Here is a 57,671-nt window from a genome sequence, read left to right on the forward strand (position 1 = left end):
CAATTGCGCCAGGCGGTGGCCGTGGACCTCTTCGGTGCTGTACTGGGTGATCGCGGTAAAACTGGGATTGACGTACTCCACCACGCCATCGCGATTGACCAGCAGGAAGGCGTTGGCGCTTTGTTCCACCGCGCGCTGAAACAGGTGCAGCGCGCTGGTGGCGGTACGGCGGTTGTGGTTGTTGATCACTTGCGCGAACTGATCCGCCAGCTCGCCGGCAAAGGCAATTTCGTCGGACTGCCAGACGCGTGTGTCGCCGCCTTGTTCCAGGCACAACACGCCAACGACCTGACCATCGACGCGGATGCTCGCGTCGAGCATTGCATGTATGTCTTTGGCCTGTAGGGATTCGGCCATTTCGCGGGTGCGTGGGTCGTACTTGACGTTGCTGGCGTCGATCGCCCGGCTGGTTTGCAGGGCTTCGAGGTAGTCCGGAAAGCCGCTGGCATCAATCGGCTCGGGCAAGTGGTGCTGCTGATCGGTGCGGTAGTACGCCGAGATCGGCACCAGGCGCTGGTCTTCGAGGTTCCAGATGCTGGCGCAATCGATCTGGTAGATGTCGCAGGCGCTGCGGGTGATCAGCTCGGCGGCTTCCTGCAGCGAATTGTTCGTGGTGTAGCGCTGGCGGGCGAGCAGCAGGATCAACGCTTGCTGGGCGCGTACCCTCTCCAGGTGCAGCAACTGTTCCTGTTGCGCGCGCTGGTTGAGTTCCAGGGCGATCTGCAGGCGGCTGTTCTGGCTTTCCAGGTCTGCCGTTGGCGTAGTTGACGGACTCTCGCTGAATACGCCGTCGACCACCATCAGGTAGCCCCGCAGCAGGTGGCGATTGTGTTGTTTGTAGGCTTCGCCGATTTCCAGCAGGCTCAGGGGGCCGTCGTTGGTGTGCAGGGTGTAGCGCACCAGGTAATGAGGGCTCTCGGTCAGTTGCTGCTGGATTGCATCGTGCAGTTGATAGCGCGCCTGTGGCTCCATCAGGCTGGCGTAGGGCGAGCCGATCAAGGCGCACAGTTCAACCGCCGGCAGGCCGAATTGGCGCTCGCAATTGGGGTCTAGGTAGAGCAGGGCCCAGCTTGCCTCATTCAACCGCTCGAAACGCAGCATACCGAGGCGCGAAGGCACCGGTAATTGCGTCACTACCTCGGCCGCCGTCCGGGCGACATCGGGTTGGCTTTTCATGGGGAAGCTCACTTGAAAAAACGCACTCGGCGCCGGGCTTTCGCCCTCTTTACTGTTGCCTGCCGCAAGGTTGCATCATGCAGACCGGGCTGACAAGAGAGGATGAAGGCTAAGTGCTATATGGTTTATATCGGCCGCGTGGGTGATTTCTGCAGTCGGGGTGACGGAAGGTGTACAAACCTGTTTATTTGTACAAAAAAAGCCCCGCCAAGTGGCGGGGTTGAGGAACGAGCGTGGCGCTCGGAAATCGATGCAATCAGGCCTCCCGGGTATCAGGGAGGCCTATCGCGGCTTACAGCAAGATGGTGCGGATATCGTTCAGCAGTTGGCTCAGGCGCTGCGTGAAGCGTGCAGCCGCCGCGCCATTGATCACACGGTGATCGTAGGACAACGACAGTGGCAACATCAGCTTCGGCTGGAACGCTTTACCGTCCCATACCGGCTGGATAGTCGCCTTGGAAACACCCAGGATCGCCACTTCTGGCGCGTTGACGATTGGCGTGAAGCCAGTACCGCCAATGTGGCCGAGGCTGGAGATGGTGAAGCACGCGCCTTGCATGTCGTCGGCGGTGAGCTTCTTGTCGCGGGCCTTGGCAGCCAGCGCAGCGGCCTCGGCAGCCAGTTGCAGCAGGCTCTTCTGGTCGACGTTCTTGATGACCGGTACCAGCAGGCCATCCGGGGTGTCGACGGCAAAGCCGATGTGAACGTACTTCTTGCGAATGATCGCCTTGCCGCTTGGCGCCAGCGAACTGTTGAAGTCCGGCAGCTCCTTGAGCAGGTGCGCGCAGGCCTTGAGCAGCAGTGGCAGCACGGTCAGTTTCACGCCGGCTTTCTCGGCCACGGCTTTCTGCGCAACGCGGAAGGCTTCCAGGTCGGTGATGTCGGCCTGGTCGAACTGGGTCACGTGCGGGATGTTCAGCCAACTGCGGTGCAGGCTTGACGCGCCGATTTGCATCAGGCGGGTCATCGGCACTTCTTCGGTTTCGCCGAAGCGGCTGAAGTCCACGACCGGGATCGGCGGGATGCCCGCGCCACCGGTAGCGTTGCCGGCAGCCGGGGCTTCCTTGGCTTTTTGCATCATGGATTTGACGTAAACCTGCACGTCTTCCTTGAGCACTCGACCATGCGGGCCGGTGGCCGCGACGGCGTTCAACTCGACGCCGAATTCACGGGCCAGTTGGCGCACGGCAGGGCCGGCGTGAGCCTTGGCACCGCTTGGCGCCGGTGCAGCCGCCGGGGCCGGTGCGGCCTCGGCTTTTGCAGCCGGTGCCGGAGCGGCAGCAGCAGGGGCGGCTTCAGCCTTGGCCGCCGGCGCAGCGGCCGGTGCTGGAGCAGCAGCCGGCGCAGCGCCTTGGACTTTCAGCTTGAGGATGAAGTCGCCAGTACCGACTTCATCTTCCAGCTTGACCGCGATGCTTTCCACCACGCCGGCAGCCGGCGAAGGGATTTCCATGGAGGCCTTGTCGGACTCCAGGGTGATCAGCGACTGGTCGGCTTCGACGGTATCGCCGACCTTGACCAGCAGCTCGATGATCTTGGCCTTGCCCGACGAACCGATGTCCGGGACATGAATGTCCTGAACGGTGGCCGCAGCCGGTGCAGCAGCCGGGGCCGCTGGGGCCTCGGCGGCGGCGGCAGGTTTTTCAGCCGGCGCCGCTGCAGCAGCGGCAGCCGGAGCAGGGGCCGCATCGGCGGCGCCCTCGATTTCCAGCTCCAGCAGTTCGTCGCCTTCTTTCAGGCGATCGCCCAGCTTCACTTTCAGGCTTTTGACCACGCCGGCCTTGGGAGCAGGGATTTCCATGCTCGCCTTGTCCGATTCCAGGGTCAGGATGCTCTGGTCGGCTTCGACGGTGTCGCCGACCTTTACAAACAGCTCGATTACTTCACCTTCACCGCTGCCGATGTCAGGTACGCGAATGAGTTCGCTCACAAAAAGTCTCCTCAGCAGTCCAGTGGGTTGCGTTTTTCCGGGTTGATCCCGAACTTGACGATGGCGTCAGCCACCACCTTGGGTTCGATCTCACCACGGTCAGCCAAGGCTTCCAGGGCTGCCAACACCACGAAGTGACGGTCGACTTCGAAGAAGTGACGCAGCTTCTTGCGGCTGTCACTGCGGCCGAAACCGTCGGTGCCCAGGACTTTGAATTCCTTGGACGGGACCCACTGGCGAATCTGTTCAGCAAACAGCTTCATGTAGTCGGTGGACGCGATAACCGGACCCTTACGGCCAGTCAGGCATTCTTCGACGTAGCTCAGCTCAGGCTTCTGGCCCGGGTGCAGGCGGTTGTTGCGTTCTACGGCCAGGCCGTTGCGACGCAGTTCGTTGAAGCTGGTCACGCTCCACACGTCGGCGCCGACGTTGAATTCGTCACGCAGGATCTTCGCCGCTTCACGCACTTCACGCAGGATGGTGCCGGAGCCCATCAGTTGCACATGGTGCGCTGCTTCCTTGGTGTCTTCTTCGAGCAGGTACATGCCCTTGATGATGCCTTCCTCGACACCGGCCGGCATGGCAGGTTGCTGGTAGGACTCGTTCATCACGGTGATGTAGTAGAAAACGTCCTGCTGCTCCTGGGTCATCTTCTTCATGCCGTCCTGGATGATCACCGCCAGCTCATAGCCGTAGGTTGGATCAAAGGTGCGGCAGTTCGGAATGGTGGCCGCCAGGATGTGGCTGTGACCGTCTTCGTGTTGCAGGCCTTCGCCGTTCAGCGTGGTGCGGCCGGCGGTGCCGCCGATCAGGAAGCCACGGGTACGGCTGTCGCCTGCTGCCCAGGCCAGGTCGCCGATACGCTGGAAGCCGAACATCGAGTAGAAGATGTAGAACGGCAGCATCGGCTGGTTGTGGCTGGAGTACGAGGTACCGGCAGCGATGAAGGAGCTCATGGCGCCCGCTTCGTTGATGCCTTCTTCGAGGATCTGGCCCTTCTTGTCTTCCTTGTAGAACATCACCTGGTCTTTATCGACTGGCTCGTAGAGCTGGCCGACGGAGGAGTAGATGCCCAACTGACGGAACATGCCTTCCATACCGAAGGTACGGGCTTCGTCTGGGATGATCGGCACGATGCGCGGACCGACTTCCTTGTCCTTGACCAGTTGCGCGAGGATTCGCACGAAGGCCATGGTGGTGGAGATTTCACGGTCGCCCGAGCCGTCGAGGATAGCCTTGAGGGTATCCAGCGCAGGTGTCGGGATGTTGAAGCTCTTGGCGCGGCGCTGTGGCACGAAACCGCCCAGTGCGGCACGACGCTCGCTCAGGTAACGGGCTTCGGCGCTGTTCGGCTCCGGCTTGAAGAACGGCAGGTTTTCCAGTTCTTCGTCCTTGACCGGGATGTCGAAACGGTCGCGGAACAACTTCAGGCTGTCGACATCGACTTTCTTGGTGTTGTGCGCGGTGTTCTTCGCTTCGCCGGCACCGGTGCCATAACCCTTGATGGTCTTGGCCAGGATGACGGTCGGTTGTTCTTTGTGGTTGACCGCTTCGTGGTACGCCGCGTAGACCTTGTACGGGTCGTGGCCGCCACGGTTGAGTTTCCAGATCTCGTCGTCGGACAGGTCGGCAACCATCGCCTTGAGTTCAGGCGTGTTGAAGAAGTGTTCACGCACGAACGCGCCGTCTTTGGCCTTGTAGTTCTGGTACTCGCCGTCGATGACTGCGTCCATGCGACGTTGCAGGATACCGTCGACGTCCTTGGCCAGCAGTGGGTCCCAGAAACGGCCCCAGATGACTTTGGTCACGTTCCACTGAGCACCGCGGAACACGCCTTCGAGTTCCTGGATGATCTTGCCGTTGCCGCGAACCGGGCCGTCGAGGCGCTGCAGGTTGCAGTTGATGACGAAGATCAGGTTGTCCAGCTTCTCACGGCCGGCCAGGGAGATGGCGCCCAGGGATTCCGGCTCGTCGCACTCGCCGTCGCCCAGGAAGCACCAGACTTTCTGCTTGCCTTCGGGGATGAAGCCACGGGCTTCCAGGTACTTCATGAAGCGCGCCTGGTAGATCGCCTGGATCGGGCCCAGCCCCATGGAAACCGTCGGGAACTGCCAGAATTCAGGCATCAGCCAAGGGTGCGGATAGGACGACAAGCCCTGACCGCCGACTTCCTGGCGGAAGTTGTTCATCTGTTCTTCGCTGATGCGACCTTCCATGAACGCACGGGCGTAGACGCCTGGCGAGGTGTGGCCCTGGAAGTAGATCAGGTCGCCACCGTGTTCGTCGGTCGGGGCCTGGAAGAAGTAGTTGAAGCCGATGTCATACAGGGTTGCGCTGGAAGCGAAGCTGGAGATGTGACCGCCCAGGTCAGAATCTTTCAAGTTCGTGCGCATTACCATCGCCATGGCGTTCCAACGTACCAGCGAGCGAATGCGGCGTTCCATGAACAGGTCGCCAGGCATGCGTGCTTCGTGGGTAACAGGGATGGTGTTGCGATATGGCGTGGTGATGGCGTAGGGCAGTTGCGAGCCACTGCGGGTCGCGAGTTCGCCCATACGGGTCATCAGGTAGTGAGCACGGTCTTCGCCTTCTTTGTCGAGAACCGATTCCAGGGCGTCCAGCCATTCCTGGGTTTCGACGGGATCGAGGTCTTGCATGGCTTGCTCCAGGGCGGAAAGGCTACCAGAATCGGTTGCCTGAAGTTTGCGACTGGCCTTGTGGGCAGACGACATAAATTCTTGGATGGCCGGAGGTTGCTCCGGCGTCCTGTAGTTTTACTACAAATCGTCGGCCATTTCAGCCTTTCGAATGTATATACGAGTAGTAAAACTACACAAGACTGAGCGGGTTGCTCAGTCAGTTAGGTGAGCATAATCGTTATTGTTGATCTTTTGCGAACAAGAAAAGGTAGAAGTTTAATGTTACCTGCCAAAATTTATGAATTTTCAGCTATTTATAACTTTTGTTCGACAGTCCTTTACCGAGCGTGGTTCCTGCGTTCACTGCAACTAGCCCTTAACACGCCGATCAAGGATAGACCATGAGCCTTCCAACGCTGGCCGAACTGCCGACCATTCTCTTGCCGTTCGCTGATCGGGCGGTGCAGTCATTTCGTGACGCAGTGGCCGCGCTGGACGACGATCATGGCCTTTGCGCGTGGACGCCGCAACGCTGGGCCGACTTCGCCCGCGTGTGCGCGGCCAGTGATTTCGTCATTGAACAGAGTGTTCGTGACCCTTTGATGTTGCTCGAATTGGTCGCCCGGGGCGAGCTGGACCGGGGCTTTGCGCCGGACGAGCTGTGCGGGCAAATCGCCGGCGCTGTGCAACAGGCTGAAACAGAAGATGAGCTGGGCCGCGTGCTGCGCCGCCAGCGCACGCGCCAGCAGGTGCGCATCATCTGGCGCGACCTGACCCGCCAGGCGGACCTGGTGCAAACCTGTCGCGACCTCTCCGACATGGCCGACGCCAGCATCGACCAGGCCTACCAATGGCTGTACCAACGCCATTGCGCACAGTTCGGCACGCCGACCGGGGGCCGCAGCGGCGAGCCGCAGCAGATGGTGATCCTCGGCATGGGCAAGCTCGGTGCGGTGGAGCTGAACCTGTCATCCGATATCGACTTGATCTTCGCCTACCCCGAAGGCGGCGAGACGGTGGGCGTGAAGCGCGCCCTGGATAACCAGGAGTTTTTCATTCGCCTCGGTCAAAAATTGATCAAGGCCCTCGACCCGATGACCGTCGACGGTTTTGTCTTTCGTGTCGACATGCGCCTGCGGCCCTACGGCTCGGCCGGCGCGCTGGTGCTCAGCTTCAATGCGCTGGAACAGTATTACCAGGACCAGGGCCGCGATTGGGAACGTTACGCCATGATCAAGGCGCGCGTCGTGGCCGGCGATCAGGTGGCCGGTGCGCAGTTGCTCGATATGCTGCGACCGTTCGTCTACCGCCGCTATTTGGACTTCTCCGCTATCGAAGCGCTGCGCACCATGAAGCAGCTGATCCAGCAGGAAGTGCGGCGCAAGGGCATGGCCGAAAACATCAAGCTCGGCTCGGGCGGCATCCGCGAAGTGGAATTTATCGCCCAGGCGTTCCAGCTGATCCATGGCGGGCGCGACCTCAGCCTGCAACAACGGCCGTTGCTCAAGGTGCTGGGCACCCTGGAAGGCCAGGGCTACCTACCACCGGCGGTGATCGCCGAGTTGCGCGATGGCTACGAATTCCTGCGTTACACCGAGCATGCGATCCAGGCGATTGCTGATCGCCAGACCCAGATGCTGCCGGACAGCCCCGAAGACCAGGCGCGCATTGCCTTTATGCTCGGCTTTGCCGATTGGGCCGCGTTCCATGAGCGCCTGATGTACTGGCGTGGGCGGGTGGACTGGCATTTCCGCCAGGTGATCGCTGATCCGGATGAAGAAGACGGCGAAGAAGGCGAATTGGTCGTCGGCGGGGAATGGTTGCCGTTATGGGAAGAGTCCCAGGACGAAGACGCGGCCTGCCGCCAATTGACCGAAGGCGGTTTCACCGACGCGCCCAAAGCGCTCAAAGCCCTGGCCGGCCTGCGCGGGAGCCCGCAACTGCGCGCCATGCAGCGCCTCGGTCGCGAGCGCCTGGATGCGTTTATCCCGCGCCTGCTGGCTCAGGCCGTCGAGCACGCCAGCCCGGACCTGGTGCTGGAGCGCGTATTGCCGCTGGTGGAAGCCGTCGCCCGTCGCTCGGCCTATCTGGTGTTGCTCACGGAGAACCCCGACGCCCTGCGCCGCCTGCTGACCCTGTGCGCCGCCAGCCCGTGGATCGCCGAACAGATCACCCGCTTCCCGCTGTTGCTCGACGAATTGCTCAACGAGGGCCGCTTGTTCAAACCGCCGTTGGCGCCGGAACTCGCCGCCGAATTGCGCGAACGCCTCACGCGCATCCCCGAAGATGACCTTGAGCAGCAGATGGAAGCCCTGCGGCACTTCAAGCTGGCCCACCGCCTGCGGGTGGCCGCCTCGGAAATCGCCGGCAGCCTGCCGCTGATGAAAGTCAGCGACTACCTGACCTGGCTCGCCGAAGCCATCCTCGAACAAGTGCTGGCCCTGGCCTGGCGCCAGACCGTCGCTCGCCACGGCGCGCCGCAACGGCTGGACGGCACCGTGTGCGATCCTGGGTTCATCATTGTCGGTTATGGGAAAGTCGGCGGCATCGAATTGGGGCATGGTTCGGACCTGGACCTGGTGTTTATCCACGACGGCGACCCGCAGGCCGAAACCGATGGCGCCAAGCCGATTGACGGCGCGCAGTTTTTTACGCGCCTGGGCCAGCGGATCATTCACTTGCTGACCACGCAGACCAACTCGGGGCAATTATATGAAGTGGATATGCGCCTGCGACCTTCGGGCGCATCCGGTTTGCTGGTGAGCTCCCTCGGCGCCTTCGCGCGCTATCAGGAAAACGAGGCCTGGACCTGGGAGCATCAGGCGCTGATCCGCGCGCGGGTGCTGGTGGGCAGCCAGGATGTGGGCCGCGCCTTCGAGCAGGTGCGGGCCAAGGTGTTGGGCCGTGAGCGCGACCTGACGAAGCTGCGCCAGGAGGTCAGCGAGATGCGCGCCAAGATGCGCGACAACCTGGGGACCCGGGCCACGGTGGCCGGTACCGGCGCCAATGCCTTCGAACCCACGGCGGTGTTCGACCTCAAGCAGGACGCGGGAGGTATCGTCGATATTGAATTTATGGTGCAATACGCGGCTTTGGCGTGGTCTGCGCAACATCCATCGTTGCTGCGCTACACCGACAATATCCGCATTCTGGAGGGCCTGGAGCAGGTCGGGCTGATGCCCGCCGCCGATGCCCATTTGCTGCGCGAGGTGTATAAAGCCTACCGTTCCGCGGCTCACCGCCAGGCCTTGCAGAAAGAGGCCGGTACGGTTGCCGGGGATCAGTTCGCCGACGAACGGCGCCAGGTGATGCGAATCTGGCAGGCCCTGGGGTTAAGCTGACACTCGATTTAATGAGCGACGCCAATCTAATGTGGAAACCGGCTTTATGTGAGAGCGAGCCTGCTCGCGGTGCAGGCGCTACGGTCTGTCTATCAGGCCGCGGTGATGCTATCGCGAGCAAGCCCGCTCCCACACAATGCACGCCCTACAGTAATCATCGAGGCGGGGAGGCGTAAGCCTCCCCGCATCGTTTGTGGAAACTACATGAATATTCTGATCGTTGGGCCCAGTTGGGTCGGTGACATGGTGATGGCGCAGACACTGTTCCAGTGCCTGAAACAACGTCATCCCGACTGCCAAATCGACGTGCTCGCCCCTGAGTGGAGCCGGCCGATCCTTGAGCGCATGCCGCAAGTGCGCAAGGCCTTGAGCTTCCCGCTCGGCCATGGCGCCCTCGAACTGGCGACCCGCCGTCGCATCGGCAAGTCCCTGGCCGGCCAGTACGACCAGGCGATCCTGTTGCCCAACTCGATGAAATCGGCGCTGGTGCCGTTTTTCGCCGGCATTCCCAAACGCACCGGTTGGCGCGGCGAGTTTCGCTACGGCTTGCTCAACGACGTGCGCAAGCTCGACAAGGCGCGCTACCCGCTGATGATCGAACGCTTCATGGCCCTGGCCTACGCGCCGGGTGCCGAGTTGCCGACGCCGTACCCGCGCCCGAGCCTGCAGATCGACCCGATCTCCCGCGACGCGGCCCTGGCCAAGTTCGGCCTGGCCCTCGACCGCCCGGTGCTCGCGCTGTGCCCCGGCGCCGAGTTTGGCGAGTCCAAGCGCTGGCCGTCGGAACATTACGCCAAAGTCGCGGAGATGAAGATCCGCGAAGGCTGGCAGGTGTGGCTGTTCGGCTCGAAAAACGATCATGCGGTGGGTGAAGACATTCGCCAGCGCCTGATCCCCGGCCTGCGCGAAGAGGCGGTGAACCTCAGTGGCGACACCTCGCTGGCCGAGGCCATCGACTTGCTGTCCTGCGCGGATGCGGTGGTGTCCAACGACTCCGGGCTGATGCACGTCGCGGCGGCGTTGAACCGCCCGCTGGTCGCGGTGTACGGCTCGACTTCCCCAGGGTTTACGCCGCCGTTGGCCGACAAGGTCGAAGTGGTGCGCCTGGGCCTGGATTGCAGCCCGTGTTTTGACCGCACCTGCCGTTTCGGCCACTACAACTGCCTGCGCCAGTTGCTGCCGCAACCGGTCAGCGATGCCTTGCAGCGGTTGCAGGGCACTGTGGTCGAGGTTCACTGAGTTGCGGGTACTGGTAATCAAGACCTCATCCCTGGGCGACGTGATCCATGCGTTGCCGGCACTCACCGATGCAGCGCGGGCGATCCCGGGCATTCGGTTCGACTGGGTGGTGGAAGAAGGCTTTGCCGAGATCCCCACCTGGCACCCGGCGGTGGACAAGGTGATCCCGGTGGCGATACGCCGCTGGCGCAAAAACCTCTGGCAAACCTTCAAAAGTGGCGAATGGCGGCGCTTCAAGCAACGTATCCAGTCGACCAAATACGACCTGGTAATCGACGCCCAAGGCCTGCTGAAAAGTGCCTGGCTGACCCGCTACGTGCGAGCCCCGGTGGCCGGTTTCGACAAGAACTCCGCCCGTGAGCCGATCGCGGCGCATTTTTATTCACGGCGCCTGGCCGTAGCCCGTGGGCAGCACGCGGTGGAGCGTTTGCGTCAACTGTTCGCCGTGGCCCTCGGTTATGACTTGCCCAAGGCCTTGGGCGACTACGGCCTGAGTGTCGACAAGCTGCTCGGCCTGCCGCCGAAAAAACCCTTTGTGTTGTTGTTGCACGGCACCACCTGGGACACCAAGCACTGGCCCGAAGCCTACTGGCGCGAGCTGGCAGAGCGCATGGGCCGCCTGGGCGTGGACGTGAAGTTGCCGTGGGGCAATGCCGCCGAAAAGGCCCGCGCCGAACGCCTGGCCCACGGCCTGGACAATGCCGAGGTGCTGCCCAAATTGAACCTGGCCGGCGTCGCCCGTGTTCTGGCTGGCGCCCGCGCCTGTGTCGCGGTAGACACCGGCCTCGGTCACCTGGCCGCAGCCTTGGACGTGCCGACCATTTCCCTGTTCGGCCCCACCAACCCAGGCCTGACCGGCGCCTATGGCAAGAGCCAGATTCACCTGGCCAGCGACTTCCCATGTGCGCCCTGCCTGCAAAAGCAGTGTACTTATCAACCCACGGCCGACGATCTGCGTCGGTTCGACCTCAAGCGCGAATCGCCCCTGTGCTTCACGCGGCTGAACCCCGAGCGTGTGGCGAGCCGGCTGAGCACGTTGTTACTGGCCGAGGAGATGCACTGATGCAACTGGCGTTTGTTCTGTACAAGTATTTCCCGTTCGGTGGCTTGCAGCGCGACTTCATGCGTATCGCCCTGGAGTGCCAGCAGCGCGGTCATCAGATCCGTGTCTACACCCTGATCTGGGAGGGCGATGTGCCGCCCGGCTTCGAAGTGCTGGTGGCGCCGGTCAAGGCGCTGTTCAACCATCGCCGCAACGAAAAACTCTACGCCTGGATTCAGGCCGACCTGGCCAAGCGCCCGGTGGATCGCGTGGTCGGCTTCAATAAAATGCCCGGGCTGGACCTGTACTTCGCCGCCGACGGCGTGTTTGAAGACAAGGCGCAAACCCTGCGCAACCCGATGTACCGCTGGTTCGGCCGCTACAAGCACTTTGCCGAGTACGAGCGCGCCGTCTTCGAACAGAGCGCCAAGACCCAGATCATGGTGCTCTCGGCCCATCAGCAGGAGTTGTTCACGCGCTACTACGGCACCCAGGCGCAACGCTTTCATTTGCTGCCGCCGGGCATCGCCCGTGACCGTCGCGCGCCGCCCGATGCCGCGCAGATTCGCGCGCAGTTTCGCGGTGAGTTCGGCCTGGCCGAGGATGATTTGCTGCTGGTGCAGATCGGTTCCGGCTTCAAGACCAAGGGCGTCGACCGCAGCCTCAAGGCCGTGGCCGCATTGCCGTCGGCGCTGAAGAAACGTACCCGGCTATTTGTAATCGGTCAGGACGACCCCAAAGTATTCCAGTTGCAGAGCGCCGCACTGGGCCTGGGTGAGCAGGTGCATTTCTTCAAGGGGCGCAGCGATATTCCGCGCTTTCTGTTGGGGGCCGACCTGTTGATCCACCCGGCCTACAACGAAGCCGCCGGCATGGTGCTGATCGAGGCGGTCGTCGCGGGCCTGCCGGTGCTGGTGAGCAAGGTCTGCGGTTACGCCTTCTATATCGACAAGGCCGGCAATGGCCGGGTGTTGGACGAACCGTTCGAACAGGCTCAGCTCAATCAATACCTGGTCGATATGCTCGACGATCCACAAGCGCGCGCGACCATGAGTCGCAATGGTCTGGCCTTCGCCGAGACGGCCGACCTCTATAGCATGCCGCAGTACGCTGCGGACCTGATTCTGGCGGAGCCGAACCGATGAAGTTGATGCTTGCCGAACCGTTCAAGACCCTCTGGGCCGGACGCGATGCGTTCGCTGAAGTCGAGAAACTGGACGGCCTGGTGTACCGCGAACTGGACGCCCGTCGAACCTTGCGCACTGAGGTCGAGGGGCGCGGTTATTTCGTGAAGATCCACCGAGGTATCGGCTGGGCCGAAATCCTCAAGAACCTGATCACCGCGAAGTTGCCGGTATTGGGCGCCGGCCAGGAATGGCTGGCGATCCAGCGCTTGCAGCACGTCGGCGTGCCGACCATGACCGCCGTGGCCTATGGCGAAAAGGGCAGCAACCCGGCCGATCAGCATTCGTTTATCGTCACCGAGGAGCTGGCGCCTACCGTCAGCCTCGAAGACCTGAGCATGGACTGGCTCAAGCAACCGCCATCGCCGGTCATCAAGCACGCGCTGATCGCCGAAGTGGCGCGCATGACCGGTATGATGCACCGCGCCGGGGTCAACCATCGCGACTGCTACATCTGCCATTTCCTGCTGCACACAGACAAGCCGCTGGTGGCCGACGACTTCAAGTTGTCGGTGATCGATCTGCACCGTGCGCAGGTACGCTCGAAGATCCCGTTGCGCTGGCGCAACAAGGACCTGGCGGCGCTGTATTTCTCGGCGCTGGATATCGGCCTGACCCGGGGCGACAAACTGCGCTTTCTCAAGGGCTACTTTCAACAGCCGTTGCGCCAGATTCTTGCCGAAGAGGCCGCGCTGCTGCAGTGGCTGGAGCGCAAGGCAGCCAAGCTCTACGCACGCAAACAACGTTACGGGGATGCGCTCTGATGGCGGGTTGGAACCTGGAGCCCGCATACGCTGCCCTGGCGGATGATTTTGGCAGCCTTGAAGCCGTGTTCGCCCTGCAAGGCGAGCGGCTGACCCGCGACCCGCTGTCGGAAGTGATCCGGGTGGAGCGCGGCGGGGTCAATTATTACGTGAAGCGCTATGTCGGTGCCGGCAAGGGCCTGCGCCGCTACCTGGGCAGGCCGCGGGTGAAGTCCGAATGGCAGAACCTCAAGCGTTTCGCCAAGTGGGGCATTCCCACCGCCGACGTGGTCGCCTGGGGCCTGGAGCGCAATGGCCTGGCGTATGCCCGGGGTGCACTGATCACCCGTGAGTTGCCCAAGACCCAGGACATGTCGGTGCTGGCCGAGCGCAACGATGTGCGCCTCAAAGACCCCAGGTGGGTCGATGCGGTCAGCCGCCAGCTCGCCGAATACACGCGCATCATGCACGATCATCACTTTACCCATAACGACTTGAAGTGGCGCAACCTGCTGATCGACGACCAGCGCACCCTGTACCTGATCGATTGCCCCAACGGCGACTTCTGGCGCGGGTTCTGGCTCAAATACCGCATCACCAAAGACCTGGCCTGCCTGGACAAGGTGGCCAAGTATCACCTGTCGGCCACCCAGCGCCTGCGCTTCTACCTGCAATACCGCGATCGCACGCACCTGAGTGCGTCGGACAAACAGCGAATTCGCCATGTGGTGAAGTTTTTCGAGGGACGCGAATGAGTGATTTCCTGGCGGCCGAAGACCGCGCTCTGCTGGAGCGCAACGGTCTGGCCAGTTTCGACGCCCTGTGGGCCAAGCAACTGGACGCGGTGGACGAGCCGAACACCAGCCGTGGCGGCTGGAGCAGCGTGTTTCGCCTGGAACTCGACGGCCACGGTTATTACCTCAAGCGCCAGAGCAACTACCTCACGCGCAGCTTGCACCGGCCGTTTGGCGAACCGAGTTTTTCCCGCGAGTTTCGCAACATCAGCCGTTATCGCACGCTGGGTATCCCGGCATTGCAGGCGGCGTTCTACGGTGAGCGCAAAGTCGCTGGCGAGCACCGCGCAATGCTGTTGACCCGTGCCCTGGACGGCTGGAATGACCTGGACTCGTTGCTCGAGCAGTGGTCGCAACTGAGCGACGTCCAGCATCGTGCGATCCTGCTGGCCTGCGGCCAATTGGCGCGCCGTCTGCACGGCGTGGGTCAGGTCCACGGGTGTTTTTACCCCAAGCATATTTTCCTGCAGGCCACCGGCGACGGTTATGCCGCGCAGTTGATCGACCTGGAGAAAACCCGTCCGCTGCTGTTTGGCTGGCGTGACCGGGTCAAGGACCTTGAGCCGCTGTTGCGCCGTGCGCCGCAGTGGTCGGATGCGCAAATTCGTCACCTGCTGGCGGCGTATCTGGAGCAACCTGAAGACAGCCCACTGGTCGCCACCTGGCAGCAGCGCCTGACCGCCCGCCGCAGCCATAAGGAGAACCGCTGATGCGTTTATCCGCGCTGAAAAATGCCGGCCGCACGCCGAGCCTACCGATGACGATCGAACTGGCGGACGCGGCGGGCCCCGGCCAACTGCAATTGCTCAGCCTGTTGCGCGTGCTGCCGGGACAGCGCTATGTGGGCGCGGGCGTCTGGCGCGGTCGCACGGTGTTGGCCAAGTTGTTGGTGGGCAGCAAGGCGGCGCGGCATTTTCAGCGTGAGCTCAAGGGCGTGCGCCTGCTGGCCGAACAAGGCCTGACCACGCCGCTGCTGCTGGCCGATGGTTTGCAGGAAGGCGAGGGCGGCTGGCTGCTGTTTGAGTTTATCGACGGCGCCGAAAGCCTGGCCGATGCCTGGCAGGCGGTCGAAGGCCTGCCGCCGTTGGCCGATGAGCAGACCGCCGTGCTCGCTGAAGCGCTGGGCGCGATTGCCCGCATGCACGCCAAGGGCCTGTGGCAGGAAGACCTGCACCTGGACAACCTGCTGCGCCAGGGTGGCAAGCTGTACCTGATCGATGGTGCCGGGATCTGCGTGGAACAGGCGGGCCAGCCGCTGTCGCGCAACCGGGTGCTGGAAAATCTCGGCGTGTTTTTCGCCCAGTTGCCGAAAAACCTCGCGCCGTTTACCGAAGAATTGCTGGTGTATTACTTGCTGAGCAACGGCGAGCACGCGTTACCGCTGGAAGCCCTGGAGAAACAGGTGCGCAAGGTCAGCATCTGGCGCCTGAAGGACTTCCTCGACAAGGTCGGCCGCGAATGCACGCTGTTCAGCGTCGTGCGCGGCGCGTTTGGCTTGCGGGCGATCCGTCGCGAGGAAGAGCCCGCGATGCTGCCGGTACTGGAACAGGCCGATGCGTTGCTCGAGCAGGGGCATTTGTACAAGACCGGCGGTGCGGCCAGCGTGGCCAAGGTCGAGGTGGCTGGCCGCCCGCTGGTGATCAAACGTTACAACATCAAGGGCTTCGCCCATTGGCTCAAGCGTTTCTGGCGCCCGAGCCGCGCCTGGCATTCCTGGCGCGAAGGCAATCGCCTGGCGTTCCTCGGCATTGCCACGCCCAAGCCGCTGGCCGTGCTGGAAAAACGTTTTTTCTGGCTGCGCAGCCGTGCTTACCTGGTCACTGAATACCTGCCAGGACCGGACATTATCGAACGTTTCGCGCCGTATGTGGAGCAGGGCGACGCGCCTGAAAACGAACTGCTGGCGCTGGACCAGCTGTTCGCCGAGCTGATCCGCGAGCGCATCAGCCATGGCGATTTCAAGGGCCACAACCTGTTCTGGCACGACGGCCGCTGGGCCTTGATCGACCTCGATGCGATGTGCCAGCACCGCTCCGACGCCAGCTTCGCCCCAGCGTTCGCCAAGGACCGCGCGCGCTTCATGCGTAATTGGCCGCAAGACAGCGCGCTGTATCAGGTCATCGATCAGCGTTTACCGAGGGAGGTCGGCGGCGCCGGTTGAAGCGGGCCTATCGGGGCAAGCCCCCGCTAAGCCTCCTTGACGCTTGCCGCTAACAGCTTCTATCTGCTTTTAAGCTATAATCCCGCCCTTTAGCTGTTTCTCGCCCAGGCGAGAGGCACACTTTTTTCAGGCGTAACGCGCCTGCATGCAGACTAAAAGAGGCTAGACCCCTGTGGCATTGACGATTCTTGGCCTGTCCGGCGCCCTTAGCCATGATCCTTCCGCAGCCCTGTATATCGACGGCAAGCTGATCGCGGCCGCCGAAGAAGAACGCTTCGTGCGCGACAAGCATGCAAAGCACCGCATGCCCTACGAGTCGGCGAAGTTCTGCCTGGAACAGGCCGGCATCAAGCCTTCCGACGTTGACGTGGTCGCGATCCCGTTCGCACCGATCAGCCTGTTCGGTGAAGCGCGTTGGCACTATGCCAAGCGTTACTGGTACGCCCCGGACCGCGCTCTCGATGCGATCCTGATGGGCAACCGGCGCTACAAGCGCTACCGCAACAAGATCGTCTGGTGCCTGGAGCAACTGGGCTTCGATCCGAAGAAAATCAAGATCGAGCCGGTTGAACACCACTTGGCCCACGCCTCCAGTGCCTACCACTGCTCCGGCTTCAAGGAGAAAACCGCGATCCTGGGGATCGACGGCAAGGGTGAGTACGCCACCACGTTCTTCGGCTACGGCGAAAACGGCAAGATCCACAAGATCAAGGAATTCTACGATCCGGACTCCCTCGGCGGCCTGTACGGCGCGGTCACCGAGTTCCTCGGTTTCGAGATGCTCGACGGTGAGTTCAAGGTCATGGGCATGGCGCCCTATGGCGACGCCAGCAAGTACGATTTCTCGCGCCTGGCCTCCTTTGAAAACGGCGAGCTGGTGATCAACACCGACTATGCCAACGTCATCGGCCTGCGTCGCTACAAAGAGAAGGGCAAGGGTTTCTACTTCTCGCCGAAGCTGATCGAGTGGCTGGGGCCCAAGCGCGAAGGCGATATCGCCGACGAACCGTACATCCACTACGCGGCGAGCATGCAGGCGCTGTTCGAGAAGCTGTCCCTGCAGATGATCGACCACTACCTGGGCGACATCCTCAAGGAAACCGGCAAGCTGGCCTTCGCTGGCGGCTGTGCGCTGAACGTCAAGCTGAACCAGAAGATCATTGCCCGTGACGACGTGAAGGAGCTGTTCGTGCAGCCGGCGTCCGGCGATGCCGGCACCGCCGTGGGCGCAGCCGCTTACGTGTCCCATGCCCGTGGTGTGCCGGTGGAGAAGATGGAACACGTCTACCTCGGCCCGTCCTACAGCAACGAAGACGTGATCGCCGCTTGCGCCAAGCACCCGAGCAAGCCGGACTGGCGCAAGATCGACAGCATGCCTAAACGCATCGCCAAGATCATGGTCGACGGCAACCCGGTGGCCTGGTTCCAGGGCCGCATGGAGTTCGGTCCGCGTGCCTTGGGCGGTCGTTCGATCATCGGTTGCCCGAGCGCCACCGGCGTGGCTGACCGCATCAACCATCAGATCAAGTTCCGCGAGCGCTGGAGGCCTTTCTGCCCGTCGATGCTCGACACCGTGGCTCCGCTGATGATCAAGGTCGATCACCCGGCGCCGTTCATGACCTTCACCTTTGAAGTGTCGGAAGAGTGGAAGACCCGCGTACCGGAAGTGGTCCATGAAGATGGCACGTCCCGCGCCCAGGTGCTCAAGCGCGAATACAACCCGCGCTACTACGACATGATGAAAGAGCTGGAAGTGCTGACCGGTAACGGCGTGTCCCTGAACACCTCGCTCAACCGTCGTGGCGAAGCGATGATCTGCTCGCCGACCGACGCGCTGAACATGTTCTTCGGTTCCGACCTGCAGTACCTGATCATGGAAGACATCCTGGTGGTCAAGGACGGCGTGGACCCTTATGACGCTGTGGTTTAAATGCTGAATCGCTTCCAGGGTTGGCGTGAACGCGGCTGGGTGCCTGTCGAGGCCGAGGTTTACGCCCAGGCCTGGCAGCGGTTTGGCGGCAGCGTGGCGACGCATCCGCTGATCGTCGAACGGTTGGCGGATCTGGCGCAGATTCCGGTGCGGTACCTGGGCTGGGAGCAGGACGGCGAACTCAAAGGCGCGATTGCCACCTGGGGGCGCGACCTGGCCTTGTCCAAGGACGTGCTCAAGCGCAGCGGCAAGAAAGGTGTGTTTGATCTGGGCAATGCCGAAATCATCCTGCCGATTGCAACTGACGCGCTGTTGCCGGTACGTCATCGTGGGCGCTACCTGTCGGCGTTGAACGAGGGGCGCGTCAGCACCCTCAAGCCCCAGGCCGAGCAGTTGGCCATGGCGCGCATCCCGGAAGACCTGTCGAAGAAGTTTCGCTACAACCAGCGCCGCGAATTGCGATTGCTGGAAGAGGCGGGCGGCGTGGTGCGGGCGGTGAGTGAGTTTTCCAGCAGCGAGCTGGCGGCGATCTACTGCGACCTGTTCCAGCGCCGCTGGGGCTTCCCGGCTACCGGTGCCGAGCATCTGGCGCAGGTGCTGGGCTTGCTCAAGGAGTTCCTGGTGGGCTCGGTACTGTTTCTCAACGATGCGCCGATTGCCGTGCAACTGGTGTATCGCGTCGAGGCGCCCGAGTGGGTCAGCATCGAATACGTTAACGGCGGTGTCGACCCCGAGACCCGTGCTTTCAGCCCCGGCAGCGTGTTGAGTTTCCTCAATACGCAAAGCGCCTGGGAACAGGCGCGGGCGGTGGATAAGCCGCTGCGCTTTTCTTTCGGGCGGGCCGATCGTGAATACAAGGAGCGTTGGTGCAACCCGGTGCCGGTGTTCAGCCTATGAGCCGCAAACAGCAACTGCTCAAGCGTCATCGGCGCACCAAGCGCATCGCGCTGCTGATCGCCCTGCTGGTGCTGATCGCGGCCGGCGTGCTCGTGGCGTGGTGGCTGCCGTTGATCCTGGCGATGGTGCTGTGGGCCGCCCATGAAGCCTGGTTTGCCGATCACCTGTTCTATTCGCCCAACGAGGATTATGCCTACGCGTTCTCCCACGACAGTGAGCAGCCAGGCCTGCGCCTGGACGCGGGACGGTTGGTGCTGGATGCACCGCTGGCAGCGGACGACACGCTGATCGTCGGCATCGAGCTGAAAAGCTCGTGGCTCGGGCGTTTCATCGACCCAGCGGTGGAGCTGCTGGGCCTGGACACGCCGGACCGGCAAGTGTTCGAGCGTGGCGTCGCCGGGCGGCGTTACCTCAACCTGACAGGCGCCGCCGACGCGTTGGCCGCCGGCAAGCTGCAGTTGCGCGGGCGTTTTTGCCGGATCAACGGCCAGCCGACGCTCTGGCGTTTCCGCCAGCCGGATTATCGCCAGCAACGCGTGATGGTGATTGCGCCCCATGCCGACGACGCTGAACTGGCTGCGTTCAGCTTGTACAGCCAGGCGGCCGAAAGCTGGATCGTCACGCTGACCGCTGGTGAAATCGAAGCCGAACATTATCAACAGATGGGGCTGCCCAAGGCGCAAGCGGCGCGAATCAAAGGGCGCCTGCGGGCCTGGGACAGCATTGCGGTGCCGCGCTGGGCCGGCGTTCCCGAGGCGCAGTGCGTGCAATTGGGTTACTTCTGCATGCAGTTGGCGGCCATGCAGGCCGCGCCGGACCAGCCTCAAGCCTCCCGCGAGGCGCAATTGAGCGATACGCGGCTGTTTCGCCAGTTCAATGCTTATACGCTGCCCGGTGACGTAGACGGTGCGCCGACCTGGCACAACCTGATCGCCGACCTGCGCGCGCTGCTGCTCAAGGCGCGGCCGCAGGTGATCGTGCTGCCGACGCCATTGCTTGACCCGCACGCCGACCATATCTGCGCGCATGCGGCGATGCTGGAAGCCCTGGACGGCCTGGCGTGGCAGCCCGACACATTGCTTGGCTACGCCAATCACTTGCATGATAACGACCGCTGGCCCATGGGCGACTCGGGTGCCGGCGTGGCCCTGCCGCCGCGTTTCGATTCAGCGGACGAACTGGTTCCTTGCAGCTTCACGCTCGCCTTGGACCAGCAGCAGGACAAGGCCATGGCCCTGGGCATGATGCACGACCTGCAACCGCGCGCGCCGTTCAAGCGCCGTGTGCGTCGCTGGTTGCAACAGGTGCTGGCCGGGCGTAGCCCATCGCCCTACGGAGAGAACGAATTCTTCCGCAAGGCTGTACGTCGTCATGAGTTGCTGTGGGTCCTGAAGCAGGACTGAGACCTTATTTACGGCAGACCGCATCCGTTTGCCGCACCATTTTGCCGGGCTGCGTGCCCGCTGCCAGATCGCTGCATGGAGAGTTATGAAGCCTCGTTTCAAGGTTTTGCAGTTACAACCGGACTACAACGTCAAGACCAATGATTTCGCCGACCTGGGTGAGCAGATCGTCAAATCGTTACCGGTTGAACGCTTCGAGGTGACATCGGGGTTTCTCAGTGGCCGCCCGTTACCGGGTCAGCCGCTGAGCGTGGCCGAGCACTCCCACTATTTCGAACTGCCGGAGAAGTCCCTCAAAGGCATCCGCTTTGGCGCCATGTGGCAGATCTACAAGTATTGCCGCGAGCAGAAGTTCGATGTGGTCATCTGTAACCGCTTCAAGTCGGTGAACATGATGCTGTCCCTCAACCGCTGGTTGAAGATTCCGCTGTGCATTGGCATCTCCCATGGATTTGGCGAGTACGCCCGTGGCTACCGTCGGCGTCAGACCCAGCGCTGGGTGAGCCCGGCGTGGCGTTTCGTTGGCGTGTCGGAGGCGGTGCAAGAGTACCTGGTGGCGCTCAATTGCGGGTTCACCCGTGAAAACACCACCTATGTCACCAACGCCATCGACATCCCGCAGGCAGAAGCCTTGCAGTTGCCTCGCGATGAAGCGCGCAAGGCCTTGGGCCTGCCGCTGGAGGCGCGGATGATTGGCGCCCTGGGTCGGCTGGTGCCGATCAAAGGCCACACGCATTTGCTGCAAGCGTTCGCCACGCTCAAGGACAAATACCCGCAGGCCCAGGTGGGGATCATCGGTTCCGGCCGTGCCGAAGCCGACCTGCGTGCCGACATCGAGCGCCTGGGCCTGACCGGCCGCGCGCATCTGTTGGGCTTTCGTGAAGACGGCATGAAGTACGTGCGCGGTTTCGATATCTGGACCATGCCGTCGCTGTTCGAAGGCCTGGGCCTGGCGCTGCTGGAAGGCATGAGCGGGCATTTGCCGGTGATTGCCTCCAACGGCCCAGCGATGCTGCCGCTGGTGCAGGGTGCGGGCGGTCTGTCCCACGATCCGGGCAACGTCGAGCAACTGGCCGCGGCGCTGGATACTTACCTGGCGCTGAGTGATGAGGAGCTGCATGCCAAGGGCGAGGAGGTGTTCCGTTACCTGGTCGCCAACCACACCCTGGATGAGTTCAAGCACAAGTACCTGACCCTGATTGAAACCGGTTTGCGTGAAGTAGGTAGAGCATGAATCAGTCACAACCGCTGGTCTCGGTGATCATCGCGTCCTACAACCATGGCCCGTACATCGAGCAGAGCATCCTCAGTGTGCTGGGGCAGACTTATGCCAACATCGAACTGCTGGTGGTCGACGATGGCTCCAAGGATGACAGCGTCGAGCGCATCCGGCGTTTGCAGGCCGAACATGGCTTTGATTTCCAGGTCCAGCAGAACCAGGGACTGACCAATACGCTCAACGGCGCGATTGCCCGGGCCAAAGGCACGCTGATTGCGCCGTTCGGTTCCGACGACATCATGTTGCCCGAGCGCATTGCGACCCAGGTCGCCTATATGGAAGGCAAACCCAAGGTCGGCATCTGCGCCGGCAACATCGAGTTGATCGATGGCGATGGTCAGCCCTATCCCGACAAGAAACAGCGCCGGGACCTGCCGTTTCGCAGCCTGGACTTCGATGACCTGTTCCTCGACCGCAAACCGTTCCCGCCGGCGCCGACCCTGTTGATCCGCCGCGATGCGCTGGAGCAGGTGGGGGGCTTCGATCCGCTGATTCCCCTGGAAGATTTGCTGATCGAGTTGAAGATCACCCACGCCGGTTACACCATCGACGTGTTGAACGTGGTCATGGCGCGCTATCGCCAGCACGCCACCAACACCTACAAAAACCACCGCTACATGATTCAGAACATCCTCAAGACGTATGGATTGTTCAGCGAACACCCGTCGTATGACGCGGTGCGCTACAACTTCCTGAACTCGATGTTCCTCAAGACCGCCGACCGCGACCGGCCGCTGGCGCGGGAGATCCTCAAGCAGATCCCGTTGAAGTTTTGGGGGCGCAAGACCCTGCGTGGGTTGCTGCGGTTGTACCTGGCGCCCCTCAGAAGCTGAGGCGGCGGGGCGGTGAAAAAAGGCGACTATCAGCGGTGATAGTCGCCTTTTTTATCAGGCGACCGGGCGAGCCAGGCCCTGTACTTGCTCGCGGATTTTTGCCGTGGCTTGCGGGCTGGCAACGCTGGCGTAACCCTTGACCAGTTGCTCGAAGTGCGTTTCGAACAGCCAGTTGCGGTCCTGCGGGTAGCGTTGCATATGGCGCAGGTTGCGCTTGCGCAAGGCGTTGCGTAGCGCCGACGGGAAGATGCGCAGGTCGGCGATATCGATCAGTGCGAACTCGCCGTCATCCATCAGCAGCACGTTGCCCAGGTGCAGCGAACGGAAGTACACGCCGCGCTCATGAAGCTGGGCCATGAATTGGCCGAAACGTTCGATCAGCGATTCGCGCAGGCCACTGTCCAGGCTCTGCAGGGCTTGGCGCAGGGTCAAGCCGGGCAGTGGCGAGTAGCTGACGGCGCTGCTGGTGTCGGGCAGACCATACACGCCGAGAATCTGCGGCGTGGGAATACCCAGGCTGCGTAATTGTTCGGCGTTGCTGGCAAACCGCTCGGAGTAAGGGTTGAAGCTGCCCGAGGTATACCAGTGGCGTGCGCGGAAGACCTTGAGGAAACTGCCGTCTTCCAGGCGCAGGACTTTCGGGCCCAGGCCGTCGGCTTCAATTACATGGGCGTTGTGGCACAGTTGATCGAAGGCCTCGGCCTTGAGGGTTTGCACCGGCATGCGCAGCAGGCTGTGGCGGCGTTGGGCGATGCTCAGGCCGGCGATGATCGCCAAAGGAATCCACAGCAGGAACCAGTGCTCCTTGGGCCGCGACAGGATGCCGCCGCCCTCGGTCAGGCCGGCGCCGATGCCGTAGGCCAGCAGGGATGAGGCGAGGATGAACAGCGGTTGCGCCCGTTCTTTGAGGCTTTTGTACAGGCCCCAGCCGAGCATGAAGGCCCAAGGGATGAAGCCGATGATGCCGACGTAATACAGGACGCCCAGGGCAAAACTGTGGGGTTCGCGCAGTTGGTACTCGTCGACCTGAGCCAGGGTCAGGTACAGCTCGGAGTCGTAGCTGTGGCCGATCCACGGATGGTCGGCGATGCGCTGCAGCGTCATGCTCCACAGTTCGAAGCGGAACGAGCTGCCACGGTTGGTGATCAGTTCAGGGTAAAACAGCAAGAGCGCGGCGGCGCCCAGGACCAGGCCCGCGATCATCAAGGCTGAGCGGCGGTTACGGCTGACAAAACTCATCCACAGGACAGCCAGGGTCAGTGCCACCAGCGGCGTGCGGGAACCGGTGGCCAGGACCGCGGCGGTCATGATGGCCAGGGCCGGTACGCTGAACCACAACACCGGCAAGCGCTGGCTGGTCATGCAGACATACAACCAGTAGACGGCAAAAAAACCGAACACGTGGGAGCTGAGCAGCGGATTGTCGAGAGCACCGCGGCCGCCGATCATGCGCGTTTCCACGCCTGGCTCTAACCCTTTGGCGAAAGCCACCAGGTTGCACAGGCACACCACCAGCGCAATCACCGCCGCACTGAAGAAAATCGGCTTGAACAGTTCGTTGCGGTAATGCAGCAACAGCCCGCAGCCGCCAAACAGCATGAAGGTGTGTAGCGGTTGCTTGAACAGGTAGATGTCGGGATGAAGCTCCGGACTCCAAAGCAGGCTGGCCATGGCCCAGGCGGAGAAGGCCAGGAAGGCGATGGCCAGCGGCTCACGCAGCAATTCCCTGAATTCCCTGGGGCGCAGGCACAGCAGCAGCAACGTCGGCGCGCTGAACAGGGCGTAGTAGAGCTTGTGCAGCACATTGCGATTGGTGACGAAGAACAGCGAACTCAGCAAGAGCAACAAGCCGATGGGTAAAATCCATAGGACCAGGAAGTCGAAGACGCGATTTGAACCATAGGTAAGGCGCTTGCACTGCATACGGTAAAAGCCATTTCAGAAAGGGAAAGCCGACCATCTTAGAGTAGTGGCTATATAATGTCGCCGGTCGGATTCAACCGGCCCGTGGGTCATAGCGGGTGCAAGTACAACAGAGAAGCTGTGCTAAAGTCAGCCTCCTTTTTCAAAACGCCGCGTGATATGACCGACTCCAGTCCGAGCGCAAGCCCTTCGAGCTTGAAAATATACTTCCGCCTGCTCAGCTACGTCAGGCCCTACGCGGGCTTGTTCGCGCTGAGTATCGTCGGATTTCTGATTTTCGCGTCGACCCAGCCGATGCTGGGTTACATCCTCAAGTACTTTGTCGACGGCCTTTCGAACCCGCAAGCCGTGCTGTTCCCCAGTGTGCCGCTCCTGCGGGACCTGCAATTGCTGCAGGCCGTGCCGCTGCTGATCATCCTGATTGCCGCCTGGCAGGGTCTGGGTTCGTTTCTTGGTAATTACCTGCTGGCCAAGGTTTCCCTGGGTCTGGTCCACGACCTGCGGGTGCAGTTGTTCAACAACCTGCTGACGTTGCCCAATCGCTACTTCGACAATCACAACTCCGGGCACCTGATTTCCCGCATCACCTTCAACGTGACCATGGTCACGGGGGCGGCGACCGATGCGATCAAGGTGGTGATTCGCGAAGGCATGACAGTGCTCTTCCTGTTCGCTTCGCTGCTGTTCATGAACTGGCGCCTGACGCTGGTGATGATCGCCATCCTGCCGTTGATTGCGGTGATGGTCAGCACGGCCAGCAAGAAATTCCGCAAACAGAGCAAGAAGATCCAGGTGGCCATGGGCGACGTGACGCACGTGGCCTCCGAAACCATCCAGGGCTACCGCGTAGTGCGCAGCTTCGGCGGCGAGGTCTACGAGGAAAAACGCTTCCTCAAGGCCAGCCTGGGCAACACCAACAAGCAACTGCGCATGACCCGCACCGGGGCGATCTACACCCCGGCGTTGCAACTGGTGATCTACACCGCGATGGCGGTGCTGATGTTCCTGGTGCTTTACCTGCGCGGCGATGCATCGGCCGGCGACATGGTGGCCTACATCACCTTGGCCGGTCTGCTGCCCAAGCCGATCCGCCAACTGTCGGAAGTCAGCTCGACCATCCAGAAGGGTGTGGCGGGCGCCGAAAGCATTTTCGAGCAACTGGACGAAGAGCCTGAAGTCGACAACGGCACAATCGAACGCGACAAGGTCAGCGGCCGCCTGGAAGTGCGTAACCTCAACTTCACCTACCCTGGCACCGAACGCCATGTGCTCAAGGACATCAGCTTTACCGCCGAGCCTGGGCATATGATCGCTCTGGTGGGGCGCTCGGGCAGCGGCAAGTCGACCCTGGCCAGCCTGATCCCGCGTTTCTACCACCATGAAAGCGGTGAAATCCTGCTCGATGGTGTCGAGATCGAAGACTACAAACTGCTCAACCTGCGCAAGCACATCGCCCAGGTGACCCAGCACGTGACCCTGTTCAGCGACACCGTGACCAACAACATCGCCTACGGCGATTTGGCTGGCGCACCACGGGCCGACGTCGAAGCTGCCGCGATGGATGCCAACGCCAAGGACTTCATCGACCAGTTGCCTAAAGGTTTCGACACCCAGGTCGGCGAAAACGGCGTGCTGCTGTCCGGCGGTCAACGCCAGCGCCTGGCCATTGCCCGCGCCCTGCTCAAGAATGCGCCGCTGCTGATACTCGACGAGGCCACCTCGGCCCTCGATACCGAGTCCGAGCGCCACATTCAGGCGGCGCTGGACAAGGTCATGCAAGGCCGCACGACCCTGGTGATTGCGCACCGCCTGTCCACCATCGAGAAGGCTGACCTGATCCTGGTGATGGACGACGGGCGTATTGTCGAGCGTGGCACTCACAGCCAATTGCTCGCCCAGAACGGCTATTACGCCCGCCTGCATGCCATGGGCCTGGATGCGCCGGTGTCGGCGGATATCACCTGACACCGTGGGTGAGGCGGGCAATCTGCCTCACCCACGTTCCTGCAACATCTTCTGTCACACCCCCACAAGCCTCCTGTAACCCTGTGCTAATATCGCGCCCCTGTTCATTTTGTATGTGGGTTGCTCCATGAAGTTGTCCATGCCGCGATTCGATCAAGCCCCTGTCTTGGTGGTCGGCGATGTCATGCTCGACCGTTACTGGCATGGCGGAACCTCACGGATTTCCCCTGAGGCGCCGGTACCGGTAGTCAAGGTCGAGCAAATCGAAGACCGTCCAGGTGGCGCTGCCAACGTTGCCCTCAATATTGCCGCCCTCGGCGCCCCAGCCTCCCTGGTGGGCGTGACCGGCGACGACGAAGCCGCCGACAGCCTGGCCAACAGCCTGCGCGGTGCCGGCGTGCGCGCGTTGTTCCAGCGCATTGCCCATCAGCCGACCATCGTCAAGCTGCGGGTCATGAGCCGTCACCAGCAATTGCTGCGTATCGATTTCGAAGAACCCTTCGCCACCGACGCCCTGGCCCTCAGTGCGCAGGTCGATGAGTTGCTCGAAGGCATCAAGGTGCTGGTGTTGTCCGACTACGGCAAAGGCGCCCTGAAGAACCACCAGATGCTGATCCAGGCCGCCAAGGCCCGCAACATCCCGGTGTTGGCCGATCCCAAGGGCAAGGACTTCTCGATCTATCGCGGCGCCAGCCTGATCACGCCGAACCTCAGCGAGTTCGAAGCCATCGTCGGCGGTTGCGCCGATGAGCACGAACTGGTGAGCAAGGGGGCAGCGCTGATGGCCGAACTGGACCTGGGCGCCTTGCTGGTGACCCGCGGTGAGCACGGCATGACCTTGCTGCGCCCGGGCTACTCGGCGATGCACCTGCCGGCGCGTGCGCGTGAAGTGTTCGACGTCACTGGCGCCGGCGATACCGTGATTTCCACCCTGGCTGCGTCCATCGCGGCCGGCGAGGAATTGCCCCACGCGGTTGCCCTGGCCAACCTGGCGGCGGGTATCGTGGTCGGCAAGCTCGGCACCGCCGCGATCAGCGCGCCGGAGTTGCGCCGTGCGATCCAGCGTTCCGAAGGCTCGGAGCGCGGCGTGTTGAGTCTCGAGCAATTGCTGCTGGCGATTGACGACGCGCGCGCCCACAACGAAAGCATTGTGTTCACCAACGGCTGCTTCGACATTTTGCATGCCGGTCATGTGACGTACCTGGAGCAGGCGCGTGCCCAAGGCGATCGCCTGATCGTCGCGGTCAATGACGATGCGTCGGTCAGCCGCCTGAAAGGACCGGGTCGTCCGATCAACAGTGTCGATCGGCGCATGGCAGTCCTGGCTGGCCTGGGCGCGGTGGACTGGGTGATCAGCTTCCCCGAAGCGACCCCGGAAAACCTGCTGGCCCAGGTCAAGCCCGACGTGCTGGTCAAGGGCGGCGACTATTCCGTCGACCAGGTGGTTGGGGCCGACATCGTCAGCGCCTACGGCGGCAAGGTTAAAGTGCTGGGGTTGGTTGAAAACAGCTCGACCACCGCGATTGTAGAAAAAATCCGCAACCGCGAATAAGGCTCACGGCAGTAGGAGCGGGCGTGCTCGCTCCTACGGTCTGGCCTTCTTCGGCACGATCTTACGCAACATCTGCCGCGCCTTGCCGGTCAGGCGCTTGAGTTTCGACTCTTTCTCCGGGGCTGCCAGGCCCTGCTGCCTGAGCCAATCCTTCCAACGAATCCGCTCGTCGCGCACCACCCAGCCGTCCTGCTGGGCGAAGCTCTCCGCCAGGTACAAACCCCGCGTGCTGGCCGGGTAGAGCTGATCTTTCTTGACGGTATACAGCTCGGCGAGGGGTTGGCCGTCCTTCAATGGCATCAGGTACAGGTCCGGGCGCTGGCGGTCCAGGCGCGCGACCAGTTGATCGCCTTCGAGTCGCTCATCCACATGGAACAGGCTCAGGGACTTGGCTTCCTTGGGCACTTCCAGGCGCAAGTCATAAATCAACTGCAGCGACGCTGTGGGCAAGTGGACGTAGGCCCGTGGACGCTCGATCAGTTGCGTGGTCGCGCAGCGCACCGGGCGGGCTGCACCGGACAAGGGGCTCAAGCGAAACGGCAGGGCTTCGCGGTAATGCAGCGCGGTGGAGTAGGGCGCCGGTAGCCAGGTGTCGTTGAAGCGCCCGCTGAGCCAGCCTTCGGGCGTCTCCAGCAGGCACTCTTCGGCAATTTCCTGGATGGCGGTGTGCAGCGGCAGGTTCAGCTCATGGGCGGGGACGTAGCCGGAAATCAGCTTGAGCACCACGTCGCCACGGTCCTGGCGGCGTTGGCGTACCAGCACCCAGTAATCCTTGTTTTGCCAATGCAGGGTCAGGCGTACCGACACGCCGAGGTTGGCCAGTTCGAGGGCGAAACGCTCAGGGTCTGCCACGTCTACCGGCTTGCGCCGTTGCAGGGTCTGGGCAAAGTTGAGCGGCATGCCCACGCTCTGGTAGCTCAGGCCTTCGGGGGTGGCTTCGACGTGCAGCGGCAGAGTCTTGAAGTTGCTGGGGTTTTTTCTTATGAGCGTTCGCGACATGTCGGCTCCTTCTTACGTCGGGGCGGCCGCGTCGGCGGCATCATAGTTGACGAATGACCTGGGCAGCGGTCGCCACGTTGTGAGCCAGGTGTAGCGGATTAATGGTCCCGACAATAGCACTGGCGACGCCCGTTTGCGCAAACAACAACATGAAACTGGCACGTATGGGGTCCATTCCCGGCTCCAGGCACACATGGCCGCTGGCGAGGGCTTTTTTTACCAGGATGCCTTTGCCATGGGCGGCCGCATAATCAATGACGGCTTTCTCGGCCTGTTCGTTCAAATTGTAGGTGACCATCGCGCAATCACCCTGTTCCAGAGCCTTCACGCCGCCTTCGACGGTTTTGCCGGAGAAGCCGAAACCGCGAATTTTGCCCTCTTGTTTCAAGTCCGCGAGGCTCTGGTACACCTCGCAGTCGTTGAGGATGTGCAGGTCGTTGCCGTCGGAATGCACCAGCACCAGGTCGATGAAGTCGGTTTCCAAGCGTTTCAAGCTGCGTTCGATCGACAGCCGGGTATGCGCCGCGCTGAAGTCGTGACGGGACACGCCATTGTCGAACTCTTCGCCGACCTTGCTGACAATCACCCACTCGTTGCGCTGGCCACGCAACAGCGGCCCCAGGCGTTCTTCACTACGGCCGTAGGCCGGCGCGGTATCGATCAGGTTGATGCCCAACTGACGGGCCTGGCGCAGTAGCAGGCGCGCTTCGTCATCATCGGGAATCTGGAAACCGCTGGGGTATTTCACCCCCTGGTCGCGACCGAGCTTGACGGTGCCCAGGCCCAGCGGCGACACCAGCAGGCCAGTACTGCCCAGCGGGCGGTGCAGGTCGTGCAGGGTGGGCAGGCTCATGGCAACAGTTGCTCCCAGGCCGGTTGGCCGATGGCCGGTTTGGGCAGCTCGGGCAGCGCAGTGGCAGGGCCGGGTTGGATGCCGTCGCGTTCGAGGGCGTGGATCACCCGGTCGGCGAAGTCTGGCGCCAGGGCCAGTTTGGTCGGCCAGCCTACGAGCAGACGGCCCTGTTCGGCGAGGAAGGCGTTGTCGGGGCGCGTCAGGCCCGACTGCAGCGGCTCGGCACGGTCGACGCGCAGGGTGGCCCACTCGGTGTGGCTCATGTCGATCCACGGCAGCAGATGTGCCAGCTCTTTCTGGGCGGTGGCGATTTGCTCTTCAGGCGTGCGCGCTACACCTTCGGCCTCGGCGATATCGCCGCCCATGTACCACACCCAGTTGCCATCGGCGGCCGGGTGCGTGGTCACGGTGATGCGCGGTTTGGTGCCGCCGCCCAGGCAGTGGGCGTACAGGGGCTTCAGGCCGGGACCCTTGGCGATGATCATGTGCAGCGGGCGTATTTGCATGGCCGGCTGGCTCAGGCCCAGGACGGCGAGCAGGTCGGCCGTGCCGCCGCCGGCGCTCAAGATGATGCGCTGGGCGCGGATCTCGCGACCGTCGACTTTCAAGCCGACCAGTGTGTCGTTTTCCCGCAGCGGTTCGATGTGCTGCGCGGCGAGCAAACCGTCGCCGGCCAGCTGCGCCAGGCGTTCGATCAGGCTGGGTACATCGATGACCAATTCCGCCAGGCGATAGACCTTGCCCTTGAAACGACGGTCTTGCAGGGCCAGCGGCAGGTCGTCGCCTTTGACCTGATCGACACGGCCGCGCACGGCCTTGCTGGCGAAAAAGCTGGTGAGATTGCCCGCGAGTGTGCCGGGGGACCACAGGTAATGGGCTTCGGAGAGCAGGCGCACGCCGGTCAGGTCCAGCTCGCCGTTACCGGCCATGGCCTCGCGCCAGCGCCGCGGCATATCGGCAATCGCTTCTGAGGCCCCGGTGAGGGCGCCGTGCAGCGCGTATTTCGCACCGCCGTGAATGATGCCCTGGGACTTCACGCTTTGCCCGCCACCCAGGGTGGCGTTTTCCACCAGCACCGTGGAAAACCCCTGGCGGCGCAGGCGTGCATTCAGCCAGAGGCCGGCAACTCCGGCGCCGACAATCAGAACGTCGGTGGAAATAACGGATGGCATGGGCAACCTCAGTGTTCAAATCAAGGTGCCAAGTATACAGACTCAACGGATCGATCTTTGCCCGGGATCAATATTAGGAGGGCTGTCAGTGCCCGGCGGTTTTCGAAAACAACTGAATCACCACCACGCCCAGCACGATCAATCCCATCCCGAGCATCGCCGGCAGATCGAGCTTTTGCCCATAGATAAACAGCGCCGCAATGCTGACCATCACAATGCCCATCCCGGCCCAAACTGCGTAGGCCACACCCACCGGCACGGTGCGCACCACCAGGGTCAGCATCCAGAACGCCACGCCGTAGCCGACGATCACCAGCAGCAGCGGGATCGGTGTGCTCAAGCCCTTGATGGCTTTCATGGAAACGGTGGCGATCACTTCCGAGCAGATGGCGATGGCGAGGTAATAGTAGGCGGGGGTCATGGGGGCAGTCCTCGGTGTAGAGCGCGCTGGATAAGGTCGGCATTTTAGCGCGTCGCCAGATGGGGTAAAGTCATTACCTATCCGAATTAAAGATGGGTTACGCCATGAGTGTGCAGTGGAACCTGGAGCAGATGCGCCTGTTCGTCAGCGTCGCCGAGCAGCGCTCGTTTTCGGCAGTGGCGCGTCAGCAGCGCAAGGCCCAGTCGGCGGTCAGCAACGGCATCGCCTGGCTGGAAGCGGACCTGGGCGTCAGCCTGTTCGAGCGTAGCAGTGGCCGTCAGCCCCGCTTGACCGAGGCCGGTACGGTACTGCTCGAAGAGGCCAGGGAAGTGCTGCGCCAATGCGAACGCCTCAATGGCCGCGCGATGTCGTTGGTGCGCGGCGAAGAAGCCTGCCTGCGCCTGGCCCAGGATGAGGCGATGCTTTATCAGCCGGTCCTCGATAGCCTTGACGCCCTGGCCGGTCGATTTCCCAACCTTGAAGTGCAGCTTTCCAGCGCGGCCCAAGGCGATGTCGCACGCAAGCTGGTGGAGCGCAGGGCCGATCTGGGCATGTTGTTCTATCACGATCAAATCCCCGAAGCGCTGGAGCGTCGGGTCGTCGGCAGTGTGGAAATGGTCACGGTGTGCGGGCGCAACCATCCGCTGGCGGCGCAGAAAACCGTGGACTGCCAGGGCTTGGCGCAATATCGCCAGTTGCTGATGTCGACCCAGACCAGCGTCTACCCCGGCAGCGAGGCTGCCAGCCCGCAGGTGTGGCGCGCCGATAGCTTCTACGTGCTGGCCGAATGGCTTATCCGTGGCCTGGGTTGGGCCTGGTTGCCCCGGCATGTCGTGCAATACCCGGCCTATCAGAACCAGATGGTCGAACTCGACAGCGAATGGACCCCGCCGGCCCTGGTTGTCGAGCTGGTGTGGCGCCGCGATGAACCCTTGGGGCCAGCCGCGCGCTTTCTTGCCGAGCGTTTTGCTGAGTGCTTGCAGGCGATCGACTGAAAAAGCCGATAAACTCCGCCGCCATGAATAGAACTCTCTACAGCTGTCTGTTTTACCTGGCGCTGCCGTTGGTGGCTTTACGTCTGTGGCTGCGTGCGCGCAAGGCGCCAGCCTATGCCAAACGCGTGGGCGAGCGGTTTTCCTACGGCTTGCCGCTGATGCAGCCGGGCGGGATCTGGGTGCATGCCGTGTCGGTGGGCGAAAGCATCGCCGCCGCGCCGATGATCCGTGCCCTGCTGGCGCGTTATCCACAGCTGCCGATGACCGTCACGTGCATGACGCCGACCGGCTCCGAGCGTATCCAGGCGTTGTTCGCGAATGAGCCGCGCGTCCAGCATTGCTACTTGCCCTATGACGTGCCCTGCGCGGCCAAGCGTTTTCTCGACCGTGTACAGCCGAAACTGGCCGTGATCATGGAGACCGAACTGTGGCCCAACCATATCCACGCCTGCGCCCAACGCGGGATTCCGGTGGCGCTGGCCAATGCGCGGTTGTCGGCACGTTCGGCCAAGGGCTATGCACGTTTCGCCAAACTGACGGGGCCGATGCTGGCAGAAATGAGCCTGTTTGCCGTGCAGACCGAGACCGAGGCCGAGCGTTTTCGCAGCCTGGGCGCGCGGCCGGACACGGTGCAAGTGACCGGCTCGATCAAGTTCGACCTGACCATCGACCCCGAGCTACTGGCGCGCGCGGCCGCGTTGCGCGAGCAGTGGGGTGCCAGCGAGCGCCCGGTGTGGATCGCCGCCAGCACCCACGAGGGCGAAGATGCGGTGGTGCTGGCGGCCCATCGCCGACTGCTCGCCAGCTACCCCAATGCGCTGCTGATTCTGGTGCCGCGCCATCAGGAACGCTTCGGCCCGATGTTTGAGTTGAGCACGCAACAGGGTTTTGCCACGGTACGCCGCTCCACCGGAGAACCCGTCACCACGCACACTTCGGTGCTGCTCGGCGACACCATGGGCGAGTTGCTGTTTCTGTATGCCTTGGCCGACAGCGCGTTCGTGGGTGGCAGCCTGGTGGCGACCGGCGGGCATAACCCGCTGGAACCGGCGGCGTTGGGCAAGCCGGTGATCATGGGGCCGCACCGGTTCAACTTCCTCGAAATCAGCGCGATGCTGCGCGACGCCGGGGCCTTGTGTGAGGTGGATGACGCCGAAGGCTTGGCCGAGGCCGTGCGCCAGCTGTTCGAGCTGCCGCAGGATGCCCAGCGGATGGCGCAGGCGGGGCTCAAGGTGATGCAAGCCAACCAGGGCGCGCTAACCCGTTTACTGGATGGCCTGGATAGGCTGATAACGCACTAAATGTGGGAGGGGGCTTGCCCCCTCTCACATTAGTAGCCAGGTCGGGCCTTCAACTGCTCGGAGGCGGCCTTGGCCAGGTCCGGCGGCAGGAAGTCGCGGTCCGGGTTGTAGTCGGCCTTGAGATAGCGCTCCAGGTCCTGCAGATCTCCTGGGTTCAACGTGCCCGCTGCCTGCTTCAAGCGCAGGTTGTCGAGGATGTAGTCGTAGCGGCTGTTGTTGTAGTTGCGCACCGACGCATAGAGCTGGCGCTGGGCGTCGAGCACGTCGACGATATTGCGCGTCCCCACCTGATAACCGATTTCCGTGGCTTCCACCGCGCTCTGGTTGGAGATGATCGACTGGCGGCGTGCCTGGACCTGCTCCACGTCGGTGTTGACCGCACGGTGCAGGTTGCGCGTGTTTTCCACCACCTGGCGGCGCAGGCCTTCGCGTTGCTGCTCGGTCTGGCCCAGGCGCGAATACGATTCGCGCACTTGCGAGCTGGTCAGGCCACCGCTGTACAGCGGGATATTCAGGCGCAGGCCAATGGTGCGTTGCGAGACATCGCCGCCATAAGGCGTGCCGAAGGCATTCGGGTTGCTGAAGCCGAGCGCGTCGTTATCGCCCTTTTCATACTGCGCCACGGCGTCCAGAGTCGGCGCATGCCCGGCCTTGCGCTGCTTGAGGGTTTCCTCGGCCGCGGTGACCGCGTAGTTGCTGGCGAGCAGGTTCAGGTTCTGGCGGCCGGCGGTTTCGACCCAGGCCTTGGCGTCGTTCGGCAGCGGTGCCAGCACCGGCAGTGTATGCACAATGCCCTGGATCGAGTTGTATTGGCGGTTGGTCAGCGTGATCAGCGCTTCGAAGGCGTCATCCACCTGGCGTTGCGCGACGATCCGGTTGGCTCGCGCGGTGTCGTAGCTGGCCTGGGATTGCAGCACGTCGGTCTTGTCCGACAGGCCCACGTCGAAGCGCTCGTTGGACTGGTCGAGCTGGCGCTTGAATGCGTTTTCTTCGGCCTTGGTGGAGGCCAGGTTGTCCTGGGCACGCAGCACGGCGAAGTAGTTCTCGGCGCTTTGCAGGATCAGGTTCTGTTCGGTGGCCGAGAGTTGCAGCGCAGCCTGTTCGTTGACAGCTTCGGCGGCTTGCAACTGGAACCAGCGATCGGCGCGGAACAAGGGTTGGCTCAAGGTCGCGCGCCAGGAATGCGCATCGCGGTTGGCGGTGGCGGCCGGGGTGTCGATCTGGGTGCGCGAATTGTTGATATCGGCACCGGCCGACAGGTTGGGCAGCAAGCCTGCGCGGGCCTGGGGCACCACTTCTTTTTGCGCGTCGTATTGGGCGCGGGCGGCGGCCAGGTCGGCGTTGTTATTCGCCGCTTCCTGGTAAACGCTGACCAGGTCGGTTCTGGCGGACAAGGGCGCTTCAGCTGCCCAGACCATTCCGTTGGTCGCACAAGACACGGCAAGAGCCAGTGAAAGTTTGCGCAGCATGAATTGATCCCTAGTTTTAATATTACGATGATAATTTAACGCCCAAGGCTACGGTTGGCCATTCCTGGCGTCAAGCGTCGGGGCAGTCCCCGAGTGTAGTGGCGGTTACACGGCACAACAATCCTGCAATTGCGCCATTCATCACGCTGTTTGCTCCGTTATTGGCAATTTGCCCCCACCCTGGTCTAGACTGGCCGCGTTCTTGTCGGGGTGCCTTGTTGGAAGGCTGAGATCGGTAAATACCGGATCCCGTTGAACCTGATCAGGTTAGCGCCTGCGTAGGGAACAAGATTTCTCGTCACCCGGCGAGTCCTCTTGTGCTTCGTCCGGGATGAACGTTCGACCATCGAACAGCCCTCGCGTACCGAGCACAGCACTGTTTTCAGTGCGTCCATCCGTCACAGGTTCGCTCCGACAAAAATCCACCGCCTGGATAGTTGGAGAGCCCGTGATGAGTACAACACCAAAAAATACCGTGCATTTGAGTGAATCGGCCAAGGTCGACTCCGGCTCCGTGCAACCCTTTACCCGCTCGCAGAAAATCTACGTGCAAGGCACCCGCCCGGACATCCTTGTGCCGATGCGCGAAATCAGCCTTGATGTGACCCCCACCGATTTCGGCGGCGAGATCAACGCCCCCGTGGTGGTCTACGACACCTCCGGCCCCTACACCGACCCCAACGTCATCATCGACGTGCGCAAAGGCCTGGGCGATGTGCGCTCGCCGTGGATCGAGTCGCGGGGCGACACCGAACGCCTGTCCGGCCTGAGCTCGCACTTCGGCCAGCAACGCCTGACCGATGCCGAACTGACCGCCCTGCGCTTTGCCCATGTGAAGAACCCGCGTCGCGCCAAGGCCGGTGCCAACGTCACGCAGATGCACTACGCGCGCAAAGGCATCATCACCGCCGAGATGGAATACGTCGCCATCCGCGAAAACATGAAGCTCGAAGAAGCCCGCGCCAGCGGCCTGCTCGATCAGCAACACGCCGGCTACAGCTTCGGCGCCAGCGTGCCGAAGATCATTACCCCGGAATTCGTGCGCGAAGAAATCGCCCGCGGCCGCGCGATCATCCCGGCCAACATCAACCACACCGAACTGGAACCGATGATCATCGGCCGTAACTTCCTGGTGAAGATCAACGGCAACATCGGCAACAGCGCGCTGGGTTCGTCCATCGAAGAAGAAGTGGCGAAATTGACCTGGGGCATTCGCTGGGGGTCGGACACGGTGATGGACCTGTCCACCGGCAAGCACATCCACGAAACCCGCGAGTGGATCATCCGCAACTCGCCGGTGCCGATCGGCACGGTGCCGATCTACCAGGCCCTGGAAAAAGTCGGCGGCGCCGCTGAAGACCTGACCTGGGAGCTGTTCCGCGACACCCTGATCGAACAGGCCGAGCAGGGTGTCGACTACTTCACCATCCACGCCGGCGTCCTGCTGCGCTACGTGCCGCTGACCGCCAAGCGCGTCACCGGCATCGTCTCGCGTGGCGGCTCGATCATGGCCAAGTGGTGCCTGGCGCACCACAAAGAGAACTTCACCTACACGCATTTCGACGAAATCTGCGAAATCATGAAGGCCTATGACGTCAGCTTCTCCCTCGGCGACGGCCTGCGCCCAGGTTCGATTGCCGACGCCAACGACGCTGCACAATTCGGCGAATTGGAAACCCTCGGCGAGCTGACCAAGACCGCCTGGAAGCACGACGTGCAAACCATGATCGAAGGCCCCGGCCACGTGCCGATGCAACTGATCAAGGAGAACATGGACAAGCAGCTCGAATGCTGCGACGAGGCGCCGTTCTACACCCTCGGCCCGCTGACCACCGACATCGCGCCAGGCTACGACCACATCACCTCCGGCATCGGTGCGGCGATGATCGGCTGGTTCGGTTGCGCCATGCTCTGCTACGTCACGCCCAAGGAGCACCTGGGCTTGCCCAACAAGGATGACGTGAAGACCGGGATCATCACCTACAAGATCGCCGCGCATGCAGCGGACTTGGCCAAGGGGCATCCGGGCGCGCAGATCCGTGATAACGCGCTGAGCAAGGCGCGCTTCGAGTTCCGTTGGGAAGACCAGTTCAACCTCGGCCTCGACCCGGACACCGCGCGCTCGTATCACGACGAAACCCTGCCGAAGGACTCGGCCAAGGTCGCGCATTTCTGTTCGATGTGCGGGCCGAAGTTCTGCTCGATGAAAATCACCCAGGAAGTGCGTGAATACGCGGCCAACCAGCGCATCGATGCGGTAGATGTGGAAGTGGCCAAGGGCTTGGCCGAACAGGCTGAGCGGTTCAAGCAGGAAGGCAGTCAGCTCTACAAGAAGGTCTGATCCGAGGTTGTAGGCGCTTTCAAGGGCCTTATCGGGGGCAAGCCCCCTCCCACATTTTGAATTGTGAACACATTCAAGTGTGGGAGGGGGCTTGCCCCCGATAGCAATCTTTCAAACAACAAATGCCCCTCAGAGACTCCATCCTTGAGCATTCAACCCAGCACCTATTCCCCCGACATCGCAGTGCCGACGAACAAACGCGTTTTCGGCGCCCGCGACCTCTTCTCCCTGTGGTTCTCCCTCGGCATCGGCCTGATGGTCCTGCAAACCGGCGCGCTGCTCGCGCCCGGCCTGGGCCTGGCCGGTGGGTTACTGGCGATTTTCCTCGGCACTCTGGTCGGCGTGCTGTTGCTCGCCGCCGTCGGTGTGATCGGCAGCGACACCGGGCTGTCCGCCATGGCCGCGCTCAAGCTCAGCCTCGGCGCCCAAGGCGCGAGCCTGCCGGCATTATTGAACCTGCTGCAGCTGATCGGCTGGGGCGCGTTTGAAATCATCGTCATGCGCGATGCCGCCAGCCTGTTGGGCGCGCGGGCGTTCAGCGACGGCAGCCTATTGGCCAGCCCGCTGCTGTGGACCCTGTTTTTCGGTGGCCTGGCGACCCTGCTGGCGGTCAGTGGCCCACTGACGTTCGTGCGCCAGATCCTGCGCAAATGGGGCATCTGGCTGCTGCTCGCGGCCTGCTTGTGGCTGACCTGGAACCTGTTCGCCAAGGCCGACCTCGCCACACTGTGGGCCCAGCCCGGTGATGGTTCGATGCCCTTCGCGGTGGGGTTTGATATCGCCATCGCCATGCCGCTGTCGTGGCTGCCGCTGATCGCCGATTATTCGCGCTTTGGCAAGCGCGCGAAAAGCGTGTTCGGCGGCACGGCACTGGGCTTTTTTATCGGCAATTTCTGGCTGATGAGCCTGGGCGTGGCCTACACCCTGGCGTTTGCGCCGAGCGGTGAAGTCAACGCGCTGTTGCTGGCGTTGGCCGGCGCGGGGCTGGGGATTCCGTTGTTGCTGATCCTGTTGGATGAGTCGGAAAACGCCTTTGCCGATATTCATTCGGCGGCCGTCTCCAGCGGGATTCTGTTGCGCCTGAAGGTCGAGCACCTGGCCTTGGCCATCGGTGTGCTCTGCACGCTGATCGCCTGCTTTGCTCCGTTGGCGCAGTACCAGAACTTTCTGCTGTTGATCGGTTCGGTATTCGCGCCGCTGTTTGGCGTTGTGCTGGTCGATCATTTCATCCTGCGCCGCCGCGGCCAGGGCGTGCTCGCCACGCTACGCTGGACGGCGCTGCTGGCCTGGCTGGGTGGCATCGGCACCTACCACCTGCTGGCCAACCTGTATCCGGATATCGGCGCGACCCTGCCGGCACTGGTGCTGGCAGGGCTGTTGCAGTTCATTCTCGGGCGCGCCTTCAACGGCGTGCGGGCACCCGCTCAGGCTTGATGATGCCTTCCAGGCGCGAGTAAGGAATCTGCAGCTCGACATGCCCCAGGGCATACGGCGCGATCGTGGTGGTGGGGTACTTGAGGGTCACGCCACCGGAAGTCAGCGCCACGTTCGGGGTTTTCTGGAACGGGTAGCTCTTGACGAATTCCGGCTCCAGGCTCAGGCGGGTGCTGATCAGCCAGCTGTTGTGTGCGACCTGGGCGGCTTTCCAGAAGGCCTCTTCCTTGCCGGGCAGCAGCATGTCGCTCAGCGAAAGGGCTTTTTGCTGCTGGCGCGAATAGTTGATGAAGGCGCGGCCCGGTTCGCCGTGGGTGGCGCCCTGGTCCAGGTAGCTGGACAGTTCGATGATCACCAAGCCGTCATGCTGCTCACGTACCTTGGCCTGCAAGTACATGCTGTTGCGTGGTGCGGCGGTGCTCAGGAACTGCTCGCGGTAGGTCGCCAGGCTCGACGGCAGCGGGTCGCTCGACCGGGTGCGGGTCATTTCCAGCAGGCGTTGTTCGATCAGCGCGTCGAGCCTGGGCTCCTTGGCAAAATGCACGGTGTCGATATTCACCAGCGGGCAATCGGCGTTGGCGCAGTCCGGCTTGCTTTGCTCGCTGGCGTCGCGGGTGGCTTCCAGCGGGGTGCTGTAGTTCGGTTGGAACAGGCTCTGGCAGGCGCCGAGGGTCAAGGCGATACACGCCATGGAGGCGATTTTTAAAAGCGACATGTAGGGTCTTCGTCCGTCGATAAGCGCGAAATTTATGGAGCTTCGACTACCGGCATGGCAGTCAGTTCGCCACTAAGCTGATTAGAGTGAGTTTGACGCCCGCCGTCTATCCCGGCAACCGGAAAGGGGCTGCGCCAACGGGCGAGAGCGCGTTAGGATGGCGCGAATTGCACGGGCATAACGAGGAAGGATATGACGGACATCGCGAAATCCACGCCGAGCACGATTGAGATCGTTCAGCGCGACAATGCCTACCAGGGTTTCTACAAGCTCGATCGTGTGCAACTGCGCCACGAAAAATTCGACGGTGGCATGAGCCGGGTGATCAACCGCGAAGTCTTCGTGCGGCATGACGCCGTGTGCGTGCTGCCCTATGACCCGCAGCGCGATGAAGTGGTGCTGATCGAGCAGTTTCGCGTCGGCGCCATGGGCCGTACCGCTAACCCGTGGCTGGTGGAAATGGTCGCCGGCCTGATCGATAAGGATGAAGAACCGGAGGAGGTTGCACACCGCGAAGCCGAAGAGGAAGCTGGGCTGACATTCTCCGCACTGTGGCCGATCACTCAATATTTTCCTTCGCCCGGTGGCAGTACCGAATTCGTCCACTTGTACCTGGGGCGTTGCGACAGTTCGGGCGCCGGTGGCGTCCATGGACTGGAAGAAGAAGCAGAAGATATCCGCGTCAGCACCTGGGCTTTCGAAGACGCCTTGCAAGCGGTGCGGGATGGTCGGATATCCAATGCGCCCAGCATTATTGCCTTGCAATGGCTAGCGCTCAATCGCGCGGAAGTGAGGGGGTTATGGCAGTAAAGGCACGGGAACGATACCGGGTTGACCTGATCGGGCTGCAAGCCGCCTGCGAGGCCAACTATGCGCGGCTGATGCGCCTGCTGCCGGACATGCGCCACGCCCCCGAGGCGCGGCGCATCGCCGTGACCCATGGCGACCAGATGCTCGGCGTGCTGACCCTGGAAGTCATCGTCAATTGCCCCTACACCACCACCCTGCGCGTGCGTCAGGAACACAGCCTGCCGTGGCTGCCGGTGCCGCAACTGGAAGTACAGGTGTACCACGATGCGCGAATGGCCGAAGTCATCAGCGCCGAACATGCGCGACGCTTTCGCAGCATCTATCCTTACCCGAATGTGTTCATGCACCAGCCCGATGAGAAAGCACAACTCAATGTGTTCCTCGGTGAATGGTTGAGCCACTGCCTGGCCCTGGGCCATGAGTTCGCAGCCGTGCGGTAGATGTGAACTGCGTCTGCTTCCTTGGGTTTCCTCTTTGTGTCCTGCCCCAGCATAATCGCGCCACACGTCCATTCCTGTGATTGCCTTGGGAGAGCGCCTTGCCTCGCGTATCCACCGTGACCCCCGATGCACCGGCGTTGCTGGTGCAGTTGTCCGACAGCCACCTGTTTGCCGAGGCCGACGCCACGCTGGTGGGCATGAACACCCGCGAAAGTTTGCAACGGGTGATCGACCTCGTGCGCGAGCAGCAGCCCCGGGTCGACTTGCTGCTGGCCACGGGGGACTTGTCCCAAGACGGTACGCTGGCCTCCTATCAGCACTTTCGTGAGATGACAGCGTTATTGGGTGTCCCGACGCGCTGGATTCCCGGCAACCACGACGAGCCGCAGATCATGGCCCACGCCGCCCTGCACAGCGACTTGCTGGAACCCGTGGTCGACATTGGCAATTGGCGCATTACCTTGCTGGACTCCGCCGTACCCGGTTCGGTGCCCGGTTATCTGCAGGACAGCCAACTGCAACTGCTGGCCCAAGCCTTGAGCGAAGCGCCGCACCGCCATCATCTGGTGTGTTTCCACCATCATCCGGTGCCCATCGGGTGTGCGTGGATGGAACCCATCGGCCTGCGCAACCCCGAGGCGCTGTTTGCCGTCCTGGACCGTTTCCCCCAGGTCCGGGCCGTGCTTTGGGGCCATGTACACCAGGAGATCGACCGCGAGCGCAACGGCGTGCGCTTGCTGGCCTCGCCGTCTACCTGCATCCAGTTCGCGCCGGGCAGCGAAGACTTCAACGTCAGTACCGAGGCGCCAGGCTATCGCTGGCTGCGCCTGCATGCCGACGGGCGGTTGGAGACTGGCGTCGAGCGGGTCAAAGGCTTTGCTTTTACCGTGGATTACGCCAGCAACGGCTATTAAAGGTGGGAGGGGGCTGCCGTGACTGGAAGACAGGGGACTCGCCACCCCGATCCCTGTAAACTGCGCCTTTTTGGCGCAAGCACGGAGAGCCCGGCATGTCCGCTTCGATCCTGTATATCCACGGTTTCAACAGCGCGCCTGCGTCCAACAAGGCCAGCCAGTTGATCGGTGTGATGGACGCCCTCGGCCTGGCCGAGCAGTTGCGCGTGCCGGCCCTGCATCACCATCCCCGTCAGGCGATTCCTCAATTGGAGGCGGCCATCGCGGAACTGGGGCGGCCACTGCTGGTCGGCAGCTCCCTCGGCGGCTACTATGCAACCCATCTTGCTGAACGCCATGGCCTCAAGGCGCTGCTGGTCAACCCGGCGGTCAGCCCCCATCGGATGTTCGACGGTTACCTGGGCACGCAGAAGAACCTCTACACCGATGAAACCTGGGAACTGACCCACGATCACGTCACGGCGCTGGCCGAGCTGGAAGTCCCGGCACCCCAGGACGCCGCGCGTTATCAGGTGTGGTTGCAGACCGGGGACGAAACCCTGGATTATCGCCTCGCCCAGCAGTATTACCGGGCCTGTGCCTTGCGCATCCAGGCCGGTGGCGACCACGGTTACCAGGGCTTTGCCCGGCAGTTGCCGGCGCTGTTGAGCTTTGCCGGCATTGGCGCCGATCAGTATCAATCCTTCGATTTCGCGGCACTGTAATTGCCTTGCAAATCCCAGGTTACTTTTTAATCGAACGAATCACGACGAGACCCCATGGCCACTCCCAGCGCTAGCTCTTATAACGCCGACGCCATCGAAGTCCTCTCGGGCCTCGACCCGGTGCGTAAACGCCCTGGCATGTACACCGACACCAGTCGGCCGAACCACCTTGCCCAGGAAGTCATCGACAACAGCGTCGACGAAGCCTTGGCCGGGCACGCCAAGTCGGTGCATGTCATTCTCCACGCGGACCACTCCCTGGAAGTGTCCGACGACGGTCGCGGCATGCCGGTGGACATCCACCCGGAAGAGGGCGTGTCGGGCGTCGAGCTGATCCTCACCAAACTGCACGCCGGCGGCAAGTTCTCCAACAAGAACTATCAGTTCTCCGGTGGTTTGCACGGTGTGGGTATTTCCGTGGTCAACGCCCTGTCGACGTTGGTGCGGGTCAGGGTCAAGCGCGACGGCAACGAATATGAGATGACCTTCGCCGATGGTTACAAAGCCACCGACCTGCAGGTGATCGGCACCGTTGGCAAGCGCAACACCGGCACCAGCGTGTACTTCGCCCCGGACCCGAAATACTTCGATTCGCCAAAATTCTCCATCAGCCGCCTCAAGCACGTGCTCAAGGCCAAGGCGGTATTGTGCCCGGGCCTGCTGGTCACCTTTGAAGACAAAGGCACCGGCGAAAAGGTCGAGTGGCACTACGAAGACGGCCTGCGCTCCTACCTGGAAGACGCTGTCAGCGACTTCGAGCGCCTGCCCAACGAGCCGTTCTGCGGTAGCCTGGCCGGGAACAAAGAAGCCGTCGACTGGGCGCTGCTGTGGTTGCCCGAGGGCGGCGACAGCGTGCAGGAAAGCTACGTCAACCTGATCCCCACCGCCCAGGGCGGCACCCACGTCAATGGTTTGCGCCAGGGCCTGCTCGACGCCATGCGCGAGTTCTGCGAATACCGCAGCCTGCTGCCGCGCGGCGTGAAGCTGGCGCCGGAAGACGTGTGGGAGCGCATCGCGTTCGTGCTGTCGATGAAAATGCAGGAGCCGCAATTCTCCGGCCAGACCAAAGAGCGTTTGTCGTCCCGCGAGGCGGCGGCGTTTGTCTCCGGTGTGGTCAAGGATGCGTTCAGCCTGTGGCTCAACGAGCACCCTGAGTTGGGCCTGGCCCTGGCGGAACTGGCGATCAACAACGCCGGCCGTCGCCTCAAGGCCAGCAAGAAGGTCGAGCGCAAACGCATCACGGCGGGCCCGGCACTGCCGGGCAAGCTGGCCGATTGCGCCGGGCAGGACCCGATGCGTTCCGAGCTGTTCCTGGTGGAAGGTGACTCCGCCGGCGGTTCCGCCAAGCAAGCGCGGGACAAGGAATTCCAGGCGATCCTGCCGTTGCGCGGCAAGATCCTCAACACCTGGGAAGTCGATGGCAGCGAAGTCCTGGCCAGCCAGGAAGTGCACAACATCGCCGTGGCCATCGGTGTCGACCCCGGCGCGGCGGACATCAGCCAACTGCGCTACGGCAAGATCTGCATCCTCGCCGACGCCGACTCCGACGGCCTGCACATCGCCACGCTGCTGTGCGCGCTGTTCGTGCAGCACTTCCGTCCGTTGGTGGATGCCGGTCACGTCTACGTCGCCATGCCGCCGCTGTACCGTATCGACCTGGGCAAGGAGATTTTCTACGCCCTCGACGAAGGCGAGCGCGATGGCATCCTCGACCGTCTGATCGCCGAGAAGAAACGCGGCAAGCCGCAGGTCACGCGATTCAAAGGCCTGGGTGAGATGAACCCGCCGCAACTGCGCGAAACCACTATGGACCCGAACACGCGGCGCCTGGTGCAACTGACCCTGGAGGACTTCGCCGCCACCTCGGAAATGATGGACATGCTGCTGGCGAAGAAACGCGCGCCGGACCGCAAGTCCTGGCTGGAGTCCAAAGGCAACCTCGCCGAGGTCCTGGGCTGATGCGCACAGGTTTCGCCCTGGCGATCCTGATGTTGAGCGGGTTGGCGGCCACCCAGGTGGTCGCCGCGCCCGTGGCTGAGCTCAAACTGGTGTCCGAACACCCGGTGGACGGCATGCGCGGCGGTAACCTGTCGGGCCTGGCCTTGTGTGGCAAAGAATTGTGGACGGTTTCCGACCGCGACGACGACCAGATCTACCGCCTGGATATCAGCGCGCCGACCTGGCGGGCCGAAACGCTGAAGATCGACGTGCCGCCGGTGCCTGACTCCGGCCTGCCGTGGGGGCTGCGTTCGCGCACCAAGGCCGCGTCGCTGATTCGCGGTGGCGACCTGGATTTTGAAGGCATCAGTTGCGATGCCGCCGGTAACCGCTACGTGGTCAGCGAAGCCCATGCGGCGGTGCTGAAAGTACCGGCGAGCGGTGCGCCCGAGTGGTTGAAGATCGCCCCCGGCATGGTGCGTGAAGCCCGCGCCAGCGGTATGTTGCTGCATTTCAATGCGTTGTTCGAAGGCCTGGCGGTGAACCCCGAAGGCAATCAGATCTGGCTGGCGGCGGAGCGTGAGCGGCGCGGCCTGATCTCCATCAAGCGCCCGCAAAGCCTGTGGGATTGCGACGGCGCGTGCGTGCTGTTGAGCGAGGCCGGCCAGGAAGTGCAGCCGGCGCAGTTCCCCAACGCCAAGGCGGTGTCCAAGGACTTTTCCGACCTGGCGCTGTTCAACGGCAAGTTGTTTACCCTGGAGCGCAATGCGTTTCAGATTTGTCGGCGCGATGCGATCACCGCCAAGGTCGAGCTGTGCTGGTCGTTTGCTGACGAAACCCTGACGCCCGAGCGGCGCTACGCCCAGTCGTATGGCCTGGCCGAAGCCCTGGTGCTGGACGCAGACGGTGCCTGGTTGGGCATCGACAATAATTTAGGCGCCCGTGCCGATGGCGAGAAACGCCCGGTGGTCTATCGTTTCGCCGCCCCCGCCGGTGGCTGGAGCGCTCAGCCATGAGTCACCCCTGTTTTGAATTGACCCGGCGCCGCGGCATTTCCGCGGCGCCTTACCAAACAATGATGAGGCCCGCATGAGTGACATCCTCGCAGACAGCTTAGACGGCGTAGAACGCCGGTCGCTGGCTGACTTCACCGAAAATGCCTACCTCAACTACTCCATGTACGTGATCATGGACCGTGCCTTGCCGCATATCGGCGACGGCCTGAAGCCCGTACAACGGCGCATCATCTACGCCATGAGTGAGTTGGGACTGGACGCAGATTCCAAGCACAAGAAGTCGGCGCGTACCGTCGGTGACGTGCTCGGTAAGTTCCACCCCCACGGCGACTCGGCCTGCTATGAAGCCATGGTGCTGATGGCCCAGCCGTTCAGCTACCGCTACACGCTGGTGGATGGCCAGGGCAACTGGGGTGCGCCGGATGATCCCAAGTCCTTCGCCGCCATGCGATACACCGAGGCACGCCTGTCGCGTTATTCGGAAGTGCTGCTCAGCGAACTGGGCCAGGGCACCGCTAACTGGGGCCCGAACTTCGACGGCACCCTCGACGAACCCCTGGTGTTGCCGGCGCGTTTGCCGAATATCCTGCTCAATGGCACCACCGGCATCGCCGTTGGCATGGCCACCGACGTACCGCCGCACAACCTGCGGGAAGTCGCCACAGCCTGCGTGCGCCTGCTCGATGAGCCCAAAGCCACGGTCGAGCAGCTCTGCGAGCATATCCAGGGCCCGGATTATCCGACCGAGGCGGAAATCATCACGCCGCGCGCCGACCTGCTGAAAATGTACGAAACCGGCAAGGGCTCGGTGCGCATGCGTGCCGTCTACCACGTCGAAGACGGCGACATTATCGTCACCGCGCTGCCGCACCAGGTGTCCGGCGCCAAGGTGCTGGAGCAGATCGCTGCGCTGATGCAGGCCAAGCCGTCGAAATTGCCGCAGGTCACTGACTTGCGTGACGAGTCCGACCACGAAAACCCGTGCCGCATCGTGATTATCCCGACCAACAGCCGGGTCGATCATGAAGTACTGATGCAGCATCTGTTCGCCTGCACGGACCTGGAGTCGAGCTACCGGGTCAACGTCAACATCATCGGCCTGGACGGCAAGCCGCAGCTGAAGAACCTGCGCAATCTGTTGGTGGAGTGGCTGGAGTTTCGCGTGCAGACCGTGCGTCGCCGCCTGCAATTCCGCCTGGACAAGGTCGAGCGTCGCCTGCACCTGTTGGACGGCTTGCTGATTGCCTACCTCAACCTGGATGAAGTGATCCACATCATCCGCACCGCCGAGCACCCGAAAGCCGATCTGATCGCGCGTTTTGAACTGAGCGAGATCCAGGCCGACTACATCCTCGACACCCGTTTGCGTCAGTTGGCGCGACTGGAAGAAATGAAGCTGCGCGACGAACAGGACGCGTTGCTCAAGGAGCAAGCCAAGCTGCAAGCCCTGCTGGGCAGCGAAGCCAAGCTCAAGAAGCTGGTGCGCAGTGAGCTGATCAAAGACGCCGAGACCTATGGCGACGACCGTCGTTCGCCTATCGTTGAGCGCGCAGACGCGAAAGCACTGACAGAAACCGAGCTGTTGCCAAACGAGAAAATTACAGTCGTTCTGTCGGAAAAGGGTTGGGTTCGTTCCGCCAAGGGGCATGATATTGATGCGACGGGCTTGTCGTACAAAGCTGGCGACGGCTTCAAGACCTCCGCTGCCGGGCGTTCCAACCAGTTTGCGGTGTTTATCGACTCCACCGGGCGCAGTTACTCGGTGCCGGCGCACACCTTGCCGTCCGCGCGCGGGCAGGGCGAGCCGCTGACCGGGCGCCTGACACCACCACCGGGCGCGAGTTTCGAATGTGTGTTGCTGCCGGACGATGACTCTCTGTATGTGATCGCCTCCGATGCGGGTTACGGCTTCGTGGTCAAGGGCGAAGACCTGCAGGCCAAGAACAAGGCCGGCAAGGCGCTGTTGAGCCTGCCGAACAACGCCAAGGTGATCCTGCCGCGGCCGGTGGACGATCGTGAGGGCAATTGGCTGGCGTCGGTGACCACTGAAGGGCGTTTGCTGGTGTTCAAGATCAGTGACCTGCCGCAGTTGGGTAAAGGCAAAGGCAACAAGATCATCGGTATTCCCGGCGAGCGGGTAGCCAGTCGCGAAGAGTACGTGACGGACATCGCGGTGATCCCGGAAGGCTCTACCCTGGTGCTTCAGGCCGGCAAGCGCACGTTGTCGCTGCGCCCTGACGACCTTGAGCACTACAAGGGCGAGCGCGGCCGGCGCGGCAATAAACTGCCTCGTGGCTTCCAGCGCGTGGATGCTTTACTGGTGGAAACGCCCGTTTAGCGCGGATTAGAGCTCTTGATCTACGATTTAACGCGTAGATCGACGCTTTCGCGCTGGAGTCATGGCGCATATTCACGGATGATATGGCCTTTCCAGCGCCGGCGTGGCCGAGCGTGTTTAGGTTATTTTTAGTATTACATTGTGGTTTGCCTTGTGGCAGCCGCCTGGATGGGATGATGACTGCTCCACGCCTTCCTTTTATTTTTATGCTCGCTGGCCTTCTCGGGCTGGCGGGTTGCAGCACACACCAGCCGGTGTCGCTGTACCAGCTGGACAGCGGAAGTCCGGCTCAGCCAGCTCAAGCCGCTGGCATGGCCGTCTTGCTGGGCCCGGTTGTTGTCGCTGACTACCTGCAACGCGAAACATTGCTGCAACGTCAGAACGACGGCAGCCTGCAAGGTTCCACCGATGGTCGTTGGGCGGGCAGTTTGTCGTCCGACATCAACCAACTGATGTTGCGCCAGGTGGCGGGTCAGTTGGACAGTCAGCGTGTGGTCCTGGCGCCTGCGCCCACCGGTTTTTCTCCGGATGTGCAGGTGTTGTTGACCATTACCCGGCTCGACTCCGGTACCTCGCAACCGGCGATTCTCGATGCGCAATGGCGCTTGATCGACCGCCGCGGCCAGGTGCGTGATAGCCGCATCGTGCATCTGCAGGAAGAGCATGCCGGCACCACCGCGTCCCAGGTCCAGGCCCAGGGTGTGCTGTTGCAGCATCTGGCGCAGCAGTTGTCGGTGGCCCTCAAACCATTGGCCAACCAGCCAGCGGTCGCCGAGGCGCCGCGCAAGCAAGCGCCGGTACAGGCCAAGCCGGCGGCACCGGAAAAGCCGAAAATCCCGATGGCTACGCCGATCCGCACGGATATGGAAGTGTTCAGGTTCTGATCTGAATGGCTCCAACAAAAAAGGCCCGCTGATTCAGCGGGCCTTTTGTTTGGTGCGATTTACTTGGGGACTTGCGGAGTCCGAATGTGGGAGGGGGCTTGCCCCCGATAGCGGTGTGCCAGGTGAAGTCCTGTTGACTGACACGCCGTCATCGGGGGCAAGCCCCCTCCCACATTGGTTCAACGGTGTCCCTAGGGCTTGGCACGGGTCTCGTGCATTCGCGCCAACTGCCGCTCCAGCATCGATGGATACGGCTCCATCAAGCGCTCTACGCAACTGGCGCCCTCAGGGCTGGCAATCGGGCGGATACGTGCGCGTTGGCGGATCAGCGTGTCTTCACTGATCTTGCGCTCCACCAGCAGCAGGTTGCGGCTGTGTTGGGACAAGGCCAGGGCGTCCTGGGCGATCTCGGTCAGCAACAGGTCGATCTGGCTCATGCCGAACAGGTCGTCGCCGACGGTCAGGCCCAGTTGCAACTGCAACGTGATGCCGCTGTCGGCCACTTCGATCTGCAACTCATGGCCCAGGGCGCGTAGCAGCTCGCCGCAGCAGATGGCGTTGGTAAGGTAGTCTTCGCCGCTGTCTTCGCTGTGGAACAGCATCAGTGTGCTGCCATCGTTCAGGGTGTGCAGTTCGCTCTGGTAGAGCGAGGCGGCCTGGTCGAGGCAGTCGCGGTAGCGTTCCAATAATTCCGTCAGGCGGGCGCGGGGCAGGCGGCGCAGTTGGTCCTGGGCACCCAGTTGCACGGCCAGGACGGCACTGTGCTGGGGCTCGGCATTCCTTACCGGTGCGGGCTTCGGCGCGACGACCGGGCTGCTGGCGGAGGTGTCGCGCAGGTCGGCGAACGGATCTTCGTCGTCCAGCTCGTCTTCTTCGGCCCTGAGCACATGGCGTGGTGCAGGCTTCAAGCCCGCGACCGGCGCGCTTTCGTCAAAGCCCGGGTCGCGCAGGTTGCGCACTTCAAAGGCGGGCTCGTCGTCGTAATCGCTGTCGTCGAACTCGGGCTCGGGTTCAACCTCGGGCGCTACCGGTTCCGGGGCGAAGCTGGTGTGAAGCTGGCGCGCAAGGTCGCCGATCTCGTCCTGACGATCGGTGGCCGGGGTGTGTTCGTCGATATCCCGCAGCCAGATGCGCAGTTGCATCAGCGGCGTGGAGATATGCCGCCCCAGGCGCAGGCTCAAGGCCAGGGCCAGGGCTAGCAGGATCGCGCTGAGGATGCCCATGCTTTGCAGGCTGATGGTCATCGGCTGCTGGAATTGCTGCATGTCCAGGCTGATGCGCAATTGGCCGGCTTTCACATCCTGAAACGTGATATTGCTCTGGTACAGGCCTTCGGCTTCACCCAACAGGCCGTTTTTCGGGCGTTGCCCGGCTTCGGCCATGATCCGGTTGTCCACGCTGTAGATGGCGGCGTGGGCCACCAGCGGGTTCTTGGTCAGGTTGTTGAGCAGCACGTTGAGGCTGAGGATGTCGTTGGACACCAGCAGTTCGGTCGCCGAGGTGGCGGTCTGGGTGGTCAAGCTCTCGCCCAGGGCATCGGCTTGCTCGTGCATGGCCTGTTTGAACTGCAAACCCATCACGCAGGCATAGATCACCAGTGCCAGAGCGACCAGGATCACGTTATGGCTGGCGATGCGTAATGCGATCGGCACACGGCGGTGGCGCAGTGCCCGGAAGATCAGCAGGAAGAAGTTATCGGTTTTTACTGGCGTGGGCCGGTTCACTTGAGCTCGGCTCTTTAGTCCGTGAAATTGACGCGCAGTATAGCGACAGGCCCAAGACCGGCAAAGCGTTGGCTGTGCCCGGTGGTCACTGAAAGTGGGTAGAATGCGGTTTTTTTCCAGCCTGGGGGTGCGCTTTGCGCGAAATTGTCCTGATTAACATCACGGGGGAAGACCGACCAGGTCTCACCGCCGCCATTACCGGTGTTTTGGCCCAGGGTGGTGTGAACATTCTCGATATCGGCCAGGCGGTGATCCACGACACCCTGTCGTTCGGGATTCTGGTGGAAATTCCCAGCACCGAGCAGGCGTCGTCCGTCCTCAAGGACATCCTGTTTACCGCGTACAAGCTGGATCAGCAGGTGCGCTTTACCCCGGTGTCCGAAGAGGATTACCGGCAGTGGGTGTCCGGCCAGGGCAAAAAGCGCCATATCGTGACCTTGTTGACCCGCAAAGTGACGGCTGAGCAGTTGCAGCGCGTCAGCTCGATCACCGCGCAATACGGTTTGAATATCGACCATATCGACCGTCTGTCGGGCCGCATGCCATTGGACACGCCGGCTGACCAGGGCAAGGGCTGCATCGAATTCTCCGTGCGCGGCGAGCCGGCCGACCCCCAAGCCTTGCGTGCCGACTTCCTGAGCGTGGCCCAGGAGCTGAATGTCGATATCGCCTTCCAGGAAGACTCGCTGTTCCGCCGCAACCGCCGCCTGGCGGTGTTCGATATGGACTCCACGCTGATCGAAGCCGAAGTCATCGACGAACTGGCCAAGGCTGCCGGTGTGGGTGAGCAAGTCTCCGCGATTACCGAGCGCGCCATGGCCGGCGAGCTGGACTTTCGCGCCAGCTTCAAGGAACGCCTGGCGCTGCTCAAAGGCCTGGATGTCAGCGTACTGGATTCGATCGGCGCCTCCCTGCGCCTGACCGAAGGCGCCGAAACCCTGTTCGCCGAACTCAAGCGCCTGGGCTACAAGACCGCGATCCTGTCCGGCGGCTTCAGCTACTTCGCCAAGCAATTGCAGGCCAAGCTGGGTATCGACTATGTGTTCGCCAACGAGCTGGAAGTGGTGGATGGCAAGGTGACCGGTGTGGCCGTGGAGCCGATCGTCGACGCGCAGCGCAAGGCCGACTTACTGCGGGAATTGGCGCACAAGGAAGGTTTGCGTCTGGAGCAGACCATTGCGGTCGGCGACGGTGCGAATGACTTGCCGATGCTGGCGATTGCCGGGTTGGGCGTGGCGTTTCGCGCCAAGCCGCTGGTCAAGCAATCGGCCAAGCAGGCGATTTCGACCCTTGGGTTGGACGGTGTGCTGTATTTGCTGGGCTTTCGCGACCGCGACGGCCAGCTCTAACTGACAAAATGCGGTTAAAAATGTGGGAGGGGGCTTGCCCCCGATGGCGGTGGCTCAGCTACAAATAAGTGACTGACCCACCGCTATCGGGGGCAAGCCCCCTCCCACATTGGATTTTCGGTGTTTGAATCAGGCTTTCGGTGAACCGATACCCTGACCCATCTGCACCGGCGAACCCGCCACCAGTGCTTCTGCCCACGTCACCTGATCTGGCCCGAACAGCACGATCGCAGTCGAACCCAGCTTGAAGCGGCCCAGCTCCGCACCTTTCTCCAGGTGGATCGGCGCACGCGCGGCTTCGTCGTAGCGGAAGGTTTTCAGCGCGCGCTTGGGCGGCGTGACCAGGCCGGCCCATACGGTTTCAATCGACGCCACAATCATCGCACCGACCAATACCACGGCCATCGGGCCGCGTTCGGTGTCGAACAGGCAGACAACACGCTCGTTACGCGCAAACAGCTCCGGCACGTTCTCGGCGGTGGTCTGGTTGACCGAGAAAATCCGCCCTGGCACGTAGACCATCTCACGCAAGGTGCCCGCCAGTGGCATATGCACCCGGTGGTAGTCCTTCGGCGACAGGTAGATGGTGGCGAAATCGCCGCCCATGAACGGCGCAGCCACGGCCGCATCGCCGCCCAGCAATTCCAGCACACTGAAACTGTGGCCCTTGGCCTGGAACACGCGACCATGTTCGATCGGGCCGAGCTGGCTGACGGCGCCATCGGCGGGGCTCAGGACGGCGCCCGGGGTTTGATCCAGTGGGCGCGCGCCGTCTTTCAGGGCGCGGGTGAAGAATGCGTTGAAGTGCTCGTAGGCAGTCACGTCTTCAGCCAGTGCCTGGGACATGTCCACCTGATAGCGCTTGGCGAACCAAGTGGTGAAGGCGTTCTTGAACCAGCGCACGCGGCACTCGGCAATGCAGCCGGCCAGGCGCGACAGCAGGTGGTGCGGCAGCAAGTACTGGCTGAGGATGAACAACTGCTTTTTCATTAACTGTCCTTAAACCTTAAATCTCGACGGGGGTGTCGGGGTGGTTGCCCCATTCGCCCCAGGAACCGGCATAACCTTTGACTCGCGGATAACCGAGCGCCTTGGCCACCAGGTAGGTGAAGCCAGAGCGGTGGTGAGTCTGGCAGTGGGTGATGATTTCTTTGTCGCGGGTCAGCCCGAGGTTTTCGAGGATCTGTGGCATGTCGCGGCGGATGCGCAGGTCGCGCGCCTTGTCCATGCCGGCGGTCCATTCGAAGTTCACGGCGCCGGGGATGTGACCGCCCTTGGCTGCCAGGACTTTTTCGCCGGAATATTCCAGCGGGCCGCGTGCGTCCCAGATGCCCAGGTCGGCAGCGCCAAGACGGCTTTGCAGGTATTCGCGGGTCGCGGTGGGGCCGTCATGCAAGGTGAGGCTGACTGGCCCGCCAGCCGGGGCCGGCACCTCGGTAGACAGCGGGTGCTTGTCTGCCAGCCACGCCACCAGGCCGCCGTCGAGGTAGTGGTATTTCGTGTGGCCGATCACGTCGAGCAGCCAGATAAAACGTCCGGCCCAGCCACCGCCTTCGTCGTCATAGACCACGTAGGTCGCGTCCGGGGTGTGGCCCAGTTCGCCGAACAGTTTCTCCAGATCAGCCTTGTTCGGCAACAGACCGGGGGCTGGCGCCTGGCCCAGTTGGGTGCGCTTGGGGTCAACGAAATGCGCGCCGGGGATATGCCCTTCGGCGTAGCGGGCGGCGCTGGTGAGGTCCACCAGAATCAGCTGGTCGGCATCGAGGCGGCCAAGCAGGTCGCTGGATTCGATCACCAGCGGCAAGCCAGAGAAGTCAGGCATGTGAGGTCTCCTGGGCACAAATGTTGGCGATAAAAGACGGCGATTGTAGCGCAAGCATCAACCGGTGCGGTTGGTAAAGCTGTGCAGGGCTTTTTCGATGCATTGAGCGGTTTTACCGAAGGCCTGCACGGTGGTTTCCGAGAGCGGCCCACCACCCTGGTCGGCGATCATCACCATGACCACCCGGCCATTGCAGCTCAGTGAGCGCAACAGCAGGTGTTCGCCGTTGAACAGGCGACGCAGGATCGGCGGCAACAATGCGGCGAATTGCGCGTGGTTGTCGGGCGTGAAGCGCACTTGGGCGGGTTTTTCGAGCATGCGTTGCAGCAGCGTGCTGTTGACCACGTCCAGGCTCAAGTTCGTGGCGTCCTTCGGCAGGCCGGCGGCCTGGTGGACGCGCAAGGTGCTCAGGGCGCGATCCGCCATGAACAGCAAGACGCGCTGCATGCCGCTGGCCTCCAGGGCTTCCTTCGCGCAGGTGGTCAGGTGCATGGCGTTGGCGAAGCGGCTCGGCTCCACCAGCAGTTCGGTGCAACGCTTGCGCCAAACGGCCAGGGCCTCGGCCGTCGGCGGCGGTGCGGGCAGCAGGCCGCGATGGATTTTCTGTACATGCCACGGCCAGATCAGCGACAGCGCCGGGTGCCAGAGGTCGGGCATCAAGGTTGCGCGAGCGTTGATCACCGCTTGCTGGTGAACCTGTTGCTGCACCTCGCTCAACGGCTGTTGCAGGTACAGCGCGGTGAGGTATTGCCAGCGTTCGGTGTGCGGGCAGGTCCAGGACTCCTGGGCCGACATCGCCAGGCCGTTGGCCAGCAACACCGTATTGGCCGGCTGGTTCAGCCAGCGCCGCAAATTGGGCTCGGCATCCAGCAGTTGTTGCTGGCGCAGTGGGTCGTCTTCCCGGGCGATGTGCAGTGCCTTGACCAGCAGGCGTTGCTCGGTCAGCAACAGGTGATAGCCCTGGGATACCCAGATCGGCAGGTGCCAGGTTTCGGTCAAGCCGAGGCACAGGTCCAGCAGGCGCACGCCGAACAATTCCTGCTCGACCCGGCGCGCCGATTGGCCTTTGTGGATCACCCGCAACTCCCATTCTTCCAGGAGCTTGGGGTAGGCCACCGCCATCGGCCACAACGGCGCCAGAAACAGCAGGCTGCCCCAGTGGATGTCCTGCCACAACCGCGCCAGGCGGCTGGCGAACAAACCGCTGGCTTGCTGCGACGCATGCCGGCTGACCAGCACCAGTTGGCGAAAGGCGACGGGGATTTCATTCATCGGCACCGACGGCAGCCGTGCCAGCAGGTCCTCGGCGCGTTTGAGGCCGAGACGGTTAAGTGCCACCTCAAGGTTTTCTGCCGGTTCCGCCAGGCTGCCATGGGTGTGGCTGTTGGCCTCGCGCATCACGCTGAGCACCAGCGACGGGCTGCCCTGCATCAGCTCGGCAATATCTCGCAAAGAACTGCGACTGTCGCGGATGGCTTTGCACACGCGTTCGTGGCTGGCCTGGGGAACGGGCAACCGGACTTCGTCCAGGCACTTGATCCAAGCGGCGAGAGAGATGGGTCTTACAGATGGGTCTGTCTTTTCATTGGCCATGATTGGGGCGCGATCATCACTTACTTCAACACGCCCTGAACGGGCCGAACTGGCTTTTCGCCTTGACGGCCTATAGTCTGGCGCAGTTTTGCCGATAAGTAGAACAAGAGTTTTTCAGTTACCCCAAATATGTCCATGAACCCGACGGCGCAAGTACAAAACCCCTATGGCTAAAATAATCGGCATCATCGTCGTCCTTGCAAGTGTGCTCGGTGGCTATGTCCTGTCTCACGGCAAGATTGCTGCGTTGATCCAGCCCTTCGAAGTGATGATTATTGGCGGCGCGGCATTCGGCGCATTCTTGCAGGCCAACCCCGGCTACATGACCATGCACGTGATCAAGAAGTCGCTGGGCATGTTCAGCTCGCGCTTCTCCCACACCTTCTACATGGAAGTGCTGGGGCTGGTTTACGAGATCCTCAACAAGAGTCGCCGTGAAGGCATGATGGCTATCGAAGCGGACATCGAGGACGCTGCGGCGAGCCCGATTTTCGCCAAGTACCCGGCAGTGCTCAAAGACGAGCGCATGACCGCCTACATCTGCGACTACTTGCGCATCATGTCCTCCGGCAACATGGCCCCCCACGAGCTGGAAGGCCTGTTCGACATGGAATTGTTCAGCCTCAAAGAAGAGCTGGAACACCCGTCCCACGCGGTCACCGGTATTGCCGACGGCATGCCCGGCTTCGGTATTGTTGCGGCGGTACTCGGTATCGTGGTGACCATGGCGTCCCTCGGCGAGGGCGACCAGGCGGCCATCGGCATGCACGTGGGTGCGGCGCTGGTCGGTACGTTCTTCGGTATTCTTGCGGCCTACGGTTTCTTCGGCCCGCTCGCGACCTCCCTGGCCCACGATGCCAAGGAAGAAATCAATCTGTATGAAGCGATCAAGGCCAGCCTGGTGGCTTCGGCCTCCGGCATGCCGCCTTCGCTGGCGGTGGAATTCGGTCGTAAGGTGCTGTACCCGAAACATCGCCCGAGTTTTGCCGAGCTGGAACAAGCGGTTCGCGGTCGCTAAGCCATGGAAAACAACCAGCCGATAATCATCAAGCGCGTCAAGCGCTTCGCTGCGGGGCACCATGGTGGCGCCTGGAAAATCGCCTTCGCCGACTTTGCAACGGCGATGATGGCGTTCTTCCTGGTGCTGTGGCTGATGTCCACCGCGACCCCCGAGCAAAAGATCGCCATCGCCGGTTACTTCAAAGACCCGATTGGTTTCTCGGAAAGCGGCACGCCCTTCGTGATCGACCTGGGCGGTTCGCCGCAGTTGGCGCCGGAGCGCACCATCAATCCTGAGGTCAAGACCGAGGCGCCGCAGGAAAACATTCCGATCGAGCGCAAAACCGTCGAAAGCCTGGCCGAACAGGTCGAGCAGGAACGCCTCGAATTGTTGCTGAAGGAGTTGCAGACCAAGGTTGACGAAAACCCGCAGCTGCTGAAATTCAAGGATCAGATTTCGTTCGAGATCACCCCGGACGGTTTGCGCATCCAGATCACCGACGCCGCCAACCGGCCGATGTTCGACTCCGGCAGTGCGCGGTTGAAACCGTACTTTGAAGACATCCTGCTGGCCATGGCCGACACCATCAAGGCAGTGCCGAACAAGATCAGCGTCAGCGGCCATACCGATGCCAAGCCGTATGCGGGGCAAGGCGATTTCGGCAACTGGGAACTCTCGGCCAACCGCGCCAACGCCGCCCGGCGTGCGTTGGTGGCCGGCAGCTACCCGGACTCGCAAGTGGCGCGGGTGGTGGGTTTTGCTTCGTCGCAGCTGTTTGATGCCAAGGACCCGTTCAACCCGATCAACCGCCGGATCGATATTGTTGTGCTGACCAAAAAGGCTCAGCGTGCGATTGAAGGTGATCAGCCGCCACCGCCACCGCCACCGACCCCAGATGCGGGTGCGCAGGGCGGAGCACCGGTCGACCCGAACGCTATTCCGCCGGGGCAGGAGCCATTGCCGGCGCATGAGCTGCGGCAGAAGTTGAACCTGTTCGAGGGTGGCGGGATGAAAGACCCTACGGTGCCGGGTACGGGATCGTAAGCCGCATACAACAAGGCCGCGATAAACGCGGCCTTGTTGTATGCGCTGTTTAGTAACTGCTCTCTGGCAAGCTCGCAATAATCGACCGATAGCTGTTCATCCGCTGCTGCTGCACGCGGCCATCTTCCAGCGCCTTGAGCAGGGCACAACCGGGTTCGCGGTCGTGTTTGCAGTCGCGGAAGCGGCAGGTGCCGATCAGGTCGTTGAACTCGATGAAACCGGCTTCCACGTCGCTGCGGCTGACATGGCCGAGGCCGAATTCACGAATGCCTGGGGAGTCGATCAGCTCACCGCCGCCGGGGAAGTGGAACAACCGCGCGGTGGTGGTGGTGTGGGTGCCCTGGCCGGACAGCTCCGACAGCGG

General features: G+C 62.3%; 45 protein-coding genes and 1 riboswitch (2 of these 46 only partly in view). Of the genes, 30 read left to right on the forward strand and 15 right to left on the reverse strand.

Going from position 1 to position 57,671, the window contains the following annotated elements:
• From J2Y83_RS01715 to aceE, 3 genes are all read right to left on the reverse strand, one after another.
• Nucleotides 1-1,176 carry the beginning of a putative bifunctional diguanylate cyclase/phosphodiesterase gene (locus J2Y83_RS01715; protein ID WP_253392988.1) on the reverse strand. Its footprint begins 1,518 nt before the window's first position, so 1,176 of the gene's 2,694 nt are visible here — the first part of the coding sequence; it begins with the start codon at nucleotides 1,174-1,176; its stop codon lies off the left edge, out of view.
• Between the two features lie 292 nt (nucleotides 1,177-1,468).
• Nucleotides 1,469-3,106 (reverse strand): dihydrolipoyllysine-residue acetyltransferase, encoded by a 1,638-nt coding sequence (gene aceF / locus J2Y83_RS01720; protein WP_253392990.1) that lies wholly within the window; start codon nucleotides 3,104-3,106, stop codon nucleotides 1,469-1,471.
• Between the two features lie 11 nt (nucleotides 3,107-3,117).
• The gene (gene aceE / locus J2Y83_RS01725) at nucleotides 3,118-5,763 is read right to left on the reverse strand and encodes a pyruvate dehydrogenase (acetyl-transferring), homodimeric type (protein ID WP_253392992.1); all 2,646 of its coding nucleotides are present in this window, start codon (nucleotides 5,761-5,763) and stop codon (nucleotides 3,118-3,120) included.
• Between the two features lie 383 nt (nucleotides 5,764-6,146).
• Between aceE and glnE the strand changes: the two genes are divergently transcribed.
• The 13 genes from glnE (at nucleotide 6,147) to J2Y83_RS01790 (ending at nucleotide 22,591) form a co-directional block, all read left to right on the forward strand.
• Entirely contained in the window at nucleotides 6,147-9,086 is a 2,940-nt protein-coding gene (gene glnE, locus J2Y83_RS01730; protein WP_253392994.1) for a bifunctional [glutamate--ammonia ligase]-adenylyl-L-tyrosine phosphorylase/[glutamate--ammonia-ligase] adenylyltransferase, read from the forward strand.
• Between the two features lie 204 nt (nucleotides 9,087-9,290).
• Nucleotides 9,291-10,325 carry a lipopolysaccharide heptosyltransferase II gene (gene waaF / locus J2Y83_RS01735; protein ID WP_253392996.1) on the forward strand — a complete coding sequence of 345 codons (1,035 nt, stop codon included), beginning with the start codon at nucleotides 9,291-9,293 and terminating at the stop codon, nucleotides 10,323-10,325.
• A gap of 1 nt (nucleotide 10,326) precedes the next feature.
• A complete protein-coding gene (gene waaC / locus J2Y83_RS01740; RefSeq protein ID WP_253393006.1) occupies nucleotides 10,327-11,388 on the forward strand; it encodes a lipopolysaccharide heptosyltransferase I in 1,062 nt (353 codons plus the stop codon).
• Entirely contained in the window at nucleotides 11,388-12,512 is a 1,125-nt protein-coding gene (locus J2Y83_RS01745) for a glycosyltransferase family 4 protein (protein WP_247407631.1), read from the forward strand. The genes waaC and J2Y83_RS01745 overlap by 1 nt, the downstream gene beginning before the upstream one ends.
• On the forward strand, nucleotides 12,509-13,315 hold the full coding sequence (rfaP, locus tag J2Y83_RS01750; protein WP_253393008.1) for a lipopolysaccharide core heptose(I) kinase RfaP: 807 nt from the start codon (nucleotides 12,509-12,511) through the stop codon (nucleotides 13,313-13,315). The genes J2Y83_RS01745 and rfaP overlap by 4 nt, the downstream gene beginning before the upstream one ends.
• Nucleotides 13,315-14,049: a lipopolysaccharide kinase InaA family protein gene (locus J2Y83_RS01755; RefSeq protein ID WP_253393010.1), complete on the forward strand. Its 735-nt coding sequence runs from the start codon at nucleotides 13,315-13,317 to the stop codon at nucleotides 14,047-14,049. The genes rfaP and J2Y83_RS01755 overlap by 1 nt, the downstream gene beginning before the upstream one ends.
• On the forward strand, nucleotides 14,046-14,798 hold the full coding sequence (locus J2Y83_RS01760; RefSeq protein WP_253393012.1) for a lipopolysaccharide kinase InaA family protein: 753 nt from the start codon (nucleotides 14,046-14,048) through the stop codon (nucleotides 14,796-14,798). The genes J2Y83_RS01755 and J2Y83_RS01760 overlap by 4 nt, the downstream gene beginning before the upstream one ends.
• Nucleotides 14,798-16,249 (forward strand): lipopolysaccharide kinase InaA family protein, encoded by a 1,452-nt coding sequence (locus J2Y83_RS01765; protein ID WP_253393014.1) that lies wholly within the window; start codon nucleotides 14,798-14,800, stop codon nucleotides 16,247-16,249. Before J2Y83_RS01760 ends, J2Y83_RS01765 begins: the two co-directional genes overlap by 1 nt.
• A 172-nt stretch (nucleotides 16,250-16,421) precedes the next feature.
• Nucleotides 16,422-18,179 carry a carbamoyltransferase family protein gene (locus tag J2Y83_RS01770; RefSeq protein ID WP_253393016.1) on the forward strand — a complete coding sequence of 586 codons (1,758 nt, stop codon included), beginning with the start codon at nucleotides 16,422-16,424 and terminating at the stop codon, nucleotides 18,177-18,179.
• The gene (locus tag J2Y83_RS01775; RefSeq protein ID WP_253393018.1) at nucleotides 18,180-19,076 is read left to right on the forward strand and encodes an antimicrobial resistance protein Mig-14; all 897 of its coding nucleotides are present in this window, start codon (nucleotides 18,180-18,182) and stop codon (nucleotides 19,074-19,076) included.
• Entirely contained in the window at nucleotides 19,073-20,479 is a 1,407-nt protein-coding gene (locus J2Y83_RS01780; RefSeq protein ID WP_253393020.1) for a PIG-L deacetylase family protein, read from the forward strand. The genes J2Y83_RS01775 and J2Y83_RS01780 overlap by 4 nt, the downstream gene beginning before the upstream one ends.
• Nucleotides 20,480-20,564: 85 nt before the next feature.
• The gene (locus J2Y83_RS01785) at nucleotides 20,565-21,713 is read left to right on the forward strand and encodes a glycosyltransferase family 4 protein (RefSeq protein ID WP_253393022.1); all 1,149 of its coding nucleotides are present in this window, start codon (nucleotides 20,565-20,567) and stop codon (nucleotides 21,711-21,713) included.
• Nucleotides 21,710-22,591 (forward strand): glycosyltransferase, encoded by an 882-nt coding sequence (locus tag J2Y83_RS01790; protein WP_253393024.1) that lies wholly within the window; start codon nucleotides 21,710-21,712, stop codon nucleotides 22,589-22,591. The genes J2Y83_RS01785 and J2Y83_RS01790 overlap by 4 nt, the downstream gene beginning before the upstream one ends.
• A 54-nt stretch (nucleotides 22,592-22,645) precedes the next feature.
• Here the strand turns inward: J2Y83_RS01790 and J2Y83_RS01795 are convergent, their stop codons facing one another.
• The gene (locus J2Y83_RS01795) at nucleotides 22,646-24,514 is read right to left on the reverse strand and encodes an O-antigen ligase family protein (RefSeq protein ID WP_253393026.1); all 1,869 of its coding nucleotides are present in this window, start codon (nucleotides 24,512-24,514) and stop codon (nucleotides 22,646-22,648) included.
• Between the two features lie 159 nt (nucleotides 24,515-24,673).
• Between J2Y83_RS01795 and msbA the strand changes: the two genes are divergently transcribed.
• On the forward strand, nucleotides 24,674-26,479 hold the full coding sequence (msbA, locus tag J2Y83_RS01800; protein WP_247404346.1) for a lipid A export permease/ATP-binding protein MsbA: 1,806 nt from the start codon (nucleotides 24,674-24,676) through the stop codon (nucleotides 26,477-26,479).
• A 127-nt stretch (nucleotides 26,480-26,606) separates the two neighbouring features.
• Nucleotides 26,607-28,031, forward strand: a complete 1,425-nt coding sequence (gene hldE / locus J2Y83_RS01805; protein WP_253393028.1) for a bifunctional D-glycero-beta-D-manno-heptose-7-phosphate kinase/D-glycero-beta-D-manno-heptose 1-phosphate adenylyltransferase HldE — start codon at nucleotides 26,607-26,609, stop codon at nucleotides 28,029-28,031.
• A gap of 33 nt (nucleotides 28,032-28,064) precedes the next feature.
• Here the strand turns inward: hldE and J2Y83_RS01810 are convergent, their stop codons facing one another.
• The 4 genes from J2Y83_RS01810 to J2Y83_RS01825 all read right to left on the reverse strand — a co-directional run bounded on the left by J2Y83_RS01810 (nucleotide 28,065) and on the right by J2Y83_RS01825 (nucleotide 31,476).
• Complete coding sequence (locus J2Y83_RS01810; protein WP_253393030.1) at nucleotides 28,065-29,030, reverse strand: metal ABC transporter ATPase; 966 nt, start codon at nucleotides 29,028-29,030, stop codon at nucleotides 28,065-28,067.
• A 40-nt stretch (nucleotides 29,031-29,070) separates the two neighbouring features.
• Nucleotides 29,071-29,883: an aldo/keto reductase gene (locus tag J2Y83_RS01815; RefSeq protein WP_253393031.1), complete on the reverse strand. Its 813-nt coding sequence runs from the start codon at nucleotides 29,881-29,883 to the stop codon at nucleotides 29,071-29,073.
• Complete coding sequence (locus J2Y83_RS01820; protein WP_253393033.1) at nucleotides 29,880-31,055, reverse strand: NAD(P)/FAD-dependent oxidoreductase; 1,176 nt, start codon at nucleotides 31,053-31,055, stop codon at nucleotides 29,880-29,882. The genes J2Y83_RS01815 and J2Y83_RS01820 overlap by 4 nt, the downstream gene beginning before the upstream one ends.
• A gap of 85 nt (nucleotides 31,056-31,140) precedes the next feature.
• Nucleotides 31,141-31,476 (reverse strand): DMT family transporter, encoded by a 336-nt coding sequence (locus J2Y83_RS01825; RefSeq protein ID WP_247408357.1) that lies wholly within the window; start codon nucleotides 31,474-31,476, stop codon nucleotides 31,141-31,143.
• A 104-nt stretch (nucleotides 31,477-31,580) separates the two neighbouring features.
• Here J2Y83_RS01825 and J2Y83_RS01830 point away from each other — a divergent pair, with 104 nt between their 5' ends.
• Together J2Y83_RS01830 and waaA are read left to right on the forward strand one after the other, a co-directional pair.
• Nucleotides 31,581-32,471 (forward strand): LysR family transcriptional regulator, encoded by an 891-nt coding sequence (locus J2Y83_RS01830; protein WP_253393035.1) that lies wholly within the window; start codon nucleotides 31,581-31,583, stop codon nucleotides 32,469-32,471.
• A gap of 23 nt (nucleotides 32,472-32,494) precedes the next feature.
• Nucleotides 32,495-33,772 (forward strand): lipid IV(A) 3-deoxy-D-manno-octulosonic acid transferase, encoded by a 1,278-nt coding sequence (waaA, locus tag J2Y83_RS01835; RefSeq protein ID WP_253393037.1) that lies wholly within the window; start codon nucleotides 32,495-32,497, stop codon nucleotides 33,770-33,772.
• 29 nt (nucleotides 33,773-33,801) lie between these two features.
• Here the strand turns inward: waaA and J2Y83_RS01840 are convergent, their stop codons facing one another.
• Nucleotides 33,802-35,241 carry a TolC family outer membrane protein gene (locus J2Y83_RS01840; RefSeq protein WP_253393039.1) on the reverse strand — a complete coding sequence of 480 codons (1,440 nt, stop codon included), beginning with the start codon at nucleotides 35,239-35,241 and terminating at the stop codon, nucleotides 33,802-33,804.
• Between the two features lie 196 nt (nucleotides 35,242-35,437).
• A riboswitch (TPP riboswitch) is annotated at nucleotides 35,438-35,543 on the forward strand.
• Between the two features lie 149 nt (nucleotides 35,544-35,692).
• Between J2Y83_RS01840 and thiC the strand changes: the two genes are divergently transcribed.
• Nucleotides 35,693-37,582 carry a phosphomethylpyrimidine synthase ThiC gene (gene thiC / locus J2Y83_RS01845; RefSeq protein ID WP_253393041.1) on the forward strand — a complete coding sequence of 630 codons (1,890 nt, stop codon included), beginning with the start codon at nucleotides 35,693-35,695 and terminating at the stop codon, nucleotides 37,580-37,582.
• 144 nt (nucleotides 37,583-37,726) lie between these two features.
• Entirely contained in the window at nucleotides 37,727-39,016 is a 1,290-nt protein-coding gene (gene cytX / locus J2Y83_RS01850; RefSeq protein WP_253393043.1) for a putative hydroxymethylpyrimidine transporter CytX, read from the forward strand.
• On the opposite strand, the gene J2Y83_RS01855 is transcribed toward cytX, so the two are convergent.
• Complete coding sequence (locus J2Y83_RS01855) at nucleotides 38,985-39,731, reverse strand: RsiV family protein (RefSeq protein ID WP_253393045.1); 747 nt, start codon at nucleotides 39,729-39,731, stop codon at nucleotides 38,985-38,987. The two genes, cytX and J2Y83_RS01855, sit on opposite strands and share 32 nt — an antisense overlap.
• 192 nt (nucleotides 39,732-39,923) lie before the next feature.
• Between J2Y83_RS01855 and J2Y83_RS01860 the strand changes: the two genes are divergently transcribed.
• The 8 genes from J2Y83_RS01860 to J2Y83_RS01895 all read left to right on the forward strand — a co-directional run bounded on the left by J2Y83_RS01860 (nucleotide 39,924) and on the right by J2Y83_RS01895 (nucleotide 48,775).
• The gene (locus J2Y83_RS01860; protein ID WP_253393047.1) at nucleotides 39,924-40,541 is read left to right on the forward strand and encodes an NUDIX domain-containing protein; all 618 of its coding nucleotides are present in this window, start codon (nucleotides 39,924-39,926) and stop codon (nucleotides 40,539-40,541) included.
• On the forward strand, nucleotides 40,532-40,981 hold the full coding sequence (locus tag J2Y83_RS01865) for a DUF1249 domain-containing protein (RefSeq protein ID WP_247402053.1): 450 nt from the start codon (nucleotides 40,532-40,534) through the stop codon (nucleotides 40,979-40,981). Before J2Y83_RS01860 ends, J2Y83_RS01865 begins: the two co-directional genes overlap by 10 nt.
• A gap of 98 nt (nucleotides 40,982-41,079) precedes the next feature.
• On the forward strand, nucleotides 41,080-41,895 hold the full coding sequence (cpdA, locus tag J2Y83_RS01870; RefSeq protein ID WP_253393049.1) for a 3',5'-cyclic-AMP phosphodiesterase: 816 nt from the start codon (nucleotides 41,080-41,082) through the stop codon (nucleotides 41,893-41,895).
• Between the two features lie 95 nt (nucleotides 41,896-41,990).
• Entirely contained in the window at nucleotides 41,991-42,599 is a 609-nt protein-coding gene (locus J2Y83_RS01875) for a YqiA/YcfP family alpha/beta fold hydrolase (protein ID WP_253393051.1), read from the forward strand.
• A 54-nt stretch (nucleotides 42,600-42,653) separates the two neighbouring features.
• The gene (gene parE / locus J2Y83_RS01880) at nucleotides 42,654-44,558 is read left to right on the forward strand and encodes a DNA topoisomerase IV subunit B (RefSeq protein ID WP_253393053.1); all 1,905 of its coding nucleotides are present in this window, start codon (nucleotides 42,654-42,656) and stop codon (nucleotides 44,556-44,558) included.
• Complete coding sequence (locus J2Y83_RS01885) at nucleotides 44,558-45,553, forward strand: esterase-like activity of phytase family protein (RefSeq protein ID WP_253393055.1); 996 nt, start codon at nucleotides 44,558-44,560, stop codon at nucleotides 45,551-45,553. The genes parE and J2Y83_RS01885 overlap by 1 nt, the downstream gene beginning before the upstream one ends.
• 73 nt (nucleotides 45,554-45,626) lie before the next feature.
• Nucleotides 45,627-47,891 (forward strand): DNA topoisomerase IV subunit A, encoded by a 2,265-nt coding sequence (parC, locus tag J2Y83_RS01890; protein WP_253393057.1) that lies wholly within the window; start codon nucleotides 45,627-45,629, stop codon nucleotides 47,889-47,891.
• A gap of 173 nt (nucleotides 47,892-48,064) precedes the next feature.
• Nucleotides 48,065-48,775 (forward strand): PqiC family protein, encoded by a 711-nt coding sequence (locus J2Y83_RS01895; protein ID WP_253393059.1) that lies wholly within the window; start codon nucleotides 48,065-48,067, stop codon nucleotides 48,773-48,775.
• A gap of 191 nt (nucleotides 48,776-48,966) precedes the next feature.
• Here the strand turns inward: J2Y83_RS01895 and J2Y83_RS01900 are convergent, their stop codons facing one another.
• Nucleotides 48,967-50,499 carry an AhpA/YtjB family protein gene (locus J2Y83_RS01900; protein WP_253393061.1) on the reverse strand — a complete coding sequence of 511 codons (1,533 nt, stop codon included), beginning with the start codon at nucleotides 50,497-50,499 and terminating at the stop codon, nucleotides 48,967-48,969.
• Between the two features lie 134 nt (nucleotides 50,500-50,633).
• Between J2Y83_RS01900 and serB the strand changes: the two genes are divergently transcribed.
• Nucleotides 50,634-51,848 (forward strand): phosphoserine phosphatase SerB, encoded by a 1,215-nt coding sequence (gene serB / locus J2Y83_RS01905; RefSeq protein WP_253393062.1) that lies wholly within the window; start codon nucleotides 50,634-50,636, stop codon nucleotides 51,846-51,848.
• 129 nt (nucleotides 51,849-51,977) lie between these two features.
• On the opposite strand, the gene asd is transcribed toward serB, so the two are convergent.
• The 3 genes from asd to J2Y83_RS01920 are packed head-to-tail and all read right to left on the reverse strand — an operon-like array spanning nucleotide 51,978 to nucleotide 55,263.
• Nucleotides 51,978-52,838 carry an archaetidylserine decarboxylase gene (asd, locus tag J2Y83_RS01910; protein WP_253393064.1) on the reverse strand — a complete coding sequence of 287 codons (861 nt, stop codon included), beginning with the start codon at nucleotides 52,836-52,838 and terminating at the stop codon, nucleotides 51,978-51,980.
• A gap of 16 nt (nucleotides 52,839-52,854) precedes the next feature.
• On the reverse strand, nucleotides 52,855-53,670 hold the full coding sequence (gene rhdA / locus J2Y83_RS01915; RefSeq protein WP_253393067.1) for a thiosulfate sulfurtransferase: 816 nt from the start codon (nucleotides 53,668-53,670) through the stop codon (nucleotides 52,855-52,857).
• Between the two features lie 57 nt (nucleotides 53,671-53,727).
• On the reverse strand, nucleotides 53,728-55,263 hold the full coding sequence (locus J2Y83_RS01920) for an HDOD domain-containing protein (RefSeq protein ID WP_253393069.1): 1,536 nt from the start codon (nucleotides 55,261-55,263) through the stop codon (nucleotides 53,728-53,730).
• 166 nt (nucleotides 55,264-55,429) lie between these two features.
• Between J2Y83_RS01920 and motA the strand changes: the two genes are divergently transcribed.
• Nucleotides 55,430-56,281: a flagellar motor stator protein MotA gene (gene motA, locus J2Y83_RS01925; protein ID WP_253393071.1), complete on the forward strand. Its 852-nt coding sequence runs from the start codon at nucleotides 55,430-55,432 to the stop codon at nucleotides 56,279-56,281.
• Between the two features lie 3 nt (nucleotides 56,282-56,284).
• Entirely contained in the window at nucleotides 56,285-57,307 is a 1,023-nt protein-coding gene (gene motB / locus J2Y83_RS01930) for a flagellar motor protein MotB (protein ID WP_253393073.1), read from the forward strand.
• A gap of 49 nt (nucleotides 57,308-57,356) precedes the next feature.
• Here the strand turns inward: motB and rsgA are convergent, their stop codons facing one another.
• A protein-coding gene (gene rsgA, locus J2Y83_RS01935) for a small ribosomal subunit biogenesis GTPase RsgA (RefSeq protein ID WP_071491684.1) crosses the window boundary here: on the reverse strand, nucleotides 57,357-57,671 show its end. Its footprint extends 717 nt past the window's final position; only the last 315 of its 1,032 coding nucleotides appear in the window; its start codon lies off the right edge, out of view; the stop codon is at nucleotides 57,357-57,359.

The sequence above is a fragment of the Pseudomonas marginalis genome, from assembly GCF_024169655.1.
Classification (GTDB): domain Bacteria; phylum Pseudomonadota; class Gammaproteobacteria; order Pseudomonadales; family Pseudomonadaceae; genus Aquipseudomonas; species Aquipseudomonas paraveronii.

What these genes read in the sequence shown, in the direction of transcription:
- hldE (WP_253393028.1), top strand. Translation starts at nt 26,607, where the DNA reads ATGAAGTTGTCCATGCCGCGATTCGATCAAGCCCCTGTCTTGGTGGTC.
- J2Y83_RS01810 (WP_253393030.1), bottom strand. Translation starts at nt 29,030, where the DNA reads ATGTCGCGAACGCTCATAAGAAAAAACCCCAGCAACTTCAAGACTCTG.
- J2Y83_RS01760 (WP_253393012.1), top strand. Translation starts at nt 14,046, where the DNA reads ATGAGTGATTTCCTGGCGGCCGAAGACCGCGCTCTGCTGGAGCGCAAC.
- parE (WP_253393053.1), top strand. Translation starts at nt 42,654, where the DNA reads ATGGCCACTCCCAGCGCTAGCTCTTATAACGCCGACGCCATCGAAGTC.
- J2Y83_RS01865 (WP_247402053.1), top strand. Translation starts at nt 40,532, where the DNA reads ATGGCAGTAAAGGCACGGGAACGATACCGGGTTGACCTGATCGGGCTG.
- J2Y83_RS01785 (WP_253393022.1), top strand. Translation starts at nt 20,565, where the DNA reads ATGAAGCCTCGTTTCAAGGTTTTGCAGTTACAACCGGACTACAACGTC.
- J2Y83_RS01820 (WP_253393033.1), bottom strand. Translation starts at nt 31,055, where the DNA reads ATGCCATCCGTTATTTCCACCGACGTTCTGATTGTCGGCGCCGGAGTT.
- rfaP (WP_253393008.1), top strand. Translation starts at nt 12,509, where the DNA reads ATGAAGTTGATGCTTGCCGAACCGTTCAAGACCCTCTGGGCCGGACGC.
- J2Y83_RS01920 (WP_253393069.1), bottom strand. Translation starts at nt 55,263, where the DNA reads ATGGCCAATGAAAAGACAGACCCATCTGTAAGACCCATCTCTCTCGCC.
- waaF (WP_253392996.1), top strand. Translation starts at nt 9,291, where the DNA reads ATGAATATTCTGATCGTTGGGCCCAGTTGGGTCGGTGACATGGTGATG.
- J2Y83_RS01815 (WP_253393031.1), bottom strand. Translation starts at nt 29,883, where the DNA reads ATGAGCCTGCCCACCCTGCACGACCTGCACCGCCCGCTGGGCAGTACT.
- J2Y83_RS01755 (WP_253393010.1), top strand. Translation starts at nt 13,315, where the DNA reads ATGGCGGGTTGGAACCTGGAGCCCGCATACGCTGCCCTGGCGGATGAT.
- aceE (WP_253392992.1), bottom strand. Translation starts at nt 5,763, where the DNA reads ATGCAAGACCTCGATCCCGTCGAAACCCAGGAATGGCTGGACGCCCTG.
- thiC (WP_253393041.1), top strand. Translation starts at nt 35,693, where the DNA reads ATGAGTACAACACCAAAAAATACCGTGCATTTGAGTGAATCGGCCAAG.
- J2Y83_RS01860 (WP_253393047.1), top strand. Translation starts at nt 39,924, where the DNA reads ATGACGGACATCGCGAAATCCACGCCGAGCACGATTGAGATCGTTCAG.
- J2Y83_RS01790 (WP_253393024.1), top strand. Translation starts at nt 21,710, where the DNA reads ATGAATCAGTCACAACCGCTGGTCTCGGTGATCATCGCGTCCTACAAC.
- J2Y83_RS01795 (WP_253393026.1), bottom strand. Translation starts at nt 24,514, where the DNA reads ATGCAGTGCAAGCGCCTTACCTATGGTTCAAATCGCGTCTTCGACTTC.
- msbA (WP_247404346.1), top strand. Translation starts at nt 24,674, where the DNA reads ATGACCGACTCCAGTCCGAGCGCAAGCCCTTCGAGCTTGAAAATATAC.
- waaA (WP_253393037.1), top strand. Translation starts at nt 32,495, where the DNA reads ATGAATAGAACTCTCTACAGCTGTCTGTTTTACCTGGCGCTGCCGTTG.
- J2Y83_RS01875 (WP_253393051.1), top strand. Translation starts at nt 41,991, where the DNA reads ATGTCCGCTTCGATCCTGTATATCCACGGTTTCAACAGCGCGCCTGCG.
- J2Y83_RS01745 (WP_247407631.1), top strand. Translation starts at nt 11,388, where the DNA reads ATGCAACTGGCGTTTGTTCTGTACAAGTATTTCCCGTTCGGTGGCTTG.
- parC (WP_253393057.1), top strand. Translation starts at nt 45,627, where the DNA reads ATGAGTGACATCCTCGCAGACAGCTTAGACGGCGTAGAACGCCGGTCG.
- motA (WP_253393071.1), top strand. Translation starts at nt 55,430, where the DNA reads ATGGCTAAAATAATCGGCATCATCGTCGTCCTTGCAAGTGTGCTCGGT.
- J2Y83_RS01885 (WP_253393055.1), top strand. Translation starts at nt 44,558, where the DNA reads ATGCGCACAGGTTTCGCCCTGGCGATCCTGATGTTGAGCGGGTTGGCG.
- rhdA (WP_253393067.1), bottom strand. Translation starts at nt 53,670, where the DNA reads ATGCCTGACTTCTCTGGCTTGCCGCTGGTGATCGAATCCAGCGACCTG.
- J2Y83_RS01830 (WP_253393035.1), top strand. Translation starts at nt 31,581, where the DNA reads ATGAGTGTGCAGTGGAACCTGGAGCAGATGCGCCTGTTCGTCAGCGTC.
- asd (WP_253393064.1), bottom strand. Translation starts at nt 52,838, where the DNA reads ATGAAAAAGCAGTTGTTCATCCTCAGCCAGTACTTGCTGCCGCACCAC.
- J2Y83_RS01825 (WP_247408357.1), bottom strand. Translation starts at nt 31,476, where the DNA reads ATGACCCCCGCCTACTATTACCTCGCCATCGCCATCTGCTCGGAAGTG.
- motB (WP_253393073.1), top strand. Translation starts at nt 56,285, where the DNA reads ATGGAAAACAACCAGCCGATAATCATCAAGCGCGTCAAGCGCTTCGCT.
- J2Y83_RS01780 (WP_253393020.1), top strand. Translation starts at nt 19,073, where the DNA reads ATGAGCCGCAAACAGCAACTGCTCAAGCGTCATCGGCGCACCAAGCGC.
- J2Y83_RS01765 (WP_253393014.1), top strand. Translation starts at nt 14,798, where the DNA reads ATGCGTTTATCCGCGCTGAAAAATGCCGGCCGCACGCCGAGCCTACCG.
- glnE (WP_253392994.1), top strand. Translation starts at nt 6,147, where the DNA reads ATGAGCCTTCCAACGCTGGCCGAACTGCCGACCATTCTCTTGCCGTTC.
- J2Y83_RS01840 (WP_253393039.1), bottom strand. Translation starts at nt 35,241, where the DNA reads ATGCTGCGCAAACTTTCACTGGCTCTTGCCGTGTCTTGTGCGACCAAC.
- J2Y83_RS01775 (WP_253393018.1), top strand. Translation starts at nt 18,180, where the DNA reads ATGCTGAATCGCTTCCAGGGTTGGCGTGAACGCGGCTGGGTGCCTGTC.
- J2Y83_RS01895 (WP_253393059.1), top strand. Translation starts at nt 48,065, where the DNA reads ATGATGACTGCTCCACGCCTTCCTTTTATTTTTATGCTCGCTGGCCTT.
- J2Y83_RS01855 (WP_253393045.1), bottom strand. Translation starts at nt 39,731, where the DNA reads ATGTCGCTTTTAAAAATCGCCTCCATGGCGTGTATCGCCTTGACCCTC.